Origin of the sequence: Streptomyces inhibens (assembly GCF_003389455.1) — a bacterium.
In the GTDB taxonomy this organism is placed as follows: Bacteria; Actinomycetota; Actinomycetes; order Streptomycetales; family Streptomycetaceae; genus Streptomyces; species Streptomyces inhibens.
Map to the genome: position 1 here is coordinate 1 of NZ_QUAC01000142.1, position 40,385 is coordinate 40,385.

At 72.6% G+C, this 40,385-nt stretch carries 34 protein-coding genes; 13 read left to right on the top strand and 21 right to left on the bottom strand.

Going from position 1 to position 40,385, the window contains the following annotated elements; translation table 11 throughout:
- Positions 1-203: 203 nt before the first annotated feature.
- From DY245_RS18155 to DY245_RS18165, 3 genes are read left to right on the top strand one after another with little or no spacing between them, the layout of a single operon-like run.
- Positions 204-980, top strand: coding sequence for a LamB/YcsF family protein (locus DY245_RS18155; RefSeq protein ID WP_128508306.1), 777 nt, complete (start codon positions 204-206; stop codon positions 978-980).
- Positions 977-1,600, top strand: coding sequence for a 5-oxoprolinase subunit PxpB (pxpB, locus tag DY245_RS18160; RefSeq protein ID WP_128508307.1), 624 nt, complete (start codon positions 977-979; stop codon positions 1,598-1,600). The genes DY245_RS18155 and pxpB overlap by 4 nt, the downstream gene beginning before the upstream one ends.
- Positions 1,597-2,460, top strand: coding sequence for a 5-oxoprolinase subunit C family protein (locus tag DY245_RS18165; RefSeq protein ID WP_128508308.1), 864 nt, complete (start codon positions 1,597-1,599; stop codon positions 2,458-2,460). The genes pxpB and DY245_RS18165 overlap by 4 nt, the downstream gene beginning before the upstream one ends.
- Positions 2,461-2,488: 28 nt before the next feature.
- Here DY245_RS18165 and DY245_RS18170 read toward each other — a convergent pair whose 3' ends face one another.
- The 4 genes from DY245_RS18170 to DY245_RS18185 are packed head-to-tail and all read right to left on the bottom strand — an operon-like array spanning position 2,489 to position 9,439.
- Positions 2,489-6,127, bottom strand: coding sequence for a hydantoinase B/oxoprolinase family protein (locus tag DY245_RS18170; RefSeq protein WP_128508309.1), 3,639 nt, complete (start codon positions 6,125-6,127; stop codon positions 2,489-2,491).
- Positions 6,124-7,047: an SGNH/GDSL hydrolase family protein gene (locus DY245_RS18175; RefSeq protein WP_425329406.1), complete on the bottom strand. Its 924-nt coding sequence runs from the start codon at positions 7,045-7,047 to the stop codon at positions 6,124-6,126. The genes DY245_RS18170 and DY245_RS18175 overlap by 4 nt, the downstream gene beginning before the upstream one ends.
- A 17-nt stretch (positions 7,048-7,064) precedes the next feature.
- The gene (locus DY245_RS18180; RefSeq protein ID WP_128508311.1) at positions 7,065-8,315 is read right to left on the bottom strand and encodes a glycosyltransferase; all 1,251 of its coding nucleotides are present in this window, start codon (positions 8,313-8,315) and stop codon (positions 7,065-7,067) included.
- Positions 8,312-9,439 carry a glycosyltransferase family 4 protein gene (locus DY245_RS18185; RefSeq protein WP_128508312.1) on the bottom strand — a complete coding sequence of 376 codons (1,128 nt, stop codon included), beginning with the start codon at positions 9,437-9,439 and terminating at the stop codon, positions 8,312-8,314. Before DY245_RS18185 ends, DY245_RS18180 begins: the two co-directional genes overlap by 4 nt.
- Before the next feature lie 187 nt (positions 9,440-9,626).
- On the opposite strand from DY245_RS18185, the gene DY245_RS18190 reads away from it, so the two are divergent.
- Positions 9,627-9,851, top strand: coding sequence for a helix-hairpin-helix domain-containing protein (locus DY245_RS18190; protein ID WP_244943110.1), 225 nt, complete (start codon positions 9,627-9,629; stop codon positions 9,849-9,851).
- A gap of 30 nt (positions 9,852-9,881) precedes the next feature.
- Here DY245_RS18190 and DY245_RS18195 read toward each other — a convergent pair whose 3' ends face one another.
- A complete protein-coding gene (locus DY245_RS18195; RefSeq protein WP_128508313.1) occupies positions 9,882-11,306 on the bottom strand; it encodes a HEAT repeat domain-containing protein in 1,425 nt (474 codons plus the stop codon).
- A gap of 311 nt (positions 11,307-11,617) precedes the next feature.
- On the opposite strand from DY245_RS18195, the gene DY245_RS18200 reads away from it, so the two are divergent.
- A complete protein-coding gene (locus DY245_RS18200; RefSeq protein ID WP_128508314.1) occupies positions 11,618-13,084 on the top strand; it encodes a PP2C family protein-serine/threonine phosphatase in 1,467 nt (488 codons plus the stop codon).
- 272 nt (positions 13,085-13,356) lie between these two features.
- Here the strand turns inward: DY245_RS18200 and DY245_RS18205 are convergent, their stop codons facing one another.
- Entirely contained in the window at positions 13,357-14,880 is a 1,524-nt protein-coding gene (locus tag DY245_RS18205; RefSeq protein WP_128508315.1) for a DNA-binding protein NsdB, read from the bottom strand.
- A gap of 284 nt (positions 14,881-15,164) precedes the next feature.
- Here DY245_RS18205 and DY245_RS18210 point away from each other — a divergent pair, with 284 nt between their 5' ends.
- Positions 15,165-16,298, top strand: a complete 1,134-nt coding sequence (locus DY245_RS18210; RefSeq protein ID WP_128508316.1) for an aminoglycoside phosphotransferase family protein — start codon at positions 15,165-15,167, stop codon at positions 16,296-16,298.
- 356 nt (positions 16,299-16,654) lie between these two features.
- Positions 16,655-18,661 (top strand): N-acetylmuramoyl-L-alanine amidase, encoded by a 2,007-nt coding sequence (locus DY245_RS18215; protein WP_128508317.1) that lies wholly within the window; start codon positions 16,655-16,657, stop codon positions 18,659-18,661.
- Positions 18,662-18,772: 111 nt separating this feature from the next.
- Here DY245_RS18215 and DY245_RS18220 read toward each other — a convergent pair whose 3' ends face one another.
- From DY245_RS18220 to DY245_RS18230, 3 genes are read right to left on the bottom strand one after another with little or no spacing between them, the layout of a single operon-like run.
- A complete protein-coding gene (locus tag DY245_RS18220) occupies positions 18,773-19,273 on the bottom strand; it encodes a hypothetical protein (protein WP_128508318.1) in 501 nt (166 codons plus the stop codon).
- Between the two features lie 54 nt (positions 19,274-19,327).
- Positions 19,328-19,765 (bottom strand): ACT domain-containing protein, encoded by a 438-nt coding sequence (locus DY245_RS18225; RefSeq protein ID WP_128508319.1) that lies wholly within the window; start codon positions 19,763-19,765, stop codon positions 19,328-19,330.
- 10 nt (positions 19,766-19,775) lie between these two features.
- Positions 19,776-20,384, bottom strand: coding sequence for a CGNR zinc finger domain-containing protein (locus DY245_RS18230; protein ID WP_128508320.1), 609 nt, complete (start codon positions 20,382-20,384; stop codon positions 19,776-19,778).
- Between the two features lie 178 nt (positions 20,385-20,562).
- Between DY245_RS18230 and DY245_RS18235 the strand changes: the two genes are divergently transcribed.
- Both DY245_RS18235 and DY245_RS18240 read left to right on the top strand, forming a co-directional pair.
- Positions 20,563-21,291, top strand: a complete 729-nt coding sequence (locus DY245_RS18235) for a maleylpyruvate isomerase family mycothiol-dependent enzyme (protein WP_128508339.1) — start codon at positions 20,563-20,565, stop codon at positions 21,289-21,291.
- Positions 21,292-21,339: 48 nt separating this feature from the next.
- The gene (locus DY245_RS18240) at positions 21,340-22,068 is read left to right on the top strand and encodes a leucine-rich repeat domain-containing protein (RefSeq protein ID WP_128508321.1); all 729 of its coding nucleotides are present in this window, start codon (positions 21,340-21,342) and stop codon (positions 22,066-22,068) included.
- Between the two features lie 117 nt (positions 22,069-22,185).
- On the opposite strand, the gene DY245_RS18245 is transcribed toward DY245_RS18240, so the two are convergent.
- The 5 genes from DY245_RS18245 to DY245_RS18265 form a co-directional block, all read right to left on the bottom strand.
- Positions 22,186-22,425 carry a DUF397 domain-containing protein gene (locus DY245_RS18245; RefSeq protein WP_128508322.1) on the bottom strand — a complete coding sequence of 80 codons (240 nt, stop codon included), beginning with the start codon at positions 22,423-22,425 and terminating at the stop codon, positions 22,186-22,188.
- Positions 22,426-22,563: 138 nt separating this feature from the next.
- Positions 22,564-23,745: a thiolase domain-containing protein gene (locus DY245_RS18250; protein ID WP_128508323.1), complete on the bottom strand. Its 1,182-nt coding sequence runs from the start codon at positions 23,743-23,745 to the stop codon at positions 22,564-22,566.
- The gene (locus DY245_RS18255) at positions 23,742-24,794 is read right to left on the bottom strand and encodes a thiolase domain-containing protein (RefSeq protein WP_128508324.1); all 1,053 of its coding nucleotides are present in this window, start codon (positions 24,792-24,794) and stop codon (positions 23,742-23,744) included. Before DY245_RS18255 ends, DY245_RS18250 begins: the two co-directional genes overlap by 4 nt.
- Complete coding sequence (locus DY245_RS18260; protein ID WP_128508325.1) at positions 24,794-25,765, bottom strand: Zn-ribbon domain-containing OB-fold protein; 972 nt, start codon at positions 25,763-25,765, stop codon at positions 24,794-24,796. The genes DY245_RS18255 and DY245_RS18260 overlap by 1 nt, the downstream gene beginning before the upstream one ends.
- 15 nt (positions 25,766-25,780) lie before the next feature.
- A complete protein-coding gene (locus DY245_RS18265; RefSeq protein WP_128508326.1) occupies positions 25,781-26,581 on the bottom strand; it encodes a crotonase/enoyl-CoA hydratase family protein in 801 nt (266 codons plus the stop codon).
- Between the two features lie 163 nt (positions 26,582-26,744).
- Here DY245_RS18265 and DY245_RS18270 point away from each other — a divergent pair, with 163 nt between their 5' ends.
- The gene (locus tag DY245_RS18270; protein ID WP_128508327.1) at positions 26,745-28,373 is read left to right on the top strand and encodes an acyl-CoA synthetase; all 1,629 of its coding nucleotides are present in this window, start codon (positions 26,745-26,747) and stop codon (positions 28,371-28,373) included.
- 54 nt (positions 28,374-28,427) lie between these two features.
- Here the strand turns inward: DY245_RS18270 and DY245_RS18275 are convergent, their stop codons facing one another.
- Positions 28,428-29,048, bottom strand: a complete 621-nt coding sequence (locus DY245_RS18275) for a chorismate mutase (protein ID WP_128508328.1) — start codon at positions 29,046-29,048, stop codon at positions 28,428-28,430.
- Positions 29,049-29,146: 98 nt separating this feature from the next.
- Complete coding sequence (locus DY245_RS18280; protein WP_128508329.1) at positions 29,147-29,845, bottom strand: alpha/beta fold hydrolase; 699 nt, start codon at positions 29,843-29,845, stop codon at positions 29,147-29,149.
- 122 nt (positions 29,846-29,967) lie between these two features.
- On the opposite strand from DY245_RS18280, the gene paaK reads away from it, so the two are divergent.
- The 3 genes from paaK to DY245_RS18295 all read left to right on the top strand — a co-directional run bounded on the left by paaK (position 29,968) and on the right by DY245_RS18295 (position 33,013).
- Entirely contained in the window at positions 29,968-31,284 is a 1,317-nt protein-coding gene (gene paaK / locus DY245_RS18285) for a phenylacetate--CoA ligase PaaK (RefSeq protein ID WP_128508330.1), read from the top strand.
- 257 nt (positions 31,285-31,541) lie between these two features.
- Positions 31,542-32,351 carry a hypothetical protein gene (locus DY245_RS18290; RefSeq protein WP_128508331.1) on the top strand — a complete coding sequence of 270 codons (810 nt, stop codon included), beginning with the start codon at positions 31,542-31,544 and terminating at the stop codon, positions 32,349-32,351.
- A complete protein-coding gene (locus DY245_RS18295; protein WP_128508332.1) occupies positions 32,348-33,013 on the top strand; it encodes a class F sortase in 666 nt (221 codons plus the stop codon). The genes DY245_RS18290 and DY245_RS18295 overlap by 4 nt, the downstream gene beginning before the upstream one ends.
- Positions 33,014-33,111: 98 nt before the next feature.
- Here the strand turns inward: DY245_RS18295 and DY245_RS18300 are convergent, their stop codons facing one another.
- The 5 genes from DY245_RS18300 to DY245_RS18320 all read right to left on the bottom strand — a co-directional run bounded on the left by DY245_RS18300 (position 33,112) and on the right by DY245_RS18320 (position 40,077).
- Positions 33,112-33,912 (bottom strand): VOC family protein, encoded by an 801-nt coding sequence (locus DY245_RS18300; RefSeq protein WP_128508333.1) that lies wholly within the window; start codon positions 33,910-33,912, stop codon positions 33,112-33,114.
- Between the two features lie 98 nt (positions 33,913-34,010).
- A complete protein-coding gene (locus DY245_RS18305; RefSeq protein ID WP_128508334.1) occupies positions 34,011-35,603 on the bottom strand; it encodes an acyl-CoA synthetase in 1,593 nt (530 codons plus the stop codon).
- 94 nt (positions 35,604-35,697) lie between these two features.
- The gene (locus DY245_RS18310; RefSeq protein ID WP_128508335.1) at positions 35,698-37,257 is read right to left on the bottom strand and encodes an acyl-CoA synthetase; all 1,560 of its coding nucleotides are present in this window, start codon (positions 37,255-37,257) and stop codon (positions 35,698-35,700) included.
- Positions 37,258-37,276: 19 nt separating this feature from the next.
- Positions 37,277-38,380 (bottom strand): NAD(P)H-dependent flavin oxidoreductase, encoded by a 1,104-nt coding sequence (locus DY245_RS18315; RefSeq protein WP_128508336.1) that lies wholly within the window; start codon positions 38,378-38,380, stop codon positions 37,277-37,279.
- A gap of 131 nt (positions 38,381-38,511) precedes the next feature.
- On the bottom strand, positions 38,512-40,077 hold the full coding sequence (locus DY245_RS18320) for a phytoene desaturase family protein (RefSeq protein ID WP_128508337.1): 1,566 nt from the start codon (positions 40,075-40,077) through the stop codon (positions 38,512-38,514).
- Between the last annotated feature and the right edge of the window lie 308 nt (positions 40,078-40,385).

Below are 40,385 nucleotides of genomic sequence, written 5' to 3' on the forward strand. Positions count from 1 at the left end.
CCGGCCGGAACGCCCCCGCCCGCCCCGCCCGCGAGCGGGCCGCCGCGCCCGGCGCGCAGCGCGCCCGACCGGTATCGAGCACCTCTGGAACGGACATACATGAGCGAGCGCAGCATGGGGGTCCCCCCGGCCGAAGGCTGGGGGAGAATCATGGAGAGGTGCGCGCCGAGCGATTGCGAGGCAGGGCGAAGCGAGGCTTGGGCATGAGCGACGCGGTGGCTCCTGCCGTCATCGACCTCAACGCCGACCTCGGGGAAGGCTTCGGCCGCTGGCAGCTCACCGACGACGAGGCGCTGCTGTCCGTGGTCACCAGCGCCAATGTCGCCTGCGGCTTCCACGCCGGCGACCCGGCCACGATGCGGCGGGTGTGCGAACTGGCCGTCGAGCGCGGTGTGGTCATCGGCGCCCAGGTCTCCTACCGCGACCTGGCCGGCTTCGGCCGGCGCGCGATGGATGTGCCGCCGGGCGAACTGGCCGACGAAATCACCTACCAGATCGGTGCGCTGGAGGTCTTCGCGCGCGCCGCCGGTGCCCGCGTCGGCTACGTCAAACCGCACGGCGCGCTCTACAACCGCTGTGTCCACGACGAGGAGCAGGCCGGCGCCGTCATCGAGGGCATCCGCACCGCGGGCGGCGCGCTCCCGGTCCTCGGCCTCGCCGGCTCCCGGCTGCACGAGGCCGCCCGCCGGGCCGGGCTGCCCGTCGTGGGCGAGGCGTTCGCCGACCGCGCCTACACCGCCGAGGGCACCCTCGTGCCGCGCCGGGAGCCCGGCGCCGTACTCCACGACCCCGACGAGGTCGTCAAGCGCGCCCTGGGCATGGCCCGCGACCGCGCCGTCACCTCCCTCGACGGCCGGCGGGTCGAGATCACCGCCCGTTCGCTGTGTCTGCACGGCGACACCCCGGGCGCCGCCGGCCTCGCCCGGCGCGTACGGTCCGAGCTGACCTCGGCCGGTGTGCGCGTACGGAGCTTCGTATGAGGCCGCTGCCGGTCGGCGAACACGGGCTGCTCATCGAGCTGGACGACGCCGCGGAGGTCGAGGCGCTGCACGCCGAGCTGCTGCGCCGGGCGGCCGACGGCACCCTGCCGCCGGTGCGCGAGATCGTGCCGGCCGCCCGCACGGTGCTGCTCGACGGTCTCACCGACCCCCGCGGGCTGATCGCCGAACTCGCCGCCTGGGACATTCCGCCGCTCACCGCCGGCGACCGGCCCGCCGTCGAGATCCCGGTCCGCTATGACGGCCCCGATCTCGCCGATGTCGCCGCCCTGTGGGACGTCACCCCGAACGAGGTGGTGCGGCTGCACTCCGCCACCGAATTCCATGTCGCCTTCTGCGGTTTCGCCCCCGGCTTCGGCTATCTGACCGGTCTGCCCGCGCCGCTGCACGTACCGCGCCGGGACACTCCCCGTACCAAGGTCCCGGTCGGCTCGGTCGCGCTCGCCGGCCCGTACACCGGTGTCTATCCGCGCTCCTCCCCCGGCGGCTGGCAGCTGATCGGCACCACCGACACCGTCCTGTGGGACCCGCGACGGGAGCCCGCCGCGCTGCTCGCACCCGGTACCCGGGTCCGCTTCGTCCCGCAGGAGACCGCCCGATGACCGACCGCGCCCTCTCGGTCGTCCGGGCCGGTGCGCTCACCACCGTCCAGGACCTCGGCAGGCCCGGCCACGCCCACCTCGGCGTGCCGCGCGCGGGCGCCCTGGACGAGCCCGCGCACCGCCTCGCCAACCGCCTGGTCGGCAACCCCGAGTCGGCCGCCGGCCTGGAGACGACGCTGACGGGCTGTGCCGTCCGCGTCCGTACGGCCACCACCGTCGCCGTCACCGGCGCCCCCTGCCCGGTGACCGTCGACGGCCGTCCCGCGCCCTGGGGCGCCCCGGTCCGCGTCCCGGCGGGCGCCGTCCTGGACGCCGGGCCCGCCACCCACGGTCTGCGCTCGCACCTCGCCTTCGCCGGCGGGATCGTCACCGAAGAGGTGCTCGGCAGCCGCGCCGCCGATCTCCTCTCCGGCCTGGGCCCGGACCCGCTCACCGACGGCGCGGTCCTCCCGCTGGGCGACCCGCACGGTCCGCCGGCCACCGCCGACGCCGTCCCGTACCCCGGCCCGGTGACGGAGCTGCTGCTGCCGTTCCTGCCGGGCCCGCGCGACGCCTGGTTCACCGCCGCCGGTCTGCGCACCTTGACCACCGGCCGCTTCCGGGTCTCCCCGGCGAGCAACCGCATCGGTCTGCGCACCGAGGGCCCGCCCCTGGAGCGCGCCCGCTCCGGCGAACTCCCCAGCGAGGGCATGCCGCTGGGCGCCCTCCAGGTCCCGCCCGACGGTCTCCCGGTGCTCTTCCTGCACGATCACCCCACCACCGGCGGCTACCCCGTCATCGGCGTCGTCCCCGAGCGCTACCTGGCCCCCGCGGCGCAGGCGGCACCGGGGACACCGGTGCGGTTCGTCCGCGCGCGGTAGCGGGGCTCCGGAGCCGGCGGGCGGCCGGTCAGCCGCCGTCCGCCGCCCCGTATCCGCCGCCGCCCGGCGTCCGCAGCACCAGTACGTCGTCCACGCCGACGTCCGCCGCGTCACAGCCCCGCAACTCCTCGCGCGAACCGTCCGCCCGCTCGATGGAGTTGGCGCCCAGTGCGCCCGGGGCACCGCCCGCCATGCCGTACGGCGGGATCCTGCGGTGGTTGGTCAGCAGGGCGACGGTCATCGGTTCCAGGAAGCGCAGCCGGCGCTCGGCCCCGCAGCCGCCGTGCCAGCGGCCCGCGCCGCCGCTGCCGGAGCGGATGGCGAAGCTGTCGACGCGCACGGGGTAGCGCCATTCCAGCACTTCGGGGTCGGTCAGCCGGGAGTTGGTCATATGGGTCTGCACCGCGTCCGCGCCGTCGAAGCCGTCGCCCGCGCCCGAACCGCTGGCGACGGTCTCGTAGTACTGCACCCGGTCGTTGCCGAAGGTGAGGTTGTTCATCGTGCCCGAGCCCTCGGCCTGGACGCCGAGCGCGGCGTAGAGCGCGCCGGTGACCGCCTGGGAGGTCTCCACATTGCCGGCGACGGTGGCCGCCGGGAAGACGGGGGCGAGCATCGAGCCCTCCGGGATACGGACCTGGACGGGTTTGAGGCAGCCGCTGTTGAGCGGGATGTCGTCGGCAACCAGGGTGCGGAAGACGTACAGGACGGCCGCCATCACCACCGAGCTGGGCGCGTTGGCGTTGCCGGGCTGCTGGGGTGAGGTGCCGGCGAAGTCCAGCACCGCGCTGCGGGCGGTGCGGTCGACGGTCAGCGCGACATGGATCTCGGCCCCGCTGTCGGTCTCGTAGCGGCAGCTGCCGTCCGACAGCCCCGCGATGATCCGCCGCACCGATTCCTCGGCGTTGTCCTGGACGTGCCCCATATAGGCCCGTACGACATCCAGCCCGAACTGCTCGGTCATCCGCCGCAGTTCATGGATGCCCTTCTCGTTGGCGGCGATCTGGGCGCGCAGATCGGCGAGGTTGGCGTCCGGTGCGCGCGAGGGGTACGGGCCGGCGGTGAGCAGTTGCCGGGTCTCGCGCTCGCGCAGCTCGCCGTCGCGTACCAGCAGCCAGTTGTCGAAGAGGATGCCCTCCTCCTGGATGGTGCTGCTGAAGGCGGGCATCGACCCCGGGGTGATGCCGCCGATCTCGGCGTGATGGCCGCGGGAGGCCACCAGGAACAGCAGCTCGGGCCCCTCACCCGCGGCGTCATCCGCCGGTGCCTCGGAGAAGACCGGGGTGACGACCGTGACGTCGGGGAGGTGGGTGCCGCCGTGGTACGGGTCGTTGATCGCATACACGTCGCCCGGCCGCATCTCGTCGCCACGGCGCCTGAGCACCTCCTTGATGGACTCCCCCATCGAGCCCAGGTGCACCGGAATGTGCGGGGCGTTGGCGATCAGATTGCCCTCGGCGTCGAAGAGCGCGCAGGAGAAGTCCAGGCGCTCCTTGATGTTGACGGAGTGCGCGGTGTTCTCCAGTCGGACGCCCATCTGCTCGGCGATGGCCATGAAGAGGCTGTTGAAGACCTCCAGCATCACCGGGTCGGCTTCGGTGCCGACCGCGACCCGGTCGGTGCGCGGCCGGGTCCGGGTCAGCAGGAGGTGGCCGCGGTCGCCCATGGCGGCCTGCCAGTCCGGGTCGAGGACCGTGGTCGCGTCCTCCTCGGCGATGATCGCCGGGCCGGTGAGGGTGTCGCCGGGGCGCAGGTCGGTGCGCCGGTGCAGGGCGGTGTCCCGCCAGCGCCCGCCCACATACATCCGGACCGTGGCGGCGGGCGTCAACTCGCCTTCCCTGCCGCCGGTTTGTACCTCGTAGCCGCGCGCGCCGCCGGCCTCGCCCAGCGCCTCGACCGAGACCGCCTCGGCCACCAGCGGTTTGTCCATGGTGAAGGCGTAGCGCTCGCGGTGTGCCCGGACGAATTCCGCGGCCATGGTGCCGGCGTCGGCCAAGGGGACGCCGATGGTGGAGTCGGTCCCGGCGTAGCGGACGAGCACCCGGGCGCGGGTGGTAATCGACGCGTCCGGCACCCCGTCGTCGAGGAGTTCGCGCCGGGTCTGCCCGGCGAGCGTCTGGCACACCTCGTGTACGTGGTCGAGGGCCGCGGCGTCGGTGAACTCGGCCTCGACGGCCTGTTCGCGCATCGCGGTGGCGTCGGCGACCCCGATGCCGTACGCGGAGAGCACGCCGGCCAGCGGCGGGACGAGGACCGTGTTGATGCCCAGCGCGTCGGCGACCGCGCAGGCGTGCTGGCCGCCGGCGCCGCCGAAGCTGGTGAGGGCGTAGCGGGTGATGTCATGGCCGCGCTGGACGGAGATCTTCTTGACGGCGTTCGCCATGTTGAGCACGGCGATCTCCAGGAATCCGGCGGCGACTTCCTCGGGGCCGCGGTCGTCCCCGGTCTCGGCGGCGGCCCGCCGGGCCAGCTCGGCGAAGCGGGTGCGGACCACCTCGGCGTCCAGCGGCTGATCGCCGTCCGGCCCGAACACGGCGGGGAAATGGCCGGGCTGGATGCGTCCGAGCATCACATTGGCGTCGGTGACGGCGAGCGGGCCGCCGCGCCGGTAGCAGGCCGGTCCCGGGTCCGCGCCGGCCGAGTCGGGGCCGACCCGGTAGCGGCGCCCGTCGAAGTGCAGTACGGAGCCGCCGCCGGCCGCGACGGTGTGGATGTTCATCATGGGCGCGCGCATCCGTACGCCCGCGACCTCGTTGCCGAAGACCCGCTCGAACTCGCCGGCGTAGTGCGACACATCGGTGGAGGTGCCGCCCATGTCGAAGCCGATCACCCGGTCGTGGCCGTCGCCGGCCTCGGCGGCCGTACGGACCATGCCGACGACACCGCCCGCCGGGCCGGACAGCACCGCGTCCTTGCCACGGAAGTGCGCCGCCTTGCGCAGTCCGCCGTTGGACTGCATGAACATCAGCCGGATGCCGGGGAGTTGGGCGGCGATCTCGTCGACGTAGCGGCCCAGGATCGGGGAGAGATAGGCGTCGACGACGGTGGTGTCGCCGCGCGGCACCAGCTTCATCAGCGGACTGACCTCGTGCGAGCAGCTGACCTGCGCGAAGCCGGCCCGTCTGGCCAGCTCGGCGACGGCCTCCTCGTGGTCGGCGTACCGGTAGCCGTGCAGCAGCACCACGGCGGCGCTGCGCAGGCCGTCCGCGCGGGCCCTGATCAGCGCCCGGCGGACCGCGTCGGTGTCCAGCGGCCGGACGAGCTCACCGTGCGCGCCGACCCGCTCCGGCACCTCGATCACCCGGTCGTAGAGCGCCTGCGGCAGCACGATCCGCCGGTCGAAGATCCGCGGCCGGTTCTGGTAGGCGATCCGCAGCGCGTCCCGGAACCCTTCGGTGGTCAGCAGCACCGTCGGCTCGCCCGTGCGCTCCAGCAGGGCGTTGGTGGCGACGGTGGTCCCCATCTTGACGACGGAGACCTGCTCGGCGGGCACCGGCTCGTCCGGGCCGAGCCCCAGCATCATCCGGATGCCGGCCACCGCGGCGTCCCGATAGCGCTCGGGGTGGTGCGAGAGCAGCTTGCCGGTGACCAGCCGCCCGTCCGGTCGCCTGCCGACGACGTCCGTGAACGTGCCACCCCGGTCGATCCAGAACTCCCAGCGTCCGGTCATCCCGCCATTGTCGCAGCGCCCTTCATGGTGGCAGCGGCTTTCGGCTCGGACAGTGCGGCCAGCGCCGTCCGCGTGGTGCGCTCGGCGGCGGCGTCCAGCAGCCGCCCGGACCCGGCCAGGCCGTGCCGGCACTCCTGGAGCGCCAGGGCGAGCAGACCGGGCAGCAGATCGGTGCACCGGTCGGCGACCCAGCGGGTCCCGCGGGTCGCCATCCAGAGGGCGGAGGCGAGGCGGGTCGGCGGCGGGCCGTCGAGCGTGAGCGGGGGCGGAGGTCCGACGGGCCGGCCGGTGTCGGCGAGCGCCGTGTGGAAGCCGCGGGCCAGCAGCCGGTGGCCGCGCTCGCTGGGGTGCAGCCGGTCCACGCTCCAGGAGGCAGGCTCGGCGACCCACGCATGGTCGGCCAGGTGCAGATGGACGCCGCCGTAGCGGGCGGACACCGCATGGACGACGGTGTTCACGGCGCGCATCCGGCGGGCCAGCGGACGGGCCAGTGGCCCGGGCAGCCCCAGCATCCGGCCCGGGTCGGGCAGACACGCCGTCAGCACCACGGCCCCGTCGGCGCTCAGCGCGCGGTGCGCCAGGTCCAGTGCGGCGGCGACCCGCTCGATGGCGAAGGCGGCGCGCAGGGTGTCGTTCGCCCCGACGACCAACGACGCGAACTGCGGTGTGTGCTCGCGCGCGGCGGGCAGTTGCCGCTCGGCGACATCCGCCGCCAGCGCCCCGCTCTGCGCCAGGTTGACCAGCTGTACGGTCCCCGGCCGCTCGCCCAGCGCCGCGGCGAGCAGTGCGGCCCAGCCGCGCCAGCCGCCGCCCGGCACCGGATCGCCCAGCCCCTCGGTCAGCGAATCGCCGAGCGCCACAAAGCGGGCCGGGGCCGCGCAACGATCGCCGCCGCCCGGCGTCTGCACCGGTATCGGCACCCCCTCCGGTCTCACCGTCACCACCCGCCCCGCGGTCCGGCCGGGTGCGGGGCCACCGGCGCGGTGAGCGCCCGGCCCACCGGCGCGGGCGCGTCGTGCGCCGCCAGGAAGGCGTCGATCGCGGGCTGCCAGCCGTAGCCCTCGGCCCGTTGGCGGGCGGCGGTACGCCGGGCGGCCTCGGGCCGGGCCAGCACCCGCTGGACGGCATCGGCGAAGGAGGGCCCGTCGTCGAGCGCCGTATCGCCCCCGTTGCCGACGAGACCGGCCAGCGCCGAGGCCGCGCTGGCGACCACCGGTGTGCCGCAGGCGAGCGCCTCCAGGGCGGCCAGCCCGAACGTCTCGGCAGGTCCGGGCGCCAGCGCCAGATCGGCGCCGGCCTGCAGCGCGGCCACCCGGGACCGGTCGGCGAGATGCCCGAGGAACGCCACCGGCAGCCGCTCGGCCCGCACCCGGGACTCCAGCCGCGCCCGCAGCGGCCCGTCGCCGACCACCACCAGCGCCGCATCGACCCCGCGCCGCCGCAGCTCCGCCAGCGCGTCCAGCGCCCGGCCCGGCCGCTTCTCCTGCGACAGCCGGGAGCAGAGCAGCAGCAGGACCTCGGCCCGGCCGGCACAGCGCCGCCGCAGCTCCGCGCTGCGGCAGTCCGGGTGCCAGGCGGCGAGGTCGACACCCAGCGGCGCGCGCACCACATTGCGGGCGCCGGCCCGGGTGAACTCCGCCGCCGCCCACTCGGTGGTGCACACCACCCGGCTGTAGGCGTGCGCCGTACGGCGGTTGAGCCGGTCCGCTGCGGTGCGGGCGAGCGGGCGCGGTACGCCCCAGGTGCGCAGCACCCCGTCCACGCTCTCGTGCGAGACCATCACCGCGGGGACCCGGGCCCGGCGCGCCCACTCCCCCGTCCAGCGCAGCGTCGTACGGTCGGAGACCTCCAGCCGGTCGGGGGCCAGCGCGTGCAGCAGATGCTGTAGCCGGCGGCGGTCGGTCAGCATGCGGTAGCCGCCGCTGCCGGGCAGCTCCGGCCCCGGCAGGGTGATCACCCGCCCCTGCCCGGTGAGTTCGTCCCGTATGCCGCCTGCGCTGTCCGCGCCGCGCGAATCGCCGGGCGGTCCGGGCACGATGAGCACCGGCTCGTGCCCGGCAGCCCGGTAGCCCGCGCCGAGTTCGCGCAGTGCGGTGCGCAGCCCGCCGGAGGCCGGGGTGACGAAGTTGGCGATCCGGACGATCCGCAGACCGCTGCCGGTCCTGCGCCCTCTCGTCTGCGGGGTCATGCCGCCACCGCCGTCCGGTCGGCGAGCACGGCCTCGTAGTGGCCCAGGAGCTGGTCGCCCACCGCCTCCCAGGTGCGGTCCGCAACGGCTGTGCGGGCCGCGGCGCCGTACCGTACGCGCAGCTCGGCGCTGCCCGCGAGGAAGCGCACCGCGTCCCGGAACGCGCCCCCGTCGCCCGGGGTCACCAGCAGCCCCGTACGGCCGTGGTCGACCAGGTCGAGCGGTCCGCCCGCGCGCGGCGCCACCACCGGCAGACCGGAGGCCATCGCCTCCTGCACGGTCTGGCAGAAGGTCTCGTACGGCCCGGTGTGGACGAAGACGTCCAAGGAGGCGTAGAGCCGGGCGAGTTCATCGCCGGTGCGGCGGCCCAGGAAGCGGACCTCGGGCAGCGCAGCCCGCAGCCCGGCGGCGCTGGGACCCTCGCCGATGACGACGGTGCGTACGCCCGGCAGCCGCGAGGTCTCGGCCAGCAGCCGGACGTCCTTCTCCGGCGCGAGCCGTCCCACGTACCCCACCAGCAGCTCCCGCCCCGCGGCCAGCGAGCTGCGCAGCACCGCGTCGCGCCGCCCGGGGTGGAACCGCCGGGAATCGACACCGCGCGGCCACAGGTGGACCCGCGGTACCCCGTGCTCCGTCAGATCCAGCAGCGCCGCGCTGGAGGGCGCCAGGGTGCGGTCGGCGGCGGCGTGCACCGCCCGGATGCGCCGCCAGGCCGTGGCCGCGCCGCCGCCGAGGTAGGTACGGGCGTAGCGGCCCAGGTCGGTCTGGTAGACGGCGACGGCGGGGACCCGCCGCCGGGCGGCGGCCGCCATCCCGCGGGCGCCGAGGACGAAGGGGCTGGCGAGGTGCACCAGGTCGGGCCGGTGGTCGGCGAGCGCGGCGGACAGCCGCCGCCCGGGGAGCGCGATACGCACCTGCGGATAGCCGGGCAGCGGCATCGAGGGCACCCGGACGACGGGGCAGGGGCTCTCGTACATACCGGCGGCCGGGGCATAGCCACCGAGCGGCGCGATGACCAGTGGATCGTGCCCGCGCCGGACGAGGTGCCGGGCGGTTTCCAGGGCGCAGTGGGCGACGCCGTTGACATCGGGCGGGAAGGATTCGGTGACGATGACGACACGCATACGGCTGTTGTCGGCGCGCCGTGCGTGGAGGGGGCCAAGGGGATCTTTCCAGCCGGCGAACGTCCCATGAGCGTTCCCCTGCGCCTGGCGTGGGGCGCCCCTGTGTACGGCGTGCCCGGGCGGCCCGGGCGCCCGGATGTCACGCTGGAAACGGACCTGACGCCGAGCGGACGACGAGGAGAGCCCAGTGACGGCGGACGACGCGGAGACGGGCGAGCCCTCGGACGGCATTCCCCCGCAGATCGGCGCCCCGGCACGCCGGGCGCTGGAGCGGGCGGGCTATCTGCGGCTGTCGCAGCTGGCCGGGGCCAGCGAGACGGAGCTGCGGCAGCTGCACGGGATGGGACCCAAGGCACTGGGCATCCTGCGCGATGCGCTGGCGGCCCAGGGGATGTCGTTCGCCGAGGAGTGAGCGGACCGGCCGCCCCTTGACGCCCCGGTCTCACACCGCCGAGGCGTCCGGCCCGAATCTGCTGCGCACGGCCGTCTGGACCTCGTCCTCCTCGGCCGGGTCGGCGGCCAGCCGGCGGAGCTGCTCGACGACCCGGTCGTCGCCGGTGGCGGCGTGCCGGGCGGCCAGCTCCCGGGTGGTCTCCTCGCAGTCCCACAGGCACTCGACGGCGAAGCCGGCCGCGAAACCGGGGTCGGTGGCGGCGAGCGCACCGGCGGCCCGGCCGCGGAGCTGGGAGGAGGACGTCTCGCGGTAGACGTGCCGCAGGACGGGGGCGGCGCAGGCGACGCCGAGGCGGCCGACGCCGTCGACCAGCTCCCACAGGGCGTGCGCGTCCGGACCGTCCTCGCGGACGGTTCTGCGCAGCGCGGCCAGCACCAGCTCGGCATCGCGCCGGCCACCACGGCGGGCGAGCATCGCGGCGGCGGACATGCCCAGCCGGTCCGTGCGACGCGCCCAGACGCGGGCCCGCTCGACGGCGGCCACACTGCGCATCCGTTCGAAGGAGGCGAGCGCGGCGGAGGCCAGCTGCTCGGAGGAGAAGGGGTCGACGGCCGCGGACTCGATCAGGTCGAGGACGTCCGGATCGCCGCGCTCGGCGAGGTGGTGCAGCACGGCGGCGCGCGCCGCGTCCGGTCCGCTGCGCGCGGCGCGCAGCAGCTCGGGGCGGTCCTCGGGGCCGACGACGGCGGCCAGGCAGCGGGCGGCGGCGAGGTGCCGGTGCTCCGCGGGCTCCAGGTCCAGGCCCTGCTGGGCCCACTCCAGGACCTCGGCCACGCTCCAGCCGGGGCGCGGCCCGCGGGGCCGCAGCTGCCGCTGCCAGCGGTCGAAGGAGCCCTGCTCCCCGGCGGCGGCCAGTCGTGCGCCGTAACGGGGGTCCTCGGCCCACAGCCGCCAGGGCCGCGGCTCGAAGGCGTCACGGACGGCGGCGGCCAGCTCGGCCTCGCCCTGCTCGGTCCCGGGGAAGCGGGCCAGGACGGCGGGGGCGAGGCTCATCAGCCCGGCGTCGTCGTCACGCAGAGCGAGCTCGTCCAGGGCCCAGCGCCAGTTGCTGCCCGCCGCGGCGTAGCTGCGCAGCAGCAGCCGGGCGGCGTCCCTGCCGTACGCGGCGAGGTGGCCCAGCACCGCGAGCGCGAGGCCGGTGCGCTCCTCCCCCGTGTCCACGAGGTCGTCGGGGTGGAAGAGGTGGCGTTCGATCTCCTCGAGCCCGCCGTCGAGCTGCATGTAGAGGCGCGCGTAGTAGAGCGAGCGGTTCTCGACCTGCCAGTCGCGCCGGGGGTCGCGCAGCACACTGTCGTTGAGTGCCGCGAGCGCCTCGGCCCGCGGCGCCGCGAGGGCATGCAGCGTCCCGTCGCCGCGGCCTCGCTGAAGGAGGCCGAGCAGGGTGCCACTGGGCGCTATGTCTGGATCGAACATGAGGTCAGCATCCGGTGCGGGGGACAGGCTGGCAACGGGATTTCCGCTGACCGGCATTCTTGCCGGTGACTGCGGGCCGTATGCCTCGTTCCCACCATGGATCGGCGGAAACGCCTGCTGTACGGCGGCCGAAGCCTAGCCTGGAAGCTGTCATTCCGCAGATTCGCCCCGGGGTTGCCACCGAAGGCCGCTGGCATATGCCGGATGCACCACCGTATCGGGTAGTGCCAAATCCCTTACGGACGGTCGCAGCCTGTGCAACAGTCGTTACAGGCCCTTCAGCCCGGCGCCGCCTGATCACGGAGTACGTCATGCCGTCCCCTCTCTTCGCGGATCACCCAGCCGACCGGCCCCCCGAGCGCGACACGGTCGAGGCACTCATCACGCAGGCTCGCCGCCTGCGTGGCGGTCTCGACGCGGTGCGCCGGGAGTCCACGGTGGACACCGACCTCGCCGTCGACCCGCAGCTGCGCTGGCAGCGGGCGCTGTGCGATCTCGCCGTGCACCACCTCGACGACCTCGGGGGCCATCTCGACCAGCTGAGAGAGGGCCTGCCCGCCGAGAGCGAGGACGACCTCGCGCCGGAGGCCGAGCTGCCGGCCGCCCCGCCGGAGCCCGAGCCGCACGGGCGCGGTGCGCTGCTGCGCCGGGTCGGCAGCGCCGAGTGGAATCTGCTCACCGACGAGGTCAGCTGGTCCGACGAGCTCTTCGCGATGTTCGGCAGGTCCCCCGCCGACGGCCCGCTGACCCTTGACGAGCTGCCGTCCCTGGTCCACGCCGAGGACCAGGAGGGGCTGGCCACGATGGTCACCGACTGCCTGGTGGACGGCCGGCCGATCGACGGCGAGTTCCGCATCGTGCGTCCGGACGCGAGTCTGCGCACGGTGCACATGGTGGGCGAGCCGGTGCTCGACGCCGACGGCAGCACCGCATGCATGTGGGCCGTGCTGCGGGACGTCAGCGAGCTGCGCCGCAGCCAGCAGGCGGTACGCGAGACCCGTGACTCGCTGCACCGCGAGCGGCAGATCGCGCAGACCGAGCACCGGCTTGCGGTCGAGCTGCAGGAGGCCGTGCTACCGCCCTGGCGCGGCTCCCTGCGGTTCCCGCAGGGCGGCCCGGTCGCCCTCGATCTCGCCGGGCGCTATCTGCCGTCCGGCACCCGCGCACTGATCGGCGGCGACTGGTACGACGCGCTGCAACTCCCGGACGGCAGCACGCTGTTGAGCGTCGGCGATCTCACCGGGCACGGCGTCACCGCGACCTCGGGCATGGCAATGGTGCTCGGCGCGCTGCGCGGTATGGCGGTCGCGGGACAGCGGCCCGCTCCCCTGATGGGCTTCCTCAATCAGCTGCTGGACACCGCCGCCCAGCCGGCGCTCGGCAGCGCGGTGTGCGGCCGGTTCGACCCCGGTACCCGCAGGCTGGAGTGGGCCCAGGCGGGGCACCCCGCACCGCTGCTCTTCCGCGGCGGCACGGGGCGCGCGCTGGACCCGCCCGAGGGCGTACTCCTCGGGGCGACGTCGGGTGCGGCATACACCCAGCACACCGAGCAACTGGAACCCGGCGACCTGCTCGTGCTGCACACCGACGGACTGGTGCCACACCGTACGCATGGCGCGGACACCGCCCATGAGGGTGCCGAGCGACTCCTCGCCCTGGCGCCGCGGTTCGCCGCGGCCCGCAGTGCGCAGGACAGCGTCCGCATCGTCGTCGAGGAGTTCGGCAGCGTCGAACGCGAGGACGACGCATGTGTGCTGATCGCCAGGGTCGGCGACTGACACACACCGCGGCAGCTGAGGGCGGACCGGCCGCCCCGAAGCCGGCCGCCCCGAAGGCGTCGGGTGAGGGATCGTCAGTTATCAGGTGGGGCGGCAGATCTGGCCACGACGCTTCGCCATGCACAGGTCTCCATGCTCGGACCGCATGACGCACCGTCACATCTGCGGCACATCCCGCTTCAGGCCCGGTAGTTGGACCGCGAAGCAGCACCTCGAAACCAGACCTCGAAACCGGATCGGCATCAGACCGATCAGACCGATCAGACACCAGGTCAGACCGAGAAGGTGTCCCCGAGTCCCGATCCGAGCCCTGGGCTGAGCCGTACCCCCTTGGCCTTGGGCTTCGCCTTCGGCAGGACATCCTGGATCTCCTCGCGCAGGTCCTGGATCTTGGCGTAGTTCGCGTACTGCCCGGTGAGCCGGAACATTTCACGGAGCCGGTCCCAGGTGCGATGGGAGGAGTTCTCACCGATGGACACCAGCGCCAGCCTGGCGTAGCGGTCGGCCTGTTCGGGGTCGTCGCCGATGAAGCAGGCCGACGCCATCGAGATGTAGTCGAAGATCTGCGATCGCTGGCGGCCGTTCTCCCGTAGCCTCAGCGCCTGCTTGGCGTGGTGCTGGGCGATCCTGGCGGCCGCTGGATCGTGGTCGGCCAGGGTACGGAAGGCCAGCGCCTGCATACCGTGCAGATCCGCCTCGTCGAACATCTGCATCCAGCACGGCGGCGGTACATCGCCCTTGTCCGAGATGAAGAGCTCCTCCGCCTCGCCCAGGGTGCGGCGCATCGCCTGGCCATGGCCCTTGGACGCCTGCGCCCAGGCCTCGATGGTGTGCAGCATGGCGCGGGTGCGCGGCAGGGTTTCCTCGCCGGAGCCGGACTTGGCCAGCTTCATCAGGTCCAGCGCGTCGTCGGGGCGGCCCAGATGGACCATCTGACGGGCGGCGCGGGAGAGCGCCTCCCCGGCGCGCGGGCGGTCGCCGCCCTCGCGTGCCGCATGGGCGGCGATGATGAAGTACTTCTGGGCGGTGGGCTCCAGGCCCACGTCATGGGACATCCAGCCGGCCAGCACCGCCAGATTGGCGGCCACCCCCCACAGTCTGCGCTGCAGATGGTCGGGGTGGCGATAGGCGAGCATGCCGCCCACCTCGTTGAGCTGGCCCACCACGGCCTTGCGCTGCAGTCCGCCGCCGCGGGCCGCGTCCCAGGCGCGGAACACCTCGACCGAGCGCTCCAGCGCATCGATCTCCTGCGACCCCACGGGGGCCGCCTCGTAACGGTCGAGGCCGATCTGGTCGAATTCGTCGAAGGAGTCGGAAGCGAACGGGTTCTCGGGGCGTGGGGCGGGGGCCGGGTCGGTGTGCAGCCATTCGTGCATGGCGCCGGTGAGTGCGGAGCCCGCGGCGAGCGCAGCGCCCGCACCCACCAAGCCGCGTCGGTTGAGCATGAGGTCCATTCCCGTGAATTCCGTGAGGACCGCAGCGGTCCGTTCGGGAGCCCACGGCAGACCGTCCATGGCCTGCCGCTTCCCCGAGCGACCGGTTCTTGCGAACCCGAGGTCCTCGATGGTTACGACACGGCCGAGGCGCTCGGTGAACAGGGAAGCCAGGACCTTGGGCACCGGATCCCGGGGGCTCTCCCCCATATCGATCCAGCGCCGCACGCGCGAGGTGTCGGTCGCCAGCTGCGGATGGCCCATGGCCGCCGCCTGCCGGTTGACCAGTCTCGCCAGTTCTCCTTTGGACCAGCCGGCCAGGCCGAAAAGGTCCGCGAGACGGGTGTTCGGCTCTCTGTCCACGTCAAGCCCCCAGGTTCCTCGACTGAGTTGACAGTAACCGGCCGTGACATGGGCTGCGACCATTCGCCAGGGTTCGCCAGGGTGCGCCAGATGGTCTGCCACCCGCAGCCGCGTGTTCTGTAGATATGCCGCCCCCGGCCCGGTGGCGGGACCGCATTCCCCAGGGTGCGCGCCCTTCACAGGGACCCTGGATCGGCCTCCTGCACGGGGCCCGTTCACGGTTCCCTCCACCGGGCCGGGGAGCGCACGCAACTCGTCGGCGCACGAAGGGATCTGTCTCACCCATGTATGCAGCATCGTCCTCCGTGACCGCCCCCACCCGGCCGTACCGCCCGCACCCCACCGGAAGCGGGCCATATCTCGCTCCCTCGCCTTCTGCGGGGGCGGTGACCGGACTCCCCGGCGGCCGTACCCGGCGGCCACAGGGGGCGAGCACCCAACCGCTCAGCGGGAGACTCGACTTGTCCGGCCCCCAGGGCGCTCAGCTGCGCGCCGCCGTCGCCTCGGTGCACCGCATCTGTCCGGAGTTCAATCCGGTCCAGGTGCTGCGGCGCAGCGGCAGGTCCGTCCTCCTGGTAGGCACCACAGGCCGTATGACCGCAGTCGCCAAGTGTTTACTGGACCACTCCCCCGCGTGGGCGGAAAGGTTCCGGCAGGAAATAAGTGCATACCGCGCATTCGTCCGGCATCGCCCGCCGGTACGGGTGCCGCGGCTCGTGGCGGCCGACCCCGACAACTGCACGCTGATCGTGGAGCGGATGCCCGGCCGGGTCGCCGCCATGACCCGGCATCCGTCCGAGGCGCCTCCCCGCGCGGACGTACGGGCCGCGCTCGGCGCGATCTGCCGGATCAATGTCTGGCGCCCGCCGGCGGGTCTGTTCGACGCACCGCTGGACTACGCGGGCCGGATCGGCCGCTATCACGACCTGGGGCTGCTCACCGACCGGGACCTGGGCGATCTGCAGAAGCTGTTGCACGGCCTCTCGCACACCCAGGGCCAGTTCTGCCACGGTGACGCACTGCTGAACAATGTACTGCTGTCCCCCGCGGGTCCGGTGCTGCTGGACTGGGACAACGCCGGCTGGTATCTGCCGGGCTACGACCTGGCGACGCTGTGGTCGGTGCTCGGTGACGCCCCGGTGGCCCGCCGACAGATCAGCCAGCTCGCCCAGAATGCCGGACCGGCCTCGCGGGACGCCTTCCTGGTGAATCTGATGCTGGTGCTCACCCGCGAGATCCGACGTTACGAAACCGCGGTCCAACGGACCATGCGCGAGCCCACGCCGACGGGGACGCCGGGTCCGGGACAACCCGGGGTCCCCGCGGCGGGCGAGGAGCAGCGGCTGCTCCTGCGCCGGCTGCACGACGACTGCCAGATGGCGCGGCGTGCGGTACGGGCGGCGGTCGGCACCCGCTGACCGCCGAGGGGGGATTGTGAGCGGCGCGCCCGGGTACGGGGTGCGCCGCTCACCCATGTGCACCGTCCGGCCCTCGCTCGACTCCTTCGCCGGCCGGTCCGTGGCCACCGCCGTCCGAGCCCTGGCCATTGGTCCATTCCACTGACGCCTCGCAGGCCCGGCAACCGGTCCGGGAAGGCTCCTCTCAAGATGCCCTGACATGCGGAATCCCGACCCGAGATGGTGATTGACGGACCGTCGGCAAACGTATAGCTCTAGGGTCACAGGGGCTCTAGTCTTTCGGTTCCCGCCCCGTACGGCCGTTTGCGCACCAACCGTCACACCGCTCCGGCTCGGGCCGGTTCGAGGAGGTTGCTTTGCGAGGATCCGCCCCGGAAGACGAGAAGAGAATCCACCGCCCCGCCCTGCGCAGATCCGCCACCGCCGTCGCGGCTGCGGTGCTGCTGCTGCCGCTCTCGGGAGCACCGTCCGCGAGCGCCGGGCAGCCCCGGACGGACGATCTGCAGCGCGCCTTCACCGATGCCGCCGCCCGTTTCCATGTGCCGCGCAGTGTGCTGCTCGGCGTCTCGTATCTGGAGTCCCGCTGGGACGGCCACGGCGGCGCGCCCAGCGTCTCCGGGGGCTACGGCCCGATGCATCTGACCGACGCCCGCACGGCCCTGGCGCGGGCGCCGGAGTTCAGCGAGGGCGACGAGGATGCCCGCGGTGACGGCGCACGCGCCCGTAAGCGGGTGCCGGCCGACGCGGCGGAGCGGGCCGCGCTGCCGGCCGAACTCCCCGCCCGGCTGCGTACGTTGGACACGGCCGCGCGGCTGACCGGTCTGCCGGCCGAGAAGCTGCGCACGGACCCGGCGGCGAATGTGCTCGGTGGGGCGGCGCTGCTCGCGGCGGAGCAGCGCAAGCTGGGGCTGTCCGCCGGCGCGGATCCGGCCGAGTGGTACGCGGCGGTGGCGCGCTACGGCGGCCAGGACAGTGCGCGCGGCGGTAAGGCGTTCGCGGACGAGGTGTACGCGGTGATGCGCCAGGGCCAGGCGCGCACGACCGACGCGGGGCAGCGGGTCACGCTGGCCGCCACGCCCACGCTCGCTCCCGACACCGCACAGCAGAAACGTCTCGGCGGTCCCGCCACCCGGGCGGCCGCGCCGGGCGCCGGGCGCGCGCTGGAGTGCCCCTGGAACGTCGCCTGCGAGTCGGTCCCGGCGCCGTACGAGGAGTTCGACGGCAACGACTACGGCAACCACGATCTGGCGGACCGCCCCAAGGACCAGAAGTTCAACGCCATCATCATCCATGACACCGAGGGGTCCTGGGACGTCACCCTGAAGCTGATCAAGGACCCGAAGTATGTGTCCTGGCACTACACGATCCGCTCCTCGGACGGCTTGATCGCCCAGCATGTGCCGACCAAGGACGTGGCTTGGCACGCCGGCAACTGGTACATCAACTCGCACTCCATCGGCATCGAGCACGAGGGCTTCCTCGCCGCACCGGACGCCTGGTACACGGAGGCGATGTACCGCACATCGGCCCGTCTGGTGAAGTATCTGAGCCGCAAGTACGACGTCCCGCTGGACCGGCAGCACATCCTGGGCCACGACAATGTGCCCGGCACGACGACGCCCACGATCCCCGGTATGCACACCGACCCCGGCCCGTTCTGGGACTGGGCGCACTACTTCTCCCTGCTGGGCAAGCCGTTCCACCGCACGGCGGGATCGCACGGCGGGCTGGTCACCGTCCTCCCCGACTACGACGAGAACAAGCCGCTCTACACCAGCTGCGAGAAGGCCGGTGACACCTGCGCGCCGCACGGTTCCACGGCGGTGCGGCTGTACAGCGCGCCGGACGAGAACGCACCGCTGGTCAAGGACGTCGGGCTGCATCCGGACGGCAGGGACTCGACGAACGGCGTGAACGACACCGGTGCCCGCGCCACGACGGGCCAGCGGTTCGCGGTGGCGGGCCGGTCCGGTGACTGGACGGCGATCTGGTACCTCGGCCAGATGGCGTGGTTCCACAATCCGCACGACGAGCCGACGGCGGTGAACGCCAAGGGGCTGATCGCCACCCCGAAGGCAGGCCGGGAGGAGATCCCGGTCTACGGCCGCGCGTACCCGGAGAAGGAGGCCTACCCGGCCGGTGTGCCGTACCAGACGGTCTCCCCGCTGCCGTACAAGCTCACCGCCGGCCAGGAGTACGCCGTCGGGGGCCGGATGACGGGCGACTACTTCTACGCCCCGACCTTCGATGTCTCCAAGCACGCGATCGTGCGCGGCGCGGATGTCTACTACGAGATCCAGCTCGGTCACCGGGTCGGCTTTGTGCGGGCGGCCGACGTCGACGTGCGGCAATCGGATTCGTAGGGCAGGCCCCGGCTCCGCTCGCCCGGCGGTCGGGTGAGCACATCGCGCCCGGTGGACGGCGATCCGTCCACCGGGCGCGAGGCATGTCCGCTCCGCTGTCTGCGCCGGGGCTCAGCCCTGCTGGAAGAGCTCCGCCGGCAGCGGCTTGAGCAGGGCGTAGAGGTCGTCGGTGATCGGCCGGTCCCAGCTGGCGATGGTGACCAGCACGCCGTCGTTGCGGTCGAACTGGGCGCAGGAGATCCGGCCCTCGGAGCACTTGATGCGCTTGACGATCAGCAGGTTGTCGTCGTGCATCACCGGGGTGTCCTCGCTCTCGACGACCGTCACCGGCTCGTCGTTGCCGAGCGCCGCGAGCAGCTGGGCCACCTCGAAGGGCACCTCGTCGTCGTCGAGGTCGCGGGCCGGGGAGCCCTCCGGCAGATTGCCGATGATCATCGCGGGGCCGCGGCCGCCGAAGAGGTCGTAGCGGAGGAAGACGCCCTGGCAGCTCCCGTCGGGCGCGGGCAGCAGCCCGGCTCCGAGATTGCCCGGCCAGTCCCCGGGGTCCATGGCGAGGACGTCGAAGTCAGGCCCGGCGGGCGTGGCTGCGCTGCGGCGGCGGAGGAAGGACATGCCGCCATCGTACGTGGCCCGGCCGGGCTCGCCGCGCGGACGTCGAGGTAAGCGTCACCCGGTGGGCGAAGCCGCCGGCCGCCCTGTTGCCGCTTCTGTGGCCCGGCCGGCCAGCGCGCCGAGGAGGCGCAGCGCCTCGTCGGCGGCGTCGTACGGCACGAAGAGGTGATCGTGGTGGAAGCCGGCGACGACATTGCAGCTGAGGCCGGCCTGTGCGAGTGCGGTGGCGACGGCGGCGGTCAGTCCGACGGCGTCCAGCGCGGAGTGCACCCGCAGGGTGATCCAGCCGGCGACATAGTCGTACGCCAGGCCCGCCCGGTCGGCCTCTTCCTGACGGACGACGAGGGTGTGGCCTTCGGGCTCGGCGACGGTGACGACCGGCGTCAGGCCCTCGGGGAGAGCGCCGGGCACGGTCGTAAAGACATAGCGGCCCTCGTTCAGCTCGGGTCGCATGTCGCTCAGCAGGACCTGGAGATCGTGTTCGCCCGTCATGCGGCCCACCTTACGGTGCGCCGTCCCGCCCTTCCCGGCGTCGTTCGTGGTGGCGGGCGACCCGGGCGCGGTTGCCGCAGGAGGGGGTGCACCACTCCTGGCGGGCGTGATCCTTGACGAAGTAGCGCACACAGCGCGGGGCCGGGCAGGCCCGCAGCAGCGCGCGGTCGGGGCCGTCGAGGAAGGCGATGGCGGCGCGGGCCAGCGCGGCGACGATCCGGTCGGCGGCGGGTGGGGAGCCGGCCGGGTGCAGCCGCAGCTCGGGCGGCGCACCGGGGTCCCAGCTGAGCTGCGGTGCGGTGGGGACCAGGGCCGCGGCGGCGTTCAGCCGGCCGATCGCCTCGCTCTCCGGGAGCAGCCGGTGGGCGTCGGCGGAGCTGGGTGGTCCGGGCCGGACGGCGCGCGCGAACAGCGACCGGACGGCGGCCCGCAGCTCCCGTACGGCGGTGTGCAGCGCCTGGTCCGGGATGACCGGGTCGGCGGCGCAGTCCAGCAGCGCGGCCCGCTCGCGCAGCCATGCCGCGAGGCCGGCCGTATCGGCGAGGTCGTCGGCGACGCCGCCGTGGCCGTCGTGGCGGATGGTGACGGCGAGATCCAGTGCGAGCCGTGTTGCGGTCATGAAGCTAATGGTAACGTCGCCGACAGCCATTAACACCTCCGGGGGCGGCATGGCCGAGCTACGTCAACTGCCGTGCGGCCTCCCGGTCTTCGCGGGCGAGCTGCCCACGTTCGCTCCAACCCACCCGGCCGGCCCACCGCCGCGCCATCGATCACCGGACGAAGGGGTTGCCGTGACCATGACGACGGACCGGGCGCTGCCCGCCGAGGAGGTACGGGCCGAGGTCGAGGCGGGCCAGCGGCGGCTGCGTGCCCTGCTGCCCGCGCTCACCGACGCCCAGGTGCGTGAGCCGAGCGCGCTGCCCGGCTGGTCGCGCGCCCATGTCCTCTCCCATATCGAGGGCATCGGCCTGGCCATGGCCCGGCAGGCCCGCTATGCGCTGCGCGGTGAGCTGATCGAGCCGTACGACGGCGGCCGCCCGGCGCGCGCGGCCGGGATCGAGGCCGGTGCGGTGCGCGATGCGGCGGCGCTCGGACACGCCGTACGGGCCGCGCTGACCGAGGCGTCGGCGGCCTGGGCGGCGGTCGGCCCGGCCGACTGGTCGCGCCCGGTGCACTACCGCGACGGTGATCTGCGCACCGCGTTGCTGTGCTGGTGGCGGGAGTTGGCGATCCATACGGCGGACGCCCGGATCGGCCACGGACCGCGGGACTGGCCGCGGGAGCTGTGCCGCCACCTCCTGGACCACCTGGCGCCGCGCGCACCGAAGGATCTGCACCTCGTACTGGAGGCCACCGACGGCTCGCTCACGCGGCACTACGGATCCGGTGCCGCGCAGACGGTGACCGTCCGCGGCCCGCTCACCGATCTCACCGCCTGGATGGCCGGCCGTGCGCCGCACCAGCCGCTCGACTGCCGTCGGTCGGGGGCGAAGGCCCCGCTGCCCGAGCTGCTCGACTGGCCGTAGCGAACCCCCGCCGGCCTCCGACACCGCTCACGGAAGGACACCGCACCCGTGCTCACCACGCCGCGCACCCTCAACTTCTGGAAGGCGGGCCTGAGTTCACTGCCGCCCGAGATCTGGCGGCGCGAGGACTGGGAGGTGCTGATCCTCGCCGACAACGCCCTGACCGAGATCCCCGCGGCGCTCGGCCGGCTGCACGCGGTGCACACCCTGGACCTCGGCCACAACGCTCTGGCGTCGGTGCCCGACGAGATCGGCCGCCTCGCGGGGCTGACCCGCTATCTCTATCTGCACGACAACCGGCTCACCGCGCTGCCGGACACGCTCGGCAGGCTGGACCGGCTCGGCTATCTCAACGTCGGCGAGAATCCGCTCGGCCAACTGCCGTCGGCGCTCGGCGAGATGGCCGGGCTGGTCGAACTGCGGGCGCAGAAAGCGGAGTTGACCGCGCTGCCGGAGTCCATCGGGCGGCTCGGCCGGCTGCGGGAGCTGTGGCTGGGCGGCAATGCGCTGAGCGGGCTGCCCGAGAGCGCCGGGGCGCTGCGCGAACTGCGGGTGCTGGAGCTGCGGGAGAACGCCCTGCCCCACGTCCCCGAGGCGCTGCGCGCGCTGCCGCTGCTGCGCCGGATCGATCTGCGCGGCAATCGGATCGAGGAGATGCCGCCGTGGATCGTGCGGCTGCCGTCGCTGGAGAAGCTGGATCTGCGCTGGAACACCGTGGATGACGCGGCAGCGACGGTCCGGGAGCTGCGGGAGAGGGGATGTGTGGTGCTCACGTGACCGGCGGAGCGGATCCGCCGGCCACCTCGGCTCCGGCCATGAGCAGACCGGTCGGCGTGCCGTGGGCGCAGGCGAGCGGCGGGCCCTGCGGCACCGGCCGGCCGCTGCCGGGCTCGGCTACGTAAGGTCGAATTCGCCGTCCCGGGCATCCAGCACGAAAGCGCGCCACTCCGCCGGAGAGAAGATCACCGCCGGGATCTCCGGGCTGCGGCGGTTGCGCATGGCGATATAGCCCTCGACGAAGGCGATCTGGACGTCGCCCACGCCCTGGCTGCTCGACTGCCACTCGGCCTGCGTCAGGTCGAGTTCGGGCCTGGGTCCGCCCGCGAGCCGCTCCTCGGTCATGCTGTCGGCCACGTTCCCCGCTCCTCCCGGTTCGTCGTCCGCGGTCAGCCTAACCACTGTGTCCGGGGACGGACAGAGGACGTGGCGAGGCGGTGGAGTGGTGGCTCGGGGAGGGGCGCGCCGACCCGGCGCACCCGCCCCCGAGGGGTGTCAGGCGGCCGGGGAGTCGGCGCCGACCAGCCACATCGAGAAGAACTGGGCGCCGCCGCCGTAGGCGTGCCCCAGGGCCCGGCGGGCTCCGTCGATCTGGTGGTCGCCGGCCCGGCCGCGTACTTGGAGGGCGGCCTCCGCGAAGCGGATCATGCCGGAGGCGCCGATGGGGTTGGTGGACAGCACCCCGCCGGACGGGTTGACCGGGAGGTCGCCGTCGAGTTCGGTGACGCCGGCCTCGGTGAGCTTCCAGCCCTCGCCCTCGTCGGCGAAGCCCAGGTTCTCCAGCCACATCGGCTCGTACCAGCTGAAGGGGACATACATCTCCACCGCGTCGATCTGCCGGCGCGGGTCGGTGATGCCCGCCTGCCGGTAGACGTCGGCGGCGCAGTCCTTGCCGGCCTGCGGGGAGACGAAGTCCTTGCCGGCGAAGAGGGTGGGTTCGCTGCGCATCGCCCCGCCGTGCACCCAGGCCGGCGGGTGCGGTGAGCGCGCGGCCCCGGCGCGGTCGGTGAGGATCATCGCGCAGGCGCCGTCGGAGGACGGGCAGGTCTCGGAGTAGCGGATCGGGTCCCAGAGCATCGGTGAGGCCTGGACCTTTTCCAGGGTGATGTCCTTCTCGTGGAGGTGCGCGTAGGGGTTCTTGAGGGCGTTGCGGCGGTCCTTGTAGGCGACGAGGGAGCCGACGGTGTCGGGGGCGCCGGTGCGGCGCATGTACGCGCGGACGTGCGGGGCGAAGAAGCCGCCGGCGCCGGCGAGCAGGGGCTGCTGGAAGGGGATCGGCAGGGAGAGGCCCCACATGGCGTTGGACTCGGACTGCTTCTCGAAGGCGAGGGTGAGGACGGTGCGGTGGACCCGGGCGGCGACCAAGTTGGTGGCGACCAGGGCGGTGGAGCCGCCGACGGAGCCTGCGGTGTGCACCCGCAGCATCGGTTTGCCGACGGCGCCCAGGGCGTCGGCGAGGTACAGCTCGGGCATCATCACGCCCTCGAAGAAGTCGGGGGCCTTGCCGATCACCACGGCGTCGATGTCCGCCCAGGTCAACTGGGCGTCGTCCAGGGCTCGCCGGGCCGCCTCGCGGACGAGTCCGGCGATGGAGACATCGTGGCGGGCGGCGACGTGTTTGGTCTGGCCGATGCCGACGACGGCCACGCACTCCTTCGCTGTCGCAGCCTTGTTCATGACTCCCCCTCCAGGACGGCGACCAGGTTCTGCTGCAGGCACGGCCCCGAGGTGGCGTGCGCGAGGGCGCGGTCCGATTCGCCCCGCTGGATACGGGCGGCGGCCTCACCGAGCCGGATCAGTCCGGCGGCCATGACGGGGTTGGCGGCCAGTGCGCCGCCGGACGGGTTGATCCGGACCGTGCTGCCCGGGGCGTCGAGTTCCAGTGCGCGGCGCAGTACGACCTCCTGGGAGGTGAAGGGGGCGTGCAACTCGGCGGTGTCCAGGGGCCGTTCGAAGGCTCCGGCGCGTTGTGCGGCAAGCCGGGTGGACGGTGAGTCGGTGAGGTCGCGGACGCCCAGGCTGTGGGCCTCGATGCGGTGGTCGAGGCCGCGGATCCAGGCGGGGCGGTCGGTCAGCCGGCGGGCGGTGTCGCCGGCGGCGAGGATGACGGCGGCCGCGCCGTCGCCGACGGGCGGGCAGTCGCCGGTGCGCAGCGGGGCGACGAGGTGCTCGCCGGCCGGCACGGGGCCGCGCAGTTGGGCGTGCGGATTGGCTTCGGCGGCGGTGCGGCTGCGGGCCGCGATACCGGCCAGTTCACGCTCGTCGGTCAGGCCGGCGTCGATCAGGGCGCGGGCCTGGAGGGCGGCGAGCGCGACGGAGTCGGGCCACAGCGGGGCCACGTAGTACGGGTCGAGCTGGCGGGTGAGGACCTCGCGGACGTCGCCGGGCGAGGATTTGCCGTACGCGTAGACCAGTGCGGTCTCCGCCTCGCCGGTGAGGATCTTCACCCAGGCCTCGTACAGCGCCCAGGCGCCGTCCATCTCGACATGGGATTCGGAGATCGGCGGCCAGGCGCCGACGCCGTCCAGGGCCATGGTGAAGGAGAAGGCGCGGCCGGCGAGGTAGTCGGAGGAGCCGGAACAGGTGAAATCGATGTCCCGGGCCTTGAGGCCGGTCTGTGCCAGGACGTCGTGGAGTACCGGCATCAGCATCTCGACCTCGGAGGTCTCCGCGCTGTCGCGGACGTGATCGCTCTGCCCGAAGGCGACGATGGCGACCTCGCGCATCAGATCAGCTCCTTGTAGCTGTCGTAGTCGGCATCGGGTTCGCCGGTGGGGCGGTAGTGGTCGGGGAAGCGGCCGTCGTCGGTCCACACGGGTTCGACACGCAGGCCCATCCGGACCTGGTCGTACGGGATGCCGCCGATGCGTGCGTGCAGGGCCAGGTCGGCGCCGTCCAGGGCGATATGGGCGTAGACGTAGGGGACCTCGATATCGAGATTCGCCGTATGCCGCGCCTTGATGTTGACGATGCAGAAGGTGGTGACGGTGCCGCGGGGGCCGACCTCGACCTGGGCGTCGGTGGCGACGCCACAGGTGGGGCAGGCGCCGCGGGGCGGGACATACACCTTGCGGCAGGACGGGCAGCGCTCGCCGATGGTCTTGCGGTCGGCGAGCGCGTCGATGTAGCGGGACTGGGCGCGGCCGGGCGAGTAGGTGTAGTCGAGCCGGGCGGGGGTGGTGATACCGGTGACCGGGTCGGCGAACTCGCCGTCGTGCGGGATGGGTTGGCGGCCGTTGCCGGCGCTTTGCTCCGGTTCGCTCCGCTCCGGTTCGAAGCAGGCGATGTCGGTGATCGCGCCGGTGCGCTCCGCGGCCCAGCGGATACGGACCCGCATACCGGTGTGTACGGCGTCGGGGCCGGGTGCGTCCAGTGCGTGCAGCAGTGCGGTGTCGGCGCCGTCGAGGCGGACCAGCACCCAGGCGAAGGGGGTGGCGAGCGGCTGGCCGCGGCGCGGCGCCGGGTTCCAGGCCCAGGTGGTGACGGTGCCGCTCGCGCCGACCTGGACCAGCTCGCGGATCTCCTCGGCGGTGACCGGGTCGTATTCGGCTGGCGGGACCACCACCCGGCCGTCGCTCCCCCGGACACCGAGGACGGTGCGCTCGCGCAGCCCGGTGAGGAAGGCGCTCTGCACAGGGCCGAGCGAGCGGGTGAAGGGGAATTCCACGACGAGGGGCGCCGTGCGGACCTCTGGCATGCGGGACTCCTTGGGTCAGGCGCGCCGGTAGACGGGTGGGCGCTTCTCCGCGAAGGCCCGAGAGCCCTCTTTGGCGTCGGCCGTGTCGAAGACGGGCCAGCCGCGGGCGAGTTCGGCCTTGAGCCCGTCGGTCTCGGTCATCTCGGCGGTCTCGTAGACGGAGGCCTTGACGGCTTCGACGGCGAGCGGTCCGCAGCCGTTGATCTGTTCGGCGATCTCCAGGGCCTTGCCCAGCGCGCCGCCGTCGGGGACGACATGGCCGATCAGTCCGATGCGCGCGGCCTCGGGCGCCGGGTAGGGCCGGCCGGTGAGCAGCATTTCCAGGGCGTGGGTGCGCGGGATCTGGCGGGCGAGGCGGACGGTGGAGCCGCCGATCGGGAACAGCCCGCGTCTGACCTCGAAGAGCCCGAAGGTGGCGCTCTCGCCGGCGACGCGGATGTCGGTGCCCTGGAGGATCTCCGTACCGCCGGCGACACAGTGGCCCTCGACGGCGGCGATCACGGGTTTGCGGGGGCGGTGGTGCCGCAGCATCGCCTTCCAGTGCAGGTCGGGGTCGGCGCGCAGCCGGTCGCGGTACTGCTCACCGGCCATCCCGTCGCCCGCGAGGGCCTTGAGGTCCATTCCGGCGCAGAAGGTGCCGCCGGCGCCGGTGAGGACGATGGAGCGGATCCCGTCGTCCTCGTCGGCGGAGACCCAGCCGTCGTACAGGCCCACCAGCATCGGCAGCGAGAGCGCGTTCTTCGCCTCCGGCCGGTTGAGGGTGAGCACCAGTGTCGCGCCGACGCGCTCCACGGTCAGATGTTCCGTACCACCCATTCCGTCCTCCCGTCTCAAGACGTAGAACAGGTTGCAGTAGCCGCACAGCGACTTCAAGGCTTTTCTGACAGACAGTCAGATTTCTTGGCCGTGGCCCTTCCCTGCTCCTCGCCACGGCGCTCTAATGACCGCCAAGCCGACGCCCGCCCGGTCTGGAGGAGACGTGGAGTACAACCTTGCCGACCTCTTCGAGTCGATCGTCGACACGGTTCCCGACCGTGAGGCGCTGGTGTACCTCGACCACCCGGGCTCCGGCGCCGAACGGCGGCTGACCTACGCGGAACTGGACCGCGCCGCCAACCGCCTCGCCCATCACCTCGGCGAGCGCGGTATCGGCCCCGGCCACCACGTCGGACTGCACCTCTACAACGGCATCGAATATCTCCAGGCCCTCTACGCCTGCCTGAAGATCCGCGCCGTACCGGTCAACGTCAACTACCGCTATGTGGAAGAGGAGTTGGTCTACCTCTACCGGGACGCCGACCTGGTGGCGCTGGTCTTCGACGCGGAGTTCACCGCGCGGGTGGCCGCCGCCCTCCCCCACACACCCGGGCTGCGCCATCTCGTACGGGTCGGCACCCCGCCCGCCGGCTCCCCCGAACCGCGGATCGCGCCCGTCGCGCTCGCGGACGCCGAGGCCGCCGGGTCACCCGCGCGCGGATTCGGCCCGCGCTCCGCCGACGACCAGATCGTCATCTACACCGGCGGCACCACCGGCATGCCCAAGGGCGTGATGTGGCGCCACGAGGACCTCTTCTTCTCCGGGATGGGCGGCGGCGCACCGACCGGCGAGCCGGTGAAGCGGCCGCGGGAACTGGCCGAGCGGGTCGCGGCCGGCGGCGAGGGGATCGTCTTCTTCCCCACACCCCCGCTGATGCACGGCACCTCCACCCTCACCGCGTTCATCGCCTTCCACTTCGGCCAGAAGGTCGTCATCCACCGCAAGTACGTGCCCGAGGAGGTGCTGCGGACCATCGAGCGGGAGCGGGTCACCAGCGTCTCGCTGGTCGGCGATGCGATGCTGCGCCCGCTCGTCGATGCGCTCGGCGGGCCGCTCAAGGGCACCGACTGCTCCTCGCTCTTCAGCGTCAGCAGCTCCGGGGCGATCCTCTCCGAGACCGTACGCGCCCAGTTCAGCGCGCTGGTGCCGGATGCCCTGCTGCTCAACAACTTCGGCTCCTCCGAGTCCGGCTTCAACGGCACCGCCACCGATGACTCGGGCCCGGACAACGGCTTCCGGCTGCGCGTCAACTCCCGTATGGCCGTGGTGGATCCGGTGACGCACGAGCCGGTGACGGCCGGCGAGGTGGGCCGCCTCGCACTGCGCGGACACGTCCCGCTGGGCTACTACAACGACCCGAAGAAGACCGCCGAGACCTTCTTCGAGGCGCACGGCGACCGATGGGTGCTGCTCGGCGATATGGCCACCGTCGACGAGGAGGGCATCGTCACCGTCCTCGGCCGGGGCTCGCAGTGCATCAACTCCGGTGGGGAGAAGGTCTATCCGGAGGAGGTCGAGCAGGCGCTGAAGGCCCATCCGGATGTGTATGACGCGCTGGTGGCCGGGGTGCCGGACGAGCGGTGGGGCCATCGCGTCGCGGCCGTGGTCCAACTGCGTTCCGGGGCGGCACCGTTGGACCTGGAGGGCGTCCAGGTCCACTGCCGGACCCGCCTGGCGGGCTACAAGGTGCCGCGCGCCGTCGTCTTCACCGACCGTATCCAGCGTTCGCCCAGCGGCAAGGCGGACTACCGCTGGGCGAAGGCGGTGGCGGCGGGCGAACGGGAGGCGTGAGCCGGTCCCGCGTGCCCGGCGGCGGGACGGGCCGGGCGCCGGGGCTCCCCCGGATCAGGCTTCGGCGCAGACCGACCGCAGGGAGCGGGCCAGCGCCACCGTGTGCAGGCCGTCCAGGTGCCGCTCGTGCCGTACGTGCGCGGCGGCCGCGGCCAGCAGCGGGGCGCAGTACGGCGCGGAGCGGGCGGCCGGGGAGTCGGCGATGGCCCGCACCAGCTCACCGTTGATGCGGTTGATCTCCTTGCGCACCTCGCCGAGATCGGGGCGCTCGGTCGGCGCCCGGCCGGGGTCCGCGTCCCACGCGCGGTGCAGTCCACGCTGAACTATCTTGCTGGCCTCGATCTGGTCCCGGAAGATCCGCACCGTCGCCTCCGGGTCGGCGCCCAGCTGCCGGGCCTGTTCCGCCACCGCGTTCAGCACCTCCTGCTCGCGGGCCGGATCGTCGATCGGACTGCCGGTGCCCCATTTCGCCGCGGCCACCAGGTCGCCGGTGGCCAGCCGCTCCGCGGACAGCGCGGCGAGCGGGTGGAGTTGGCCGTACGGGGAGTGCGCGGTGGCGGTGGCCGCGGCCGGCGGGGCGGCGGGCGCCGCGACGGCCCCGCCGGCTCCGGTGAACAGGGCGGTCGCGGTGGCGGCGGCGATCAGCGCGCGGCGTATCGAGGTGGTCGGCTGCACGGGCGGCCTTTCGTGAATCTCGGGGCTGCCGAGGGGAGTTACCGGGACGGCGTACGGCCGTGAGCCTAAGGGAACCGGGCTTTCGGGGGCTCCGCGGGCTACGGGCGCGGCGTCAGGAACGAGTTGACCGCGGCGAGGAATTCGCCCGGGCGCTCCTCGTGGACGAGATGGCCGGCGCCCTCGACCGTCACCAGACGGGCGCCGGGGATCCGGTCGGTCATCTCGGCGAGGTGCTCCTGTGGGATGTGGCTGGTCGGGCCGCCGGCGATGACGAGGGTGGGCGCGGTGATCTCGACCAGGGCGTCCCACCACAAGGGGTCGGGGGCGTTGCGCTCCGCCACTACCGCGATCTTGGCGCGCCAGTCGAACGACTGCGGACCCGCCGGCTGCTCGGGCAGCTCCTGCGGCGGATCGGCCGGCAGCGGCGGGGCGGCCTCCTCCAGGACCAGGCGGGCCACCAGCTCCGGGCACTCCGCGGCCAGCAGCAGCGCGGTCAGCGCACCCAGCGAGTGTCCGATAAGGGTCACCTGCTCCAGCCCGAGCGTCCGGAGGAAGCCGATCGCATCGTCCCGCCACCGCTCGAAGCCGTACTCGCCCGGCCAGTCGCTCAGCCCGTGGCCCCGCTGGTCGAGGGCGAAGACGCGATGGGTGCCGGCGAGCCGGCCGACCACACCGCGCCAGTCCTCACCGTCCTCCCCGAGACAGTGCAGCAGCACGGCCGGGGGCGCGTCCTCCTCACCCCACACCCGGTACGCCAGCTGGACCTCACCGACCTGCACTTTCCGGACGTCACTCATGTGCTGGACGCTACCCGGGGACTGTCTGCGCCACGCCCCTTGACGTGTTCGCCGCGCGCTGATTACTTGGACCCGCATGCGGCTACCGAATGATCGGTAGGGACACGAGGCGGTGACACTCCATGCCGGAAGCGGCTGCGGGCGGCGAGACGTTCGACGAAGCGGAACGGCTCTCCAAGGACGCGTTGCGCGAGCTGCAACTCACACGGCTGCGCGCCTCGTTGCAGCATGCCTATGACCACGTCCCGTTCTACCGCGAGTCCTTCGACCGGGCCGGGGTGCATCCCGAGGACTGCCGCTCACTCGGCGACCTCGCCCGCTTCCCGTTCACGGTCAAGGATGATCTGCGCGCCCACTACCCCTTCGGGATGTTCGCCGTCCCCAAGGAGAAGGTCCGCCGCATTCATGCGTCCAGCGGCACCACGGGCCGTCCGACGGTCGTCGGCTACACCGAACGCGATCTGTCGCACTGGGCGGATGTGGTCGCCCGCTCCCTCCACGCGGCCGGCGGACGGCCCGGTCACACCGTTCATATCGCTTACGGATACGGGCTGTTCACCGGCGGTCTGGGAGCCCACTACGGCGCGGAGCGGCTGGGCTGCACGGTCGTGCCGGCGTCCGGTGGGATGACCGGCCGGCAGGTGCAGATCATCCAGGACTTCCGCCCCGAGATCATCATGGTGACGCCGTCGTACCTGCTCACCCTGCTGGACGAGTTCGAGCGGCAGGGCATCGATCCCCGCAAGACCTCGCTCAAGGTGGGCGTCTTCGGCGCCGAGCCATGGACGCAGGCGATGCGCCGCGAGATCGAGGAGCGGTTCGCGATCGATGCCGTGGACATATACGGGCTGTCGGAGGTCATGGGTCCCGGCGTCGCCCAGGAGTGTGTGGAGACCAAGGACGGGCTGCACATCTGGGAGGACCACTTCTACCCGGAGGTGGTCGACCCGATCACCGGCGAGGTGCTGCCGGACGGTGAGCACGGCGAGCTGGTGTTCACCTCGCTCACCAAGGAGGCGATGCCGGTCATCCGCTATCGCACCCGGGATCTGACCCGGCTGCTGCCCGGCACCGCGCGCCCCGCCTTCCGCCGGATGGAGAAGGTCACCGGGCGCAGCGACGACATGATCATTCTGCGCGGGGTCAATCTCTTCCCCGCACAGATCGAGGAGATCGTGCTGCGTACGCCCGGCGTGGCCCCGCACTTCCAGCTCAAGCTGACCCGCGAGGGCCGGATGGACCAGCTGACCGTACGCGCCGAGGCCCGGCCGGACGCGACGCCCGAGGAGCGCACGGCGGCGGTCGGGCTGATCGCGCGCGGCGTCAAGGACGGCATCGGGGTCTCGGTCGCGGTGGAGATCGTCGGTCCGGAGACGCTGGAGCGCTCGGTCGGGAAGATCAAGCGCATCGTCGACGCCCGGCCGCGGGACCGGGGATAACTTTCGTCCTGCCTGGGCCCGCCCCGCCTGCCCCGAGCTGGTGCGCGGGGCCGGGGCGAGTCGGATGCGGCCGGTGGGGAGCGGGTCTTCGCGCGCAGGATGAACATCGCGTCAGTGCGCTGCGTATTACTGGCTACTTGCTACTTGCGCCCGGGCAACGACCGGCGGCCGCTCAGGCCGCATGACACCGTCGCACGGGCCCTTTGGACGAGACCGCGGCGATCCCTACGGGGACCGCCCGAAGGGAACGAACGACTGTGACAGCCCAGCGCAGCACTCGCCTCGCCGCCCTCCTCGCTCTGCCCGTCGCCCTGGCCCTCTCGGCGGCCGCCGCTCCGGCGCACGCCGCGGAGAAGGCATTCCAGATCAACCTGAAACAGCTGAACAACTCGGGGGGCAGCGGTACGGCGATGCTCAGTCTCAACGGCAACCAACTGACCGTGAAGATCGAGTCGAAGGGACTTGTCCCGGGGCAGCCGCACGCCCAGCACATCCACGGCTCCACCGACGGCCACGACTTCCAGTGCCCGGACGCGAGCGCCGACACGGACGGCGACGGGATCGTCAACAACACCGAAGCCACGGTGCATTACGGCGATATCAACATCACGCTCACCACCGACGGTGACACCGGCCCGGACAGCGGGCTCGCCGTCGACCGTATGCCCAAGGCGGACGCCCAGGGGAACCTCTCCTACGAGCGGACCATCCCCGTGTCCCAGGACGTGGTCGATCACATCAAGGACCTCCACGTGGTACAGCACGGCATCGACCCGAACGGCAACAAGAAGTACGACTTCGGCGCGGGCAAGAGCGAACTCGATCCCAAACTGCCCCAGGAGGCCACCGCGCCCGCGGTCTGCGGGATCGTCGAAGGCGCGGCGGTCGGTTCCATTCCGGTGGGTGGCGTGGAAACGGGTGGCGGAACGGCCGACAGCAGCGAACTGCCCGCCGCGCTGGTGGGCGCCGGCGCTCTCGCCCTCGTGGCGGCGACCGGAGCGCTGGTCGTGCGCCGCAGGAGGCACGCCACCGTCTCCACCGAGCCGACCGGACAGGGCGCCGCATGACGGCCCGCAGGACGACAGCCCGCTGGAAGCGCAAAGCCGCGTCCTGCGCCGCGGTGGGAGCGATTCTCCTGCTCGGCGGCTGCGGGGGCGAGAAGCCGGCGTCGCAGCCGGCTCCCGCCGGACAGCAGCCCGCGCAGAGAGGCCAGGCCGCTCCCCCCGGATCGGGAACCGAGAACGGTCAAGGGGGTGAACAGAAGACCGGGAACGCGCAGAAGGCGGCTCCTGAGCGGCTCTCCATTCCGTCGCTCAACGTCTCCTCCACGCTCGAATCGCTGGGGCAGAAGAAGGACGGAACGATGGAAACGCCCGTCGACCCCGACAAGGCGGGCTGGTACACGCCCGGCCCGGCACCCGGCGACAAGGGTCCGGCCGTCATCGCGGGCCATGTCAGCTGGAACGGCAAGCCGTCGGTGTTCCAGCGGCTGTCCTCCCTGAAGGCCGGTGCCACGATCGAGGTCGCGCGGGCCGACGGGAAGACCTCGAAGTTCACCGTCAGCCGCGTCGCGCAGTACCCGAAGAACAAGTTCCCCACCATCGAGGTCTACAAGAACATCGACCACCCGGGGCTCCGTCTGATCACCTGTGGTGGCGACTACGACCAGTCGCAGCACTACTACCCGGACAACGTGGTGGTGTTCGCCGAACCGGCCAGGGCGGAATAGCAGCCTGCTGACCCGATGCCGGAGGCCGGCGTCTTCTCGGGACGTCGGTCTCCGGCTGTCTGCTGACCGGCCCGGCCCGGCACCACGGCCGTCGTCGCTCAGACCATCGTCGGGTCCCCCTTGATCAGGGCGAACGGGGCGCCCGCCGGGTCCTTGAGCATCGCCAGCCGGCCGACGCCCGGAGCGTCGGTCGGCGGGATCAGGACCGTGGCGCCGTGGTCGGTGGCCGCGGCGAAGGTGGCGTCGCAGTCGGTGACACCGAAATACGGGTGCCACTCCGATGTCGAACCGGCGGCCAGATGCTCCTTCTGCAACTGCATGATGCCGCCGTGCCCCGTGTCGTCACCCTGGCCGCCGCCCGGCGCGGAGACGACCGAGTAGACCAGGTCGCCGCCCATCGGCATGTCCTGATAGCTCCAGGAGAAGACCGAGCGGTAGAAGTCCCTCGCCGCGGCCGCGTCGGTGGTGTACAGCTCCGTCCAACACAGGGTGTTCGGCTCCATGACCGTTTCCAGGCCCTTGCTGTCACCCGGCTGCCACACGGCGAAGTCGGCGCCCGTCGGGTCGGTGAAGGCTGCCAGCCGGCCCGCGGTGAAGACGTCCATGGGCGGGACCCGCACCGCGCCGCCGGCCTGCTCCACCGCCTTGGCCGTGGCATCCGCGTCGGAGGTCTGGAAGTACGCCGTCCAGGCGGAGCTCGCGCCCTCCTCCGTCAGCGGACCGACGGCGCCGACGGTCCTGCCGTCGAGCTGGAACATGCCGTACCCGCCGGCCTCCGGCCCGGCCGACTGGAAGCTCCAGCCGAAGACGGCGGAGTAGAAGGCGACGGCGGCGTCGATGTCGGGGGCCCCGAGGTCGAGCCAGTTCGGTGTGCCCGGGACGTAGTTGGTGGTCAGCATGGGTGGTCCTCCGTTGTGCGGATGGTGACGTGCACGGCTGTTCTCCCGCCGCTTCTCAGCATGGCAGGGGGCACTGACAGTCGCCCTCCGCGCGGCTCTCAGGGCGTGCCGAACCATTCGCGCAGCTCGCGCTTGAGGACCTTGCCGCTGGCGTTGCGCGGCAGCGCGTCCACGAACATCACCCGTTTGGGCGCCTTGAACGGCGCAAGGCGGGCGCGGGCCGCCTCGATCAGCTCCTGCTCCCCCACCACGGAGCCGCCGTCCGCTGCCCCGTCACCACCGCCCGTACCGTCCCCACCGTCCGTGCGCCGGACGACCACCGCGGTCACCGCCTCGATCCAGCGCTCGTCCGGCAGCCCGATGACCGCGACCTCGGCCACCTGCGGATGCTCGTAGAGCACCTCCTCCACCTGACGCGAGGCGACCAGGACACCACCGGAGTTGATGACGTCCTTGACCCGGTCGACCACCGTGAAATAGCCCGCCGCATCGCGGACGGCGAGGTCTCCGGAGTGGAACCAGCCGTCCCGGAACGCCTCGGCGGTCTCGTCGGGCTTGTCCCAGTAGCCGGTGCACAGTTGCGGCGACCGGTAGACGACCTCGCCCCGGGTGCCGTCCGGCACCTCCCGGCCCGCCTCGTCCACCACCCGTGCCTCGACGAACAGCACCGGGCGCCCGCAGGAGTCCATCCGGCCCTCGTGTTCGTCCGGGCCGAGGACGGTGGCCAGCGGCCCGATCTCGCTCTGCCCGAAGCAGTTGTAGAACGCGAGCCCGGGCAGCCGGGCGCGCAGCCGCGCAAGGACCGGCACCGGCATGATCGAGGCACCGTAGTACGCCTTGCGCAGCCCGCTCAGCTCCCGGGTGGCGAAGTCGGGGTGGTGGGACAGCCCGATCCACACCGTCGGCGGCGCGAACAGGCTGTCGGCCAGGCCCGCTTCCACCAGTGCGAGGATCCGGTCCGGATCGGGCCCGTCCAGGATGGTGTTCTCGGCGCCCACCGCCAGGTAGGGCAGCAGGAACACATGCATCTGCGCGGAGTGGTAGAGCGGCAGCGAGTGCAGCGGCCGGTCCGTCTCCTTCAGGTCGAGGGCGACGATGGCGCTGGTGTATTCGTGCACCAGGGCGCGGTGCGTCATCATCGCGCCCTTGGGGAGCGCGGTGGTTCCCGAGGTGTAGAGCAGTTGGACGAGGGCGTCGTCGGGCACCTCCGCCAACCGGCCCGTCGCGTCGTCGCCCGCCGCTACCGCCTCGGCGTCACCGACAGCCTCATGGGCCACGAGCCGCTCCACCAACCCGTCGGGCGCGTCGTGGAGCGGCATGCTGCGGACGGACTTGGGCAGCCGGTGCGCAAGCGCGACATCGGTGAGCACCAGCGCACTGCCGGACTGGTCGAGGAGGTAGGCCAGATCCTCGCCGGTGAGGCCGTGGTTGACCGGCACATGCACCAGCCCGGCCCGGGCGCAGGCCAGAAAGCCGATCAGATACGCATCGGAGTTGTGGCCGTAGGAAGCGACCCGGTCGCCGGGCCGGAGGCCGTCGGCCAGCAGCACCCGCGCCGCGGCGGTCACCGCGTCGTCCAGCTCGCGATAGGTCCAGCTCCGGTCCCCGTACCGCACCGCGGTCCGCTCGGGCACCCGCCGGGCACTGCGCCGCAGGACCCCGTCGACCGTATTGCTCCGCGCTCGCGTCATGGCGCGATCCTCGGCCGCACCCCACCCCGGGTCAAGGCACCCGACCGGTGAACCGGCCGTCGTCGGCCGTGCGCGCCCACCAGGCACACGGCCACTACATGGCGCGCTCCCGGCCCTCCCAGTACGGGTCGCGCAGCCGCCGCTTGTAGAGCTTGCCGTTGGGATCGCGCGGCATGATGGCGATGAAGTCGAGCGACCTGGGCCGTTTGTAGCCGGCCAGCTGCCGTTCGCAGTACGCCAGGATCTCGGCGGCCAGTTCGGGGCCCGGCCGCCGGCCCTCGGCCGGTTCCACGACGGCCTTGACCTCCTCGCCCCAGTCGTCGTGCGGGATACCGAAGGCGGCCGCGTCGGCGACGGCCGGGTGGCCGAGCAGGGCCGACTCGATCTCGGCGGGGTAGATGTTCACCCCGCCCGAGATGATCATGTCGATCTTGCGGTCGCGGAGGAAGAGATAGCCGTCCTCGTCCAGATAGCCGAGGTCACCTACGGTGAAGAAGTCACCGATCCGGTTCTTCTTCGTCTTGCCCTCGTCCTTGTGGTAGCTGAAGCCGCCGGTCCTCATCTTCATGTAGACGGTGCCGAGTTGGCCCGCGGGCAGCCGGTTGCCGTCGTCGTCGAAGACGGCGAGCTCGCTGATCGGCCAGGCCCTGCCGACCGTTCCGGGCTTCTTGAGCCAGTCCTCGGCGGTCGCGAACGCACCGCCGCCCTCGCTCGCCGCGTAGTACTCCTCGACGCAGCCGCCCCACCAGTCGATCATCGCGCGTTTGACGTGGTCGGGGCAGGGCGCGGCGCCGTGGATCGCATGCCGCATCGAGCTCACGTCGTACGCCGCCCGGGTCTCCTCGGGCAGTGCGAGCAGCCGGTGGAACTGGGTGGGCACCATATGGGTGTGGGTGCAGCGGTGTGCGTCGATCTGGGCGAGCATGTTCCGCGGCGTCCATTTGTCCATCAGGACGATGCGGTGGCCGATGTGCAGGGAAGCGCCGGCGAATTGCAGTACGGCGGTGTGGTAGAGCGGTGAGCAGACCAGGTGGACGTTGTCGTCGAAGGGCTGGATGCCGAAGATGGCGAGGAAGCCGCCCAGGTAGGCGTCCTCGGGCGGGGTGCCGGGCAGCGGGCGGCGGATGCCGCGCGGGCGTCCGGTGGTGCCCGAGGTGTAGTTCATGACCCAGCCCAGGGTGCGGCCGTCGGGCGCGGACTTGGGCTGTCCGTCGAGGAGTTGGGCGTAGGGGCGGAAGCCGTCGGCGGCGCCGATGGCGTAGCGCCGGGCGGCCGGCAGTTCCGCCTCGTCCGCGGCGTGCCGGGCCGCGTCCGCGAACCGCTCGTGCGCGATCAGCACCTTCGCGCCGGAGTCGGCGACGATCCAGGCGATCTCCGGGCCGACCAGGTGGTGGTTGACGGGGACGAGATAGAAGCCGGCCTGCGACGCGGCCAGGTAGGCGGTGAAGAACTCGACGCCGTTGGGGAGGACCGCGGCGAATGCGTCGCCGCGCTCCAGGCCCGCCGCCCGCAGCCCGTGGACCAGTTGGTTGCTCGCGGCGTGCAGCCGGCCCGCGGTCCACTCCTCGCCGTCCGGGGCGATCAGGACCGTACGGTCCGGGTCGGCTGCGGCCTGCGCCCAGAAGCCGTTGGGTGGTGGGGAACCATGGGTCATTCCGCTGTCCTCCTCGGGTTCATGCGCGTCCGGCGATGCGGTTGATGCGGTCGATGGCCCGCTCGAAGCCGCGGGTGAGGTCGTCGAAGACGGCCTGAACGCTGCGTTCGCTGTTCATCCGGCCGACGATCTGGCCGACGGGGGTGCCCAGCAGCGGTTCGACCTCGTGCCGCTGGATACGGGAGTTGGCCTCGGCGACCAGCAGGCCCTGCAACGGCATCGGAAGGGGGCCGGGGCCGCTCGGGTCGTCCCAGGCGTCGGTCCAGTCGGTGCGCAGCTGGCGGGCGGGTTTGCCGGTCAGGGCACGGGAGCGGACGGTGTCGGCCGGGCCCGCGGCGAGCAGTTTGGCGGTCAGCCGCCGGGAGTGCAGTTCGGCCTCCTCGGTGGTCAGCCAGATCGAGCCCAGCCAGACGCCCTGTGCGCCGAGGGCGAGTCCGGCGGCGATCTGCTCGCCGGTGCCGATGCCGCCCGCGGCGAGCACCGGCAGCGGGTCGACGGCGGCGACCACCTCCGGGGTCAGGACCATGGTGGCGATCTCGCCGGTGTGTCCGCCGGCCTCGTAGCCCTGGGCGACGACGATATCGATGCCGGCCGCCTTGTGGTGCTGTGCGTGCCGGGGGCTGCCGGCGAGCGCGGCGACGAGAATGCCGTGGTCGTGGGCGCGTTGGATGATGTCGGGGGGCGGCGAGCCGAGGGCGTTGGCCAGCAGCTTGATCGGATAGCCGAAGGCCACATCGAGCTGGGTGCGGGCGACCTGCTCCATCCAGCCGGTGATCCGCCAGCCGGACGTCTCCCCCTCCGCGAGCTGCGGCACCTGGTATTTCTCAAGAAGCTCGGTGACGAACCGCCGGTGTCCCTGCGGGATCATCGCCTCGACATCGGTCTCGCTGACGCCTTCCACCTTTTTGGCGGGCATCACCACATCGAGTCCGTAGGGCAGCCCGTCGGTGTGCTCCTGCATCCAGTCGAGGTCGCGCGCCAGCGCGTCCGGCGCGGTGTAGCGGACCGCGCCGAGCACCCCGAACCCGCCGGCCCGGGTGATCGCCGCGGCGACCGCGGGGAAGGGTGTGAACCCGAAGACGGCGTGCTCGACTCCCAGCGTGTTGCTCAGCTCCGTCTGCATGGGCGCAGGATGCCGCAGCGGGCCGTACGAGGGAAGAGATTTTCTGATGCTGCGTCAGAAACTTGCGCGGCGGCGGCCCTTGTTGTCCTCTCTGCAGTTGCCCGCTTGCTGTCCTTGCCGCCCCTGCTCCCTCACCCCTCCTCCAGCACCGCCATCGCCGCGTTGTGCCCCGGGATGCCGCTGACTCCCCCGCCGCGCAGGGCGCCCGCGCCGCACAGGAGGACGTTGGGGTGGGTGGTGGCCACGCCCCAGCGGGCGGGGGCGGTCGCGGCGTCGTCGGCGCCCTCGGGATCCGCGTACGGAAAGGCCAGGTCGCGATGGAAGATGTTGCCGCCCGGCAGGCCCAGTTCGCGGTCCAGGTCCAGGGGGGATTTGGCCTCGATGCAGGGGCGGCCGTCGGCGTCATGGGCCAGACAGTCGGCGAGCGGCTCGGCGAGGTGGGTGTCCAGTTCGGCGAGGGTGGCGGCGAGCAGCTGCTCGCGGGTGGTGTCGTTGTCGGCGGTGAAGAGTCTCGCCGGGGTGTGCAGGCCGAAGAGGGTGAGCGTCTGGTAGCCCTGGCGGACGAGATCGGCGCCGAGGATGGAGGGGTCGGTGAGGGAGTGGCAGTAGATCTCGGAGGGCGGGGCGGTGGGCAGCCGGCCGGACGCGGCCTGGTGGTAGGCCTGCTCCAGCTGGTCGTAGCCCTCGGCGACGTGGAAGGTGCCGGAGAAGGCCTCCCGCGGGTCCACCTGTCTGTCCCGTAGCCGCGGCAGCCGGGTGAGCAGCATGTTCACCTTGAGCTGGGCGCCCTCGGCGGGTGGGGGCGGGGTCTCGCCCAGCAGATGGGCCAGTTCCCGGGGTGCGGCGTTGACGAGGACCCGGCGGGCGCCGATCGTGCCCTGGTCGCAGGTCACCTCCGCGGTCCGGCCGTCCGTCGCGAGGGCGGTCACCGGGCAGTTGGTGACGATCTCCGCACCGGCGCGGCGGGCGGCGTCGGCCAGTGCGTCGGTGAGGGCGCCCATACCGCCGATGGGGACGTCCCAGTCGCCGGTGCCGCCGCCGATGACGTGGTAGAGGAAGCAGCGGTTCTGGCGCAGGGACGGGTCGTGGGCGGTGGCGAAGGTGCCGATGAGGGCGTCGGTGAGGACCACTCCGCGGACCAGGTCGTCGGTGAAGGTCTCCTCGACGACCTCGCCCAGGGGGCGTTCGAACAGGGCGTGCCAGGTGGCGTCGTCGTCGATCGCGGCGCGCAGTGCGGCGCGGGTGGGGAGCGGCTCGGTGAGGGTGGGGAAGACCCGTTCGGCCAGGCGCCGGGTGCCGGCGTAGAAACGCTGCCAGGCGTCGAATTCCCGGTCGGAGCCGGTGAGTCGGTCGAACGAGGCACGGGTGCGGTCCTCGCCGCCGGCTACCAGCAGGCCGGTGGGGCTGCCGTCGCGTACGGCGGGGGTGTAGGAGGAGACGGTGCGTTTGCGGACCGCGAAGCGCAGCCCGAGGTCCCGCACGATCTTCGGCGGCAGCAGGCTGACGAGGTAGGAGTAGCGGGACAGCCGGGCGTCGGCCCCGGCGAACGCCCGGGTCGACACGGCCGCACCACCGGTGTGGTCCAGCCGCTCCAGCACCAGCACGCTGCGCCCGGCGCGTGCGAGATAAGCGGCGGCGACCAGTCCGTTGTGCCCGCCGCCGACGATGACCGCGTCATACGAAGTCCGTTCCGGCATGCCCCTTGGTAGCACGCGGTGATCTCGGTCGCCAGGTGCAGGCGGCTGAAACCTCCGGCCCGGGCGGTGCGGCTTCTTGACCGGGCCCTGGGCTGCTCCTAGCGTCCGGCCGTGCTCCGCCCCGGCGCCGCCCCCGCTTGCCTCCTCCCAGGCCGTCCCGCCCACTCGTGAGGTGACTCGTGTCCCACCCGTCGGTACCCCGCATCGGCCGCACTTTCGCCGGACTGACCGCCGTCGCCGCCTGCTCGGCCGGACTGCTCGCGGCCCCCGCGCCCGCCTCCGCCGCCCCCGACCCGGCCCGCGCGCCC

Bases quoted from the DNA above. Each gene is read 5' to 3' on its own strand.
- DY245_RS18320 (WP_128508337.1), bottom strand. From the start codon at position 40,077: ATGCCGGAACGGACTTCGTATGACGCGGTCATCGTCGGCGGCGGGCAC.
- DY245_RS18295 (WP_128508332.1), top strand. From the start codon at position 32,348: ATGACGGCCCGCAGGACGACAGCCCGCTGGAAGCGCAAAGCCGCGTCC.
- DY245_RS18230 (WP_128508320.1), bottom strand. From the start codon at position 20,384: ATGACCGCAACACGGCTCGCACTGGATCTCGCCGTCACCATCCGCCAC.
- DY245_RS18305 (WP_128508334.1), bottom strand. From the start codon at position 35,603: ATGACGCGAGCGCGGAGCAATACGGTCGACGGGGTCCTGCGGCGCAGT.
- DY245_RS18220 (WP_128508318.1), bottom strand. From the start codon at position 19,273: ATGTCCTTCCTCCGCCGCCGCAGCGCAGCCACGCCCGCCGGGCCTGAC.
- DY245_RS18180 (WP_128508311.1), bottom strand. From the start codon at position 8,315: ATGACCCCGCAGACGAGAGGGCGCAGGACCGGCAGCGGTCTGCGGATC.
- DY245_RS18250 (WP_128508323.1), bottom strand. From the start codon at position 23,745: ATGAACAAGGCTGCGACAGCGAAGGAGTGCGTGGCCGTCGTCGGCATC.
- DY245_RS18210 (WP_128508316.1), top strand. From the start codon at position 15,165: ATGTATGCAGCATCGTCCTCCGTGACCGCCCCCACCCGGCCGTACCGC.
- DY245_RS18260 (WP_128508325.1), bottom strand. From the start codon at position 25,765: ATGCCAGAGGTCCGCACGGCGCCCCTCGTCGTGGAATTCCCCTTCACC.
- DY245_RS18300 (WP_128508333.1), bottom strand. From the start codon at position 33,912: ATGCTGACCACCAACTACGTCCCGGGCACACCGAACTGGCTCGACCTC.
- DY245_RS18195 (WP_128508313.1), bottom strand. From the start codon at position 11,306: ATGTTCGATCCAGACATAGCGCCCAGTGGCACCCTGCTCGGCCTCCTT.
- paaK (WP_128508330.1), top strand. From the start codon at position 29,968: ATGCCGGAAGCGGCTGCGGGCGGCGAGACGTTCGACGAAGCGGAACGG.
- pxpB (WP_128508307.1), top strand. From the start codon at position 977: ATGAGGCCGCTGCCGGTCGGCGAACACGGGCTGCTCATCGAGCTGGAC.
- DY245_RS18225 (WP_128508319.1), bottom strand. From the start codon at position 19,765: ATGACGGGCGAACACGATCTCCAGGTCCTGCTGAGCGACATGCGACCC.
- DY245_RS18200 (WP_128508314.1), top strand. From the start codon at position 11,618: ATGCCGTCCCCTCTCTTCGCGGATCACCCAGCCGACCGGCCCCCCGAG.
- DY245_RS18255 (WP_128508324.1), bottom strand. From the start codon at position 24,794: ATGCGCGAGGTCGCCATCGTCGCCTTCGGGCAGAGCGATCACGTCCGC.
- DY245_RS18310 (WP_128508335.1), bottom strand. From the start codon at position 37,257: ATGACCCATGGTTCCCCACCACCCAACGGCTTCTGGGCGCAGGCCGCA.
- DY245_RS18235 (WP_128508339.1), top strand. From the start codon at position 20,563: ATGACGACGGACCGGGCGCTGCCCGCCGAGGAGGTACGGGCCGAGGTC.
- DY245_RS18170 (WP_128508309.1), bottom strand. From the start codon at position 6,127: ATGACCGGACGCTGGGAGTTCTGGATCGACCGGGGTGGCACGTTCACG.
- DY245_RS18280 (WP_128508329.1), bottom strand. From the start codon at position 29,845: ATGAGTGACGTCCGGAAAGTGCAGGTCGGTGAGGTCCAGCTGGCGTAC.
- DY245_RS18185 (WP_128508312.1), bottom strand. From the start codon at position 9,439: ATGCGTGTCGTCATCGTCACCGAATCCTTCCCGCCCGATGTCAACGGC.
- DY245_RS18165 (WP_128508308.1), top strand. From the start codon at position 1,597: ATGACCGACCGCGCCCTCTCGGTCGTCCGGGCCGGTGCGCTCACCACC.
- DY245_RS18265 (WP_128508326.1), bottom strand. From the start codon at position 26,581: ATGGGTGGTACGGAACATCTGACCGTGGAGCGCGTCGGCGCGACACTG.
- DY245_RS18155 (WP_128508306.1), top strand. From the start codon at position 204: ATGAGCGACGCGGTGGCTCCTGCCGTCATCGACCTCAACGCCGACCTC.
- DY245_RS18315 (WP_128508336.1), bottom strand. From the start codon at position 38,380: ATGCAGACGGAGCTGAGCAACACGCTGGGAGTCGAGCACGCCGTCTTC.